Origin of the sequence: Bacillus sp. FJAT-47783 (assembly GCF_022808615.1) — a bacterium.
In the GTDB taxonomy this organism is placed as follows: domain Bacteria; phylum Bacillota; class Bacilli; order Bacillales; family Aeribacillaceae; genus Bacillus_BZ.
Genome location: NZ_JAKZKS010000010.1, coordinates 1 through 57,671, shown reverse-complemented (window position 1 = coordinate 57,671; position 57,671 = coordinate 1). Strand labels below are relative to the sequence as shown.

Sequence of the window (57,671 nt, the reverse complement as noted above, 5' to 3'; positions counted from 1 at the left end):
GAGTTAGACATTTCACCTGATGTTTTAAATACGTGGGAAGACTTAGGTGAAGCAGCTGCAAAAATTAAAGAAGAAAAAGGAATTTACGGTTGGATGCCGATGTGGGGTTCAGGAAATTTAATGGACGCGGCTTTAAGTAATGGAGCAAGCTTTTTAAGTGAAGATGGTAAGACGGTTACGATTGATTCACCAGAATGGGTAGACGCTTGGGAATTTTTCCATAAAAACATTCATGAAGATAAAACAATGGCGATTAACCATGGTGGAGAAGGGTGGGCTTATTGGTATAAAACGATTGATGATGTCCTCCAAGATCGTGCAGCAGGATATACAGGTTCTTCTGGAGACCAAGGCGATTTAGACTTTACAAAAGTAGCTGCACATCCGCAGCCAGGTTGGGAAAATCATAAAGCAGCTCCAATTGCGGAGGCAAAGCTTGCGGCAATTCCAGCTTTAGCACCGAAAGAACAACAAGAAGCAGCCTATCAATTCATTAAATTCTTTAACAGCCCTGAAAAAACAGCAGATTGGTCGATGAATACAGGATATATTGCCGTTCGTAAATCTGCTACAGAAGTAGAAGAATTTAAGAAATTCGCAGAAGAAAATCCACAAATTTTAGTGCCAATAAAACAAGCTGAAACAGCGTCAACTCCTTTCATTGATCCAACTGGAGGGAAAATTTTAGATGCGCTTTCGAAAGCGGCTGATAAAGTAGAGGTCGAAGGAGTTCCTGCAAAAGAAGCATTAAAAGAGGCAAAAGAAGAAGCACAGCGTGAACTTAATAAAGTGTTGAACAAGTGAGGTGTAAAGAATGACAACTATTCATCTGAATGAAGTAAAGGGTGTTTTTAACACACCCTTTACGTTTCAAACGATTCATATTTCCAAGCCGTGTAAATGGCTGAAAATTCATTTTGAAAAAGAAGAAAAAGGTTGGTGTGAGTTGCGTATTGCCGATCCAAAAGGAGTCGTAAGAGCCCAAGCCTTATTATTAAATGAACGAATCGAAATGGTTATTAGTGATCATTACGAGACATCAAGCTACTCTACTGTTCCGGGGCCTATTCAAGAAGGTGAGTGGCGTATGGAAATGATTTCGATGAAGTCGATTCCGTTTACCTATCATGTCGAGATTGGTAATAATGAATTGCCTTCACTCTTTCCTTATGAAATAGAGGCATTTGTCAGCAATCAATATGAAGGAGAATTTGCGTTAAAGGCATGGAACCCAAATGAAGAAGTGCAATCAGAAACTAAATGGTATAAAGGAGATTTTCATACACATACGAATCTTTCAGATGGAAAGTTAACGGTCGAAGAGGGAATGGAATCGGCTCGCCATATGGGTTTAGACTTTTTCGTTGCTACCGATCATAATATTATTCCGACGAAATGGTTGAAAAGTGATATTCTAGTCATACCAGGAGTCGAAATTACTTCTACAAAGGGGCACTTCAATGCACTTGGTGTTCAAAAATGGGTCGATTGGCGACCTTATGGTGAGGATGGAGGCATGGAATCCGAGAAAGGGATGAATCGGATATTGAAAGACGTAAAGGATGCTTCTGGTGTTCGCTCGATCAATCACCCAATGCTAAAGCCATGGGACTGGCAATTTACTGAAACGCTTCTTGAAGAGGTAGATGTTATCGAAATTTGGAATGACCCAACTTTCAAAGATAATCCAAAAGCAACAGAAGAAGTTCTTCACTTATGGAACAAACTATTAAATGATGGTTATCGAATTGCTGGAATTGGTGGATCTGATTCGCATATGCGCCCAACGGAAAAGTACCCAGGTGCTACTGTTCCTTCTTTAATTGGAGACCCAGCCACGTATGTTTGGGCAGAAGGTTTGTCAGCATCTTCTATATTAAATGGGATTAAGCGTGGAAGTGTATATGTTACTAGATTTATTGATTTAAAGCTAGATATTCGCAGTGATGATCGTGAAGTGTTACTAGGATCTGAGATTGAAGACGATTCGATCGTTCAGTTTACGATAGAGCTGGAAAAGTGGGGAGAAGAATGTGACATTGTTTGGGTTCAGAATGGCTCCATTCTTCTTAAAGAAACAATCGAGCCGAATAAATCTTATTCGTATACAGCTAATTTTGTAGATAGCGATTTTCAATGGCTCCGGTTTGAAATTAGAAGTAAAAGTGGTGAATTACTCGCATTTTCAAATCCAATTTATAAAGGAAAGAAAACACCTACGATGAAAACATGGGGTGAACTATTAAACTAGTCAGGGGAAGAAGGAATTGAAGATTAAAGGGATTTTATTTGACAAAGATGGCACCATTTTAAAGTTTCACGGGCTATGGCCCCAAGTGCTAAAACAATTAGTGAAAAATATATGCAACCGTTATCGTGTTAAAAACGAAGCAGAACTTACCCATCAATTGTTATCGAGCATTGGTGTAACAGAAACGGAGATTTTACCGAATGGTATTTTTGCCTCTGGTACAACAGATGATATTGCCGAATCGTTTCTAGAAGTATTAAAGAAAAATGACATCATCGAAGAAAAAGAAAGATTAAAACAATACTTGGAAAAAGAGTTAGTTCAGCTCGTAAAAGAACAAAAACATCTTATTTTCCCTACGGCAGATTTACATGATTTGTTTTCGAATTTGAAGAAAAAAGGAATCAAACTCGGGATTGCAACAGCAGATGATTATGACATTACGATGATTTGCTTAAAGGCATTAAATGTAACCGATTATTTCGATTTTATCGGAACGAGCGATTTTTACGAAAAAAAGCCAAGTCCACATATGTTTCAAGTTTTTTGTGAGAAGTTTAATCTTGCGAGTAAAGAAGTGGCAATGGTTGGAGACAATCTCGTCGATATGCAGTTCGCTTCTAATTCACAAGCTGGGCTGAAAGTGGGAGTTCTAACGGGGACAAGCTTGATAGAGGATTTAGCAAATGAAAGCGACTATGTTATTGAACATATCGGGAAACTGTTTGAAAACGGCTCTTTTTTATGGGAGGCATCTTAAAGGCATCGCCAAAAGGCGGTGCTTTTTATAGTATTTTGAATCTTGACCTTGTGTGAGTTTGAGAGTATGAATAAAACGAAGAACAAACTTACAGTGTAATAAATTAAAATGGAGGGATACAAATGGCGTGGATTTTATTAGCAGTGACCATTTTACTTGAAGTTGCTGGAACGATTAGTATGAAATTATCGAACGGGTTAACGAAACTCGTTCCTTCCATTGGCATCTTTGTTTTTTACGGCTTTTGTTTTGCTATTTTTGCACTTGTCGTGAAGAAAATTGACCTTAGTATCGCTTATGCAATATGGTCGGGAGTAGGTACGATGCTCGTTTTTGTAGTCGGTGTACTCGTTTTTAAAGAATCCTTTTCATGGATAAAGCTTTTATCTATTTTACTGATTATTGCAGGGGTCATTGGACTTAAAGTATCTGATACAGAGGATGAACCTCATAGTGTAGTTCAACCTGTGCAACAAATAGATGTTGAATAATTTTTAAGCTCCATAAAACGGAATGAAAAATGACGGTATAATAGTTACTGAATAGTGTTACGGTAGCTTATAAAAAGGGGTGAAAATGTGAACGAAAAGACCATTGTAGGAAAAACATTAACCGAATGGAAAGAAAAATACCCTCTATTAGAAAAATTAATGAAAACAGAAGAAGTATTTTGGGCAAATCCAAAGTACGAGAGTTTTGAACAGGCGATCCAACAAATTAACTTGACGGAAGAAGATGTGAAGGATGCAGCATTAAGACTTGAGCGTTTTGCTCCTTATATCGCAAAGGTTTTTCCGGAAACAAAACAAGATGGAGGCATCATCGAATCTCCACTTGTCAAAATTGAAAACATGAGGCATGAACTAGAAAAGATAACACATCAAGATATCGATGGCGAGGTACTGTTAAAATGTGATAGTCACCTTGCCATCTCTGGTTCCATTAAAGCTAGAGGTGGAATTTATGAAGTATTAAAGCATGCGGAACATTTAGCGATTGAAAATGGATTGCTTTCAATAAAGGATGATTATTCGATTTTAAATAGTGAACGGTTTAAACAATTTTATTCCGACTATTCGATTGCCGTTGGCTCAACAGGTAACCTTGGGCTCAGCATCGGAATAATGAGCGCCGAGCTCGGCTTCAATGTTTACGTGCATATGTCTCAAGATGCGAAGCAATGGAAAAAAGATTTGCTTAGGGAAAAAGGTGTAACGGTCATCGAATACGAATCCGATTATAGTAAGGCGGTAGAAGAAGGGCGTAAACAGGCTGAATCGGATAAAGCGATGTATTTTATCGATGATGAAAACTCGAAAAATTTATTTTTGGGCTATGCAGTTGCAGCAAGCCGTTTAAAGAAGCAGCTTGACGATCTAAATATTGTAGTTGACGAACAACATCCCCTGTTTGTCTATCTTCCATGCGGTGTTGGAGGAGGACCAGGCGGAGTAGCCTTTGGCTTAAAGCTATTGTTTCAAGATCATGTTCATTGCTTCTTTGCGGAACCGACTCACTCACCGTGTATGCTGCTCGGATTAATGACTGGTTTACATGAAAAAATCTCCGTACAAGAAATTGGCATTGATAACATAACGGATGCAGACGGTTTAGCCGTTGGAAGACCTTCTGGCTTTGTCGGAAAAACACTTGAACATCTCATAAGTGGCGTTTACACGGTTTCAGATGAAAAGTTATATACATTGTTAAAGAAAATGATCGATGTAGAAAAAATCAGTTTGGAACCTTCTGCCTTAGCGGGTGTCGCTGGACCTGCTAAGCTTTTCCAATCTGAAAATGGTCGAAATTACATGACTAAAAATAACCTTAAAGATAAAATGAAAAACGCTGTCCACATCGCATGGGCAACAGGTGGCAGTATGGTACCGAAGGACGTTATGGAAGATTATTATCGAAAGGGCGAGGTGTTACTTAAATAATTTGTTCATATGAAAGCAGGGAGAAATGAGTCCCTGCTTTTCATTTTCAGCATCATCATTTGTAACGTGATGAATCTTTGTTAAAATATCGAAAGAGACTTCAAGAAGAAAAGGTGTTTGTCATGAATCATTATATTGTCGTAGGTGCAGGAATTTTAGGAGCTTCAACTGCTTATCATTTAGCTAGAAGAGGTGTAAAGGTAACGATTGTCGATAGAAACGATTCGGGTCAAGCAACGGATGCAGCGGCTGGAATTGTTTGTCCATGGCTTTCGCAAAGACGAAACAAAGCTTGGTATCGTTTAGCCAAGGGTGGAGCGAAGTACTATCCAACATTAATCGAATGTTTAAAAGAAGACGGGGAAGAAGAAACAGGTTATCAACGTGTTGGAGCCATTAGTCTTCATACCGATGAGAAAAAGCTAGAAAAAATGCGTGAAAGAGTATTAAAACGAAGAGAAGAAGCACCTGAGATTGGGGAGATTACTCGTCTATCTAAAGAAGAGACGAAAGCTTTATTCCCACCATTAGCTGATGAATACTTTTCACTACATGTTAGTGGAGCAGCTCGTGTCAATGGGAGAGCGTTAAGAGAAGCATTACTTCGAGCTGTAAAAAAAAGAGGCGCTCAATTTTACGATGGTGAAGCTGAGCTTGTTTCTGATCAACAACAAATAAAAGGTGTAAAGGTAAATGATGAGTTTATTGAAGGAGATCAAGTCATCGTTACAGCAGGTGCTTGGGCGAAAGAACTCTTTTCACCTTTAGGTCTTCATTTCCTCGTCTCTCCGCAAAAAGCGCAAATTGTTCATTTACATGTGCCGGAGATGAATACGAATGATTGGCCTGTTGTGATGCCACCTAACAACCAATATTTGCTTGCCTTTGAAGATGGTCGCATCGTAGTAGGAGCAACGCATGAAGATGATGTAGGCTTTGATTTACGTGTGACAGCGGGTGGACTAGAAGAAGTGTTAACAAAAGCATTAACAGTTGCTCCAGGATTAAAAGAAAGTACAGTTGTAGAAACTCGGGTCGGGTTCCGACCGTTTACACCAGGATTTTTACCTGTGTTTGGGCATGCCCCAAACTACAAAAATCTCATCGTTGCAAACGGTCTTGGAGCTTCAGGGCTAACAGCAGGTCCTTATGTAGGATTAGAAATCGCAAAACTTGCATTAGGGGAAGAAACAGAATTAAATCCAAGTGACTATGATATCGCACAAGCGTTTGAATAATTATTGATCTCCCTTAAGAAATGCACAAAAGCCTTGATCACCCTCGGGCAAAAATGTTCTTCATCCAATAAAGGCGCTCCTTGCTTTTATTGGATGACTTCGAGGGGGGAGGCACTGGAGCTAGACACCGAAGACCTCATTAACCCTAGTGAATTTTCTTACATGATATACATTCTGATAGTAGAACAAAAAACAGGACGCTCCGTTACAAAACGCGTCCTGTCATCGCCCATATGGATATAGCGGTTTCATTTGAATGGTTAAAGAATCGATGGGGAACGGTACTTTTAAAGCGAATCGAATCCCCTTCGTTTAAAATATATTCTTCATCACCTAGAATGACGGTCATATTCCCTTTTAACATATAGCCACATTCTTCACCAGTATGCTCAACGAGTTGTTGATCTTCTTGACCTGGTTCTAGATGAATCATAATCATTTCAATACTGCCCTCTGTAATGGGGGTTAACAATTGATATTTAGAATGGGATGTAGGAAATAATAGCGTCTTCCGCTCATCTTTTCGAATAATATGAGTAGAATGCTCATCGTTTCCTAAAAGAGAGGAAATCGATACGTCTAAGCCTTTGCATAGCTTATAAAGAGTAGTTAAAGTTGGGTCTGTCACTTTTCGTTCAATTTGGCTAATCATACTCACACTAACACCCGACTTTTCTGCCAACTCTTTTAAAGATAGTTTTTGAGCTGTTCGTAACATTCGGATTTTTGCACCATCAAACATATAATCTCCCTCTGTTTATTTTTTAAGATATTATATCATACAATGAAACCCGGAATTGGTAACAATGCCGGGTTTCAAAATGTATTACTTATAGCATACTAGAAAACCAAAACCCAAGTAATGTTCCAACATAGTTCCCAATAATATACCCAAGCGTTCCAACTACCATGATTGGCCCCACTAAGTTTTTCCATCCTTTAGCGATTGCTAAAGCAGCAGCTGTTGTAGGGCCTCCGATATTTGCGTTACTAGCTACAATGACATCCTCAAGATTCGCTTTTAATAACTTTCCAGCAGTGAGAGAGATCAACAGATTCATCGTAGCGATAATAAAGACAAACACTAATAATAACGGTGCATTTTGAATAATAAGTGGAATGGAGGCCGGTATTCCGATCACAACGAAGAATAAATAAATTAAGTATGTTCCGACTTCTTGACTTCCATTCAACTTTTCAAAATAACGTGGGAATAGTGCCAACGTAATAAACGTGATCGTTGTGAGCAATAAATACTTATCTCCTAATAGCCCGTTCAACAGATTCATCATAATAGAAGCGTTTTCTCCTGAAGGGATAGTGGTATCTAAAAACTGTGCAATCTTAAATGAAATGATGACAAGTAAAAAGGCAGTCCCAACGGATAAGGCAATATCTTTTAAAGAAATTTCTTTTCTTTTCCAAAAGCTTTCGGCTAACGTTTTTCCTTCTTCAGAATGGCTCCCGCTTTCTACTTCAAGAATGTGAGGAGTGCTAAAGCTTTTTTTGAAAAACGAGATGGCTGGGATCATCATGAGAATAACAAAGTAAATAGCCATCATTAAATTATCAGCGACGACAGAAGCAGAAACCATTTCACCTGGTAATTCAAATTTGGCTGCCATCGCCGCAAAGTTAACGCCACCACCAATATAAGAGGCACTCATCATCGCACCAATTTTATCGAGATACGGAATATGGTCTTTTAATAAAAAGAAGCTAATAATGGTCCCAGCTACTGTTCCAATTGAGCTTAGTAGAAAGATAATGAGTAATTTACCACTTTCTCTCCATATTCTTCCGATGTTAACATGAAATAGAAGCAGTGGTATGGCTAGCGGAACAATAACGCCCCAAATCGAATCATAAACAGGCGATTCTGTTGGGATAATTTTTGTGTTTGATAAAATAATGGCACCAATTAAGGCGATAATGGCACCTGAAATTTTCGATGCCCAGTTATACCTTTGTTCTAAGAATATACTTACGGATGCCCATACAACAATGATTCCCCATAATGTTAACGTATCATCTGCTTGAATAAGTGTTTGACTCAATTTTGTTAACTCCCCTTTTATCACTAAATTTTTTTATATATTGATTAGCATTTTGAAAGCTAATCATTTCTAACTCTTTCGTTGTAAACCCTCTTTTACTCATTTGATCCAGAAGATGAGGGATTTTGGATGTATCCTCTAAGTCTTTTGTATATGTAGGAAATCCTGTCCCTAAACGGTAAGGTGTTAAATAGTCTACAAAATCAAACCCGAAGGCAACGTGCTCCGGTCCAACAAGGTAGGAAATATAGATGGCATGGTCAATAAATCTATCAACAGTTGGTGCTTCATGATCTACAAATGCTCCGTAACTGTTTAACCCAATAATTCCACCATTTTCAGCAATGGCTTTTATTTGTTCGTCGGTTAAATTTCGCTCATGCTGGCAGATCGTTTTTGCGTTGCTATGTGAGGCCATGATTGGGCGATTGCTCGTATGATATATATCCCAAAAGCTTGTTTCATCTATGTGGGAAACATCTATAATCCAGCCATGCTCGTTTGCTTTTTGAACAGCGATTCTGCCATCATTCGTTAGCCCCTCGTCTTTCCGCGGAATCGATGCACCTGTGCCAGTGGCTAAAAAATTGTGCTCATTCCATGCGAAGATAGAGTGGATGAAGTTACATTGATGAAGGGATTTGAAGGCGTTTTCAATTTTTGAAGCATTCGTCTCCCCTTCCCATCCTTCCATGAAACTAAGCCCTTCAAGTCCTAAATAAATTTGAATTTTTTCAGAATCACTCGATTGATGCAGGCATGAACCATAAACACTTGCATATTGAGAATCTAGTAAATCATTCATTACATGTTTAAATAATGTTAGAAAACGATTATATGGTTGACTGCGAAATATTGGTTCTACCCAAAAAACGCAAATGATCGACTCAATACCACCTTCTTTAAGCTTTGGATAATGAATTCGATCAAAAACATTATTCTCACCAAGATTTTTTCTCCATGCTATATCTGTAAATAAGTCTGAATGTAAATCAAAAACTTTCAAGACAAATCCTCCTGTAATGATTACGTTATATTGTAATTCTTTTAATATAGTACAATGTAATATTACGAAAGTCAAAATAATTCTGAATATATTTTATGCCGACATAGAATGCTCTTTTCTTTTCATGGTATAATCTAGAAAAAACTACCTTTGTGTTTCAATACTCTCAATCATTTTTGCGTTTTATGTTCGTTTTTAAATTAATTAATAAACGGTAGGTGGAAATGATGTGGAATCGTACGACTGTATCGAACAGGCTGTCTATTCAATACCCGATTATTCAAGCTGGAATGGCGGGAGGAATTACGACACCTGAGCTTGTTAGTGCTGTTTCAAATGCAGGTGGTTTAGGGATGGTTGGAGCCGGTTATATGACACCGGAACAACTAGAGTCAGATATTCGGAAAATAAAAGAATTGACCGAGCTGCCTTTTGGCGTCAATCTTTTTGTTCCGGAAAGTCCTTCTGTCACTGATACTCAACTAGAAGAAGCAACGGCTTTACTAGAACCATTCAGACAGCAATTAGGGATAAAAAATGACCCTCAAAAACTGAACGTGAATTCGAACATTTTTGATGAGCAACTGCAAATCATTTTAAAATACAACGTTCCAGTCTGTAGTTTTACATTTGGGATTCCGCCAAAAGAAGTAATACAAGAATTAAAACGTTACGGGGTCGTCGTAATCGGAACAGCCACAACAGTTCAAGAAACTATTTTAAATGAAGAAGCTGGAATGGATATGATCGTTGCGCAAGGAAGTGAAGCAGGAGGCCATCGGGGCAGTTTTTGCGAGTCATTTGAACAGGCGATGATCGGAACGATGTCGCTCATTCCACAAACTGTAGACAATACGTCAATCCCTGTCATTGCAGCTGGCGGGATTATGGATGCAAGAGGCATCCTCTCATCTCTTATTCTAGGAGCAGGTGCTGTTCAAATGGGCACTGCATTTGTTACCTCTATCGAAAGTGGGGCTCATGATTTATACAAACAAACGATTATAAACAGTACCGAAGAAAAAACAGTCGTCACGTCAACCTTCAGTGGGAAGCCGGCTAGAGGGATTATGAATGATTTTGTGCTAAAAATGAAGGAGCATGAGTCCGCATTGCCTCCTTATCCAATACAAAATCAATTGACCCAGCCGATTCGAAAAGAAGCAGCTAAACAAAAACGAGCTGAATTTATGTCGCTTTGGTGCGGACAATCCCCAAGGCTTAGCCAATTTATACACGCAGCTGAACTGATTGACAATCTCGTTTCTGACGTTGATGCACTGATTCGTGTACAACGTTTAAATACATTCGATTAAACACATGTATAAAGGACTAGATTATAGAGAACATTTCTCCTTTCCTATCACCTAGTTGTTTCTATATTTTTCAAATTTATAAGCTGTCTGTCTTAGTTAAAACGATTGAATTAGCCTTTGAAATAGAAATGAAATTTTACAGAGAATTTTTTCTGCTAGAATAGACAAATAGATTAGAGCGAAAAGTATCCTTGGACCCTTTTTATCCCACTCTTAACGGGCAGTAAGACCCCCACCTCAAGATTCTGTAGTAAAGCAAAGAAGATAGGTGGGGGACAACTGCCCATAAAGGTCCGATTGGTTCAACTAACATTCAGTGGAGGATGAAAAACCCCCCCACTGAATGAAGTTTCACTTTATATGACGGAGGCAAATGATGATACAAGAAAACAGGTTGATTGAAAAGACATATTATGAAACGTTATTAACAGAGGATGACAATATTCATCCTATTGATGAACTTGGTCAAGCATATTATGAAGAGCAAAAAAATGAAGTGTATGATTTATCTTACATTCGCTATGCACAAGGTGAAGTCTATTACCATTGCAAAGACTTTGAAACGGCTATTTTTAAGTGGGGAAATATTGAAAATGAACTTGAGCCATGGGCAAAAAAGAATATTGGAGATGCTTATTATGAGTTAGGGTTTTTGTCCTCTGCAGAAGAAGTTTATACATCCATTCAAACGGAACATCAAGTGTTACAAATAGAAGTGGCGTTACAATTATTTTCTCTTTATGTAAAAAGAAACAAGCGTGAACTTGCTTATGAAGAGATTGAAAAAGCGATTCGTCTTGATCCGGATTATCCGAACGTAACGGCTATCGCGAAAGGTTTTTACGAAGATCAAGAAGATTGGGAGAAGGCTGTACAACTGGCGATTCAAGAAGCTGTTCGGACAGAGGATTTAGAGTGGTTTTCGACTGTCAATCGTTATGTAGAAAACGGCTATATTGGACGTTTTAATCCAGAAGCTTTTTATTCACTACTGATATGCGTATACCGCGTTGATCGCCGTCATTTCATTAAAATGACATCATTGCTTTGGGATCATTTTCGCCAGCGTGATGATGCGTATCTTGAATGGGTACGTACCGTAAACGATATCTTTTTAAATATAGAAGTAGAATTATATGACGCATGGCATCATATTTCGGCACTCTATCAAAACACATACAATGAATTAACAGAAGGTGCTTTTTCAACAAAAGACCTTACAAATGTCATGCCTAACTTGCTAGGTAATTGGTTGAAAGTTTCAACGACCAAGGGAGCATTGCCGGTAGCTGCTGCTATTCTTGCATGGCATGATGTTTTTCCATCTTCCATCAGCGATAACATTGTGGAGGAAGCGGAACATTTGCTATCTCAAGTAAGAGAAGAAAGTATAACACTAGAGGAAACGATTCAGCTATTTAGCCAAATTGAGAAATGGGCAGAAAACAACCATCTTGAAATCGGTTTTAAATTGAAATGGCTTGTTCACCAAATAGCACATTCTAATGAAAAGCATATCGTTGTTGCGGGACTAGATGGTAGTGGAAAATCTACGTTTATTCAATCACTTATAGGCGAAAAACTATGGAATGATACAGAATCAAATCTTTTATTCATTCAACATCGTGATGAAAAAAGCATAACTGAAATTTCCAATAGTGGTGAGCGATCTTTAACGGATTGTTTAGAGAATAGTAGCAACCACCATTTTCTAGATATAAAGCTTCCTTCGCCAATATTACATAGACTAGGCTGCCGTTTAATAGATACACCAGGTTTACATGATGATGTATTAAGTGCAAAAGAATATTTTGAGTTTTTCGCATTAGCAGATGGTATTTTATTTGTATTAGATGCGACACAATTGTTTTCAGAACGGGAAATGAATATGCTGTCCGAAATGCAACAATTTGTGGATGGAATTCCTATTCATTTTTTAATAACGAAAATGGATGAAATCGATAGCGGATACGATAGTGAAATGATTATAAAGAACATACAGGAAAAAGTGGAACTTCTGTACCCAGGTGCTACCGTTTTCCCATACTCTTCAGTAAAAGCGGTGAGCATGCAACAAAATGACCTTATTTCCTTTATCGAAAAGCATTTCCAAACAAACAAAGGAAAAGAAGACAGAAACCGCTCCGAGCAACTTCTTAAAACCATACGCCAGGTAGTATCGAAATTGGCCAGTCAGCGTGTAGAAATGGAAAAAAGGTTGACAAAATCAATTGAAAAAAATCGTGATATTTTTGATCGGTTAAATGGATTTAAAAATCGCATACTTGATATAGAAAGGGAAAGTATTGATGCGTCCTCACAGTCGTATAAGCAACTAATACTTGATATGAAAGCTACGATGAAAAAAGAAATTCCACGGCTATTGCACGAAAGTTCTAGTATTGTGAGTGAAGATAGTGACTTTAAGCGACTGCATCTTGAGTTGAATGAGAAGATGAACGAGAAGATTCAATTATATCTTCAAGAAGAATTTCTTCCTACTATGAAAGAACATTTAAACAGTTGGCTTGATGTCGTTAAAGAGCAATTAACGGACATACAAGACGATTTTCATGAAATGAGTCGAACATTTAATGCTTTATTTGAAGAGGATCGCTTACTGCTTTCGTGTGATTTCCAAGTGCTTGAGGATTGGCAAAGAGATATATCTCGGATGACATCAAGGTCTTACATCGAAAAAGAAAACTTCATGTTGCGTTTAAATCCTACTCAATTTTTATTAAAGAGTGCTGGCAAACTATTAGGAGCCTTGCCACAAAACAAAACGCTTCTGGCAAACCAGTATAAAAAATATTTAGAACGTGAAAGCTTTTCAGAAGTAACAACGTCCGTTGTCAATAAGTTCTTTTTACCATTCGAAATGTTTGAACGCGCAATTGAACAAGATTTAGTGAGTTTTTTCGAAAAGCCACAAGAAAACGTAACAAATGTAATCCATGAAACAAAGGAAGAAGTTGAAAAATGTGAAATGTCACTATACGACATGAACGAGCATGTAGAAGCCTTTGAAGAGCCACTAACACTTATTAACGTAAAATTACGTCAATATGAATGGATGAAAAAAGAAGATAGAGCTCTTTCTTATAGCTAATAAAAAACACGTCCTTTGGGCGTGTTTTTGAACATTAAGGAATATTTTTCTTGGAAAAAAGAATTATATAAAAGAGCTGCTGATTTCTAAGATTTTTTGGAAGTAAGGCAAAAATTCTTAAGATGGTGGCTTTTTGTCCATTTTGATGCAAGTTCTACGAAGGGAGGATAAACCAATGACAAACCGTAATAACAATCGAAATCAACCGCATACTGGGGGAAGTAAGACAGCTGATACAGAATTTGGAACAGAGTTTGCGCAAAGTAAAAAAGCAAGGAAAAGAGCGGCAAGAGACAGAAAAAATAATGACTAATAATAAAAATGGATAACCATAACTTGTAGAATGGTTATCCATTTTTTAAATGTAAATCCTTTGGAAATTGTGATTGATCTTTTCCTTCTATATAAAATTAGAATATAACTCCTATACTTCAAAGAATAGCTTTGCTGTTTTCAACTTATCAGGATTCATCGTCATATAAATTTCGATAATTTTATCATGACTAATATAAAAGCTGACGGTACTATGAATGGTACCGTTTATATAATTAACGAGTGAGGGCTGACCATTGATATTTTTAATCTCATAATAATAATCTTCTGCAACCTTGTTTCCTACACCGGTTAAAAATAAGAAAACATTTGGACGTGATACAATTGGACGAACAGCAGCTTTCACTTTCCCGCCACCATCTGAGTAAAGTGTAACGTCTTCTGATAAAAGTTCCAGCAAGTCATTAGTATTTTGCATTTGAAAGGCATGGATAAACCGATTGACCATTGATTTATTTTTCTCATAGTGTAAGCTCTCGTTCTCTACAGCTGAGATTTTTTGCTTTGCCCGACTGAATAGCTTGCGGCAGTTGTCCTCATTCTTTTCTACGATTTTGGCAATCTCTACATAAGAAAAGTCGAATCCTTCTCTTAACAGTAAAACAGCACGTTCATGAGGAGTTAGATGCTCCATCATTCGTAAATACGCAATACTTAGTCCTTCTTTTTGCAAGAGAACTTCTGAAGGATTACTATCATCAGATTCCTCCATCATTAATGGCTCAGGATTCCATGGACCAATATACTGTTCTCGTTTTTTCCTCGCTGACTTTAATAAATCAAGACAACGATTGGTCATCATTTTACAAAGATAAGCTTTTTTATTTTCAACTTTTTGCTCCTTGATTTGGTAGGCACGTAAAAAAGTTTCTTGCACAAGATCTTCAGCATCCGTTACCGATCCCAGCATTCGATAACCTAATGAGAATAACAAAGGCTTGTAGATTTGATAATCTTCATTACTGATTTGCACTAGACCACCTCATTTTTTCGGATGATTTCTTTAGCTGCTCGTTTTCCGCTCTCGACCGCTCCTTCAGATAAAATAGAATTCGGTGATGCCCAGTCACCGGCTATAAATAATCCAGGAATATGAGTTTCTGACTGACAAAATTCTTTTTCATCCCCTACTTGTGGCAAACGATGATTCACGTTTATTTTAGGTAAACATCGACTTGTCACTACATACTTACGCCAACCTGGCTGTACCGTGTCTAGAAACTTTTCAAGGTTGGCTTTTTCCATTCGCACATCTACTTTCTCGTCAGGGTGATGATATTTAAGTACGTGAAGAATCGTACTCTGTCCATCTATCGAGAGTTGTGCATAATTTGAATGGACAGAATAATAGAACGGTTCGGTAATCCCCATGGCAAATAACCGTTTCGGATTAGGGAGTTTTTTTAATGCAACATCTAACGTTGCGGCTTTTATAGGCTTTATTTGTTCGAATAATTTCCGCTGTGGATGCGGAGATGATTCAGGTAACATTTTGTTCAATTCATAAGGGGCTCCTGTAAAAAGTACTTGTTTCGATTGGATGATATCGTTAGTTGATAGAATCAATTGAAATGGATCGGATTCGTTTTTAACAATTTGTTTCACATTTGATTCCGTTTGGATTTGAACACCTGAGATAACCGCTTGATTGTGGAGTTGATCAATGATTGTTTGCCATCCGCCATCTAAATAGATCACACCTCCCATTGAATACTGTATGTGAGAGACAATCACTTTTGCACTAACTTTCTCAGGTGCATGGCAGTATGTTGCTAACCTGCCCATAATATATAATAATGCCTGAACTTTTTCGGATTTGGCTGTCTGCTGAACCCACTGTTGAAACGTGAGTGTAGCAAAGTCATCCGGCTCGGAGTTTTTTATTTTTACCATTGAGGAGATCCATTCTAAACGTTCTTTCCAAGTTAAGAACCTCGTCGCGAATATCCCCAGTGGTGAGAAAGGCGCTGTATACATATTTTTATTTTCTATTAAAAGGCCCCCTAGTTTAGGAGCTTTCCCCTCAAAGGTTATACATAACTCTTCGAGGATATGTCTTGCTTTTCCTCTTTGATAAAAAGCATGAGGACCTAAGTTAAAGTACTGCTCATGAATAATATCTGTTCTAGCACGTCCTCCAACCTTTTTTGCTTTTTCTAAAATTAACACATTAAAATTCGTTTTCGCTAAATAATTTGCCGCAACGTAACCAGCTAATCCGCCCCCAATAATCACGACATCCCATGTTTGTGCCATTAAAAATAACCTCCTAATTTTTCGTTCGCAATCAAGACGATCAAGAAGGGGGATATGTGACAGCGATTGGTGAAATTAGGATAAAAAAGCAACTTGGATTTCTATCAAAACTCTCTTACTAATTGAAAGTGTGATGTGCGATAAATCGAAACGATCAGTCCAATATACAATTGCCAAATACCGAGGGTCCTTTGTCTAGTCTCGGTTTTAAATCATAGTGATGGAAAAAGTCGAGAAAGTGATGAAAAATATGAGTAAACCGATAATTAAATGTGAGAAATCGGTAAATAAACATGAGAAAATGATGAAAAAACCTCAAACTTTTGTTCGTTTTACATTTTAATAATATTGATTAAATCTTATCAGATAAAGAATGAAAAACAGTATACATCAAAAATCCTCGGCCATGCCAGCCGGGGATTTTTGATATAATGAATCGAGAGAATTCATTAAAAGGAGTATCAATACATGAATGAAAAAGATACCATTCGTCATCGAGTGTGGAATACATTAACAAACGAAAAGCTTGGAAGGTTCCCGTTTCCATTAAAAAAAAGGATTCCAAACTTTAAAGGAGCGGAGCAAGCGGCACACCATGTAACGACATTACCCATTTATCAAAAAGCAAAAGCAATAAAAGTGAACCCAGATGCCCCGCAGCTACCACTTCGAACACAAATATTAATTGATGGAAAAATATTGCTTGTCCCTACACCTCGCCTTCGTGCAGGGTTTATCGTTGTAAAACCAGAGTGGGTTCCAAAAGGAGAAGAACGAAAAGCTGCAAGTATTAAGCATATGCGTACATACGGAAAAGAAGTTTCATTAACAGACATTCCCTCAATTGACTTATTTGTAGCTGGCTCTGTTGCGGTTACAAAAGACGGTAAGCGAATTGGAAAGGGAGAGGGGTATTCGGATCGTGAATATGCGATTTTACTTGAACTTGGACACCCACATATGCCTGTAATTTCAACCGTACACTCCGTTCAAGTAGTAGATGAAGATGTTCCGAAAGACCCATATGATTTAATTGTTGATTGGGTTGTCACAGAAAAAGGATGCTTACAAACGAACTCCCCATACGATAAACCAAGCGGTATCCTATGGGAAAAAGTAACAGAAGAAGAACGAAATGAAATGCCTGTTTTAAACGAGTTATATCAATTAAAAAAGGATAAATGATAGCCAATTTAAAAGGATCATCTCCAATCATTCATTTATCGTTAAGAAAATTTAAAATCAAATATCTTTAATTCGAGACAAAAATCTTGTACAATGAAATTAGGTTTTTTAAAAAAGTATGATCGTTCATGATTTAGTAAAATCCAAAAGGAGTGTTATAAATGGTTCCATCCTTATTTTTAGCTCACGGTTCACCTATGATTGCTGTGCAAGATAATTTGTATACACGTTTTTTAACAAAGCTTGGGTCTTCCTTTCAGCCTAAAGCAATCGTTCTATTTACCGCTCATTGGGAAAGTGAAGTTTTAACGATTTCATCCCGTGATGACATATATGAAACAATTCATGATTTTTATGGATTTCCAGATGAGCTCTTTGAAGTTCAATACCCGGCAAAAGGTTCTTCTGAAGTAGCCAAAATCGTTCAGTCTCGACTTGAACAAAGTGGGATTAAAACGAAGCTTGATACAACGAGAGGATTAGACCATGGTTCTTGGACGATTTTAAAGCATTTGTATCCTGAAGCAAATATACCTATTGTCCCAGTATCTGTTAACCCTTTCTTAACAGCAGGTGAGCAATTCCAAATAGGGAAAGCATTAAAAGGTTTAGGAGAAGAAGATATTTTAGTGATCGGAAGTGGAGCCACAATCCATAATTTGCGAGATTTGAAATGGGGCCAGACAAGTCCGGAGCGTTGGTCGGTGGAGTTTGATGATTGGCTCATTCAACATATTGTCGAAAAAAACGAGGAAAAACTTACTCAGTATGAAGAGTTGGCGCCACATGTGAAACGGGCAGTTCCAAGACCTGAGCATTTTGTTCCTTTATTTATAGCGATGGGGAGCGGAGCATTGGAGACTCCTGTTGCAATTTTTCGGGAATATGAGATGGGAACATTAAGTTATTTAAGTTTTCAATTTTAATGAGGAGTCGTTTAAATGAAAGATAAAGTAATTCATAATGAAGTAGTGACAATTTTAGAAAATAAAATTCAACGCATTCAAACAAATGGTGAAGTCATTTATGTAGTAGGACCTGTTCGACTACCAATCAATCTAGATGGGGAGACTGTCATTTTTAGTTGGTATAATTGGCTGAAAACCGATAAAGTAGTAAAAGATACTCGTACTCTTATTCATCAACTTTCATCTATGAACCTTGCTGATGCACAGCAATCAAGCGTATTAGTGTACGGAGACTTTGAACATAGTGAAAACGCGCTTGTCCGTATGCATTCCATTTGTCATACAGGAGATATTTTTGGTAGTAAGCGATGTGATTGTGGGTTCCAATTGAAACAATCATTAAAAATGATTGTTGAGCACGGTACAGGTGCCCTCTTTTATTTAGCTAACCATGAAGGAAGAGGCATCGGTTTATTTTCAAAAGCGATGGCGTATGTTCTGCAAGAAAACGGGTATGATACTGTGGATGCGAATGTCCATCTTGGGTTTGAAGATGATGTAAGAGATTATCGTGAAGCGATCACAGTGATGAAGACTCTTCGCAAAAAGCCAGTTACCCTTATTACAAACAATCCAAAAAAATTAAAAGCTTTACGTAATGAAGGGATGAATATCGCTGGAAGAATGTCTTTATGGGGCGATGTATCCGAATTTAACGAAAAATATTTAACAACAAAAGTTGAACGCTCAGGGCATTTAGGAGAGGAGGTGCTTGTTTAATGGCAAGTCACGATTTTTACATGCAGCTTGCTCTTGAAAATGCACGTGCTATGAAAGGTCAAACGGATCCAAACCCGTTAGTAGGTGCAGTTTTAGTAAATGACAATCGTATTGTAGGAATTGGTGCTCATTTAAAAGCGGGAGAACCACATGCAGAAATACATGCTTTAAAAATGGCTGGTGATAAAGCGAAAGGAAGTACAGCGTATGTAACGCTAGAACCTTGTTCCCATTTTGGCAGAACAGGTCCATGTGCGGTAGCACTTGTACAAGCAGGAGTGAAAAAAGTCGTTATTGCAACATTAGACCCTAACCCAATGGTTTCAGGGCGTGGTGTCAAAATATTAGAAGAAGCAGGGATTAATGTTACAGTTGGTGTGTGTGAAGAAGAAGCGAAAAAAATGAATGAAGTGTTTAACAAATATATTATAAATAAGATTCCGTTTGTTACGATGAAAGCAGGAAGTACATTAGATGGGAAAATCGCAACGGTAACATCAGACAGTAAATGGATTACATCTGAACAATCTCGTAGCGATGTGCATCAGCTTCGTCATGAACATCAAGCGATACTTGTCGGTGCCAACACGGTTATAAAAGACAATCCGCACTTAACAGCGAGAATTCCAAATGGGCGAAACCCTCTACGAGTCGTAATGGATTCCACACTGCGAATTCCAATTGAGTCCCATGTTGTGACTGACGAACAAGCAGAAACATGGGTTTTTACCAGTAAATCCTATGATCCAAGTAAAAAAGAGGAGCTTGAAAAACAAGGCGTAAAGGTCTTTATTACAAACGAAGAAAAAAGAGTGAAACCGTTAGACGTTTTAAAAATACTAGGAGAACATTCGATTTCTTCATTATTTATAGAAGGTGGCGGTGAAATTCACGCATCCTTTTTAGCAGGAGGGTTCGTTGATAAAGTTGTGCTATATATTGCTCCGAAATTAGTCGGTGGAAAAGGTGCCCCAAGTTTTTTAGGGGGAGAAGGTGTTCTAAAAATGGCGGATGCCATTGAGCTTGATCAAATGGAAATTCTAACAATTGGAAAAGATATAAAAATTACTGGATATCCGGTATATAAAAAGGTAAAAAGCTGAACTTTAGCCGTTCAGCTTTTTATTTTGAGATCGAAAAAAGAGTAAAAACTCCCAATAATAATTTTACCTATAATCCTAATACTTCAAGAAGAAAGAGAATAGAATTTTAAACACATCCTTCATTGTATACCTCGACAATTACACCTTGTTGAATTTTTGTACTTCTAAAGATAGACTTTCAAGGAACTATGATATGACTTAAAGAGAAATAAGAGCATTTTTTTCATTTCATTTAAAAGGAAATGAATTTGGAAAGTTAATAAATATTTTAGTATACTAATTGGTTAAAATTTCATTAATAAAAAAATCCTATTTGATTATTGTAGAATACTTAACGATCATTTATAATTCTAAATAGGGGTAAAATTCAGACAATTAAAAGGAGGAAAAAGATGGAGCAATTTATCAACAATCTTGTAAGCATTTTATGGAGCCAGCCGATGTTATACTTAGTGCTTGGTGCAGGACTTTTCTTTTCTATTATTACTCGTTTTTTACAAGTGCGCTTAGTTAAGGACATGATTGTTCAAATGTTTAAAGGAAAAAGCTCGGAAGCTGGAGTATCTTCGTTTCAAGCTTTATCCATCGCACTTTCAGGTCGTGTAGGTACTGGTAATATTGCAGGTACTGCGACTGCAATTGCCTTTGGGGGACCGGGTGCTGTTTTTTGGATGTGGATGATTGCCTTTATCGGCGCAGGGAGTGCGTATGTCGAATCCACGTTAGCGCAAATTTATAAAGTGAAGCAAGATGGTGAATACCGCGGGGGACCAGCTTACTTTATTGAAAAGGGAATTGGATGGAAATGGTATGGAGTGATTTTCGCGTTTGCGGCCCTTTTAGCGATGTCTTTATTAATGCCGGGTATTCAATCGAATTCGATTGCGATAGGGTTAGAAAATGCGTTTGACATTAGCCCAACTGTTACGGGTATTATACTTGTCGCTCTTTTAGGTTTCATTATTTTTGGCGGGGTTAAACGTATTGCACATGTTGCTCAATTCGTTGTACCATTCATGGCACTAGGGTACGTACTTTTATCCATTATCATTGTATTCATGAATATTACGGAATTACCAGGCGTGATTCGACTAATATTTGAAAGCGCTTTCGCTATTGATTCTGCATTCGGTGGAATTGTCGGTTTGGCTATTTCTTGGGGAATCAAGCGCGGGGTTTATTCAAATGAAGCAGGACAAGGTACAGGACCTCACGCTGCAGCCGCTGCCGAAGTTTCTCACCCAGTAAAACAAGGCTTAGTTCAAGCGTTCTCTGTTTATATTGATACAATTTTAGTATGTTCAGCAACCGCATTCATGATTTTATTTACAGGCATGTATAATGTAGAAAAACCCGATGGAACGTTTCTAGTAAACAACTTAGCGGGTGTTGAAGCAGGACCTGGCTATACGCAAGCTGCCATTGAAACGATTTTACCAGGATTTGGTGCAGGTTTTGTTGCCGTAGCTTTATTCTTCTTTGCCTTTACAACGATTATGGCATATTACTATATTGCAGAAACAAATATTGCATATTTAACTCGTGGAAGAAACAGCAAATGGCCGATGTTTGCTTTAAAACTCGTTTTATTAGCTGCAACGTTTTATGGAGCGGTTAAAACAGCGAACTTAGCATGGGCACTTGGTGATATTGGCTTAGGACTTATGGTCTGGCTGAACATTTTTGCCATCTTAATTTTAACTAAGCCGGCCATCCTAGCTCTAAAAGATTATGAAGAACAAAAGCGTCAAGGATTAGATCCAGTCTTTAACCCTGAAAAACTTGGAATTAAAAATGCAGATTATTGGGTTGAGGAATACAATAAAGATAAAAAACAAGATGTGATTTAATTTGATCAAACTTGAAAGCAGTCTCCATAATGGAGGCTGTTTTTTGTCTCTAAATGCACACAGTCTCGTTAAAATTTAAGTGATGAAAAAAATAGAGAAAGTGATGGAAAAACTGGAGGAAGTGAAGAAAAAATTTGAGAAAGTGATAGAAAAACTGGAGAAATGATGAAAAAAATAGAGAAAGCGGTAAATAAACAGGAAGAAGTGATGAAAAAACCTTAGAAAGTGATAAATAAAAAATGGGTATGATCAGAAAAAGATGGGTACTAAACCATAATTAGTGAGCTTTCTACTTATCATTACATAATGTTGGGTTTGATTTCAAAAAGAATAATAGATAAACTATTGATTAGGTTAAAAAATAAAAAGATTTTTAGATATACAGGAGTTAAAGGAGCGAAGTCGATTGGACTTTATTCAAGTTTTAGGATTGGCTGTGTCCACTGGTGGAATCATTGCTTTACTAAAAATTATTGCGATTGATATTATTTTATCTGGGGACAATGCGGTTGTAATTGCAATGGCGACACGTAATCTTCCGGAAGACCAACAAAATAAAGCTATTGTACTTGGAACGGCTGGAGCTGTATTACTTCGAATTTTATTTGCAACGATCATCGTTTATTTATTAAAAATACCTTTTGTTACAATGGTCGGAGGTATTCTCTTATTATGGATTGCCTACAAAGTTTTAGTAGGAGAAGAAGAAGCAGCGAATATCCGATCTCAACGTAATTTAGCGAAAGCGATTCAAACCATTATCCTTGCTGATGCTGTCATGAGTTTAGATAATGTCATTGCTGTAGCAGGAGCGGCTCATGGAAACATTGGGATGATTGCATTAGGTGTATTCATCAGTATTCCGATCATCATATTTGGTTCAAAACTAATTGTTCGTTTAATGGAAAAATATAGCTGGATTGCATATGCTGGTTCTGCTATTTTAGCTTGGACAGCTGGTGAAATGATTATAGGAGACAAACATTTACAAAACGTGTTAACCATTCATGGTCCAATGGAATATATAATAATGGGTGTATTAACCATTATCGTTTTAGCTGCAGGGTATGTAAAAACAAAACAAAACAGTGAAAAAAGTATGAAGCAAACAGCATAAACAAAAAAACGTTTGGGGAAACCCAAACGTTTTTTTATGATCCCCACAATTAAGTGATTAAGAATGCGACAATTCCGATACATATTACCCCAAGGGCAACATAAATAAGTGTTAAATTCGTCACATTTCGTTTTGTCGCAGAATGGTAGTCCTTATCACCTTTTCCAGAGAGAGCGAGCGTCAAAATTAAACCTACCAACAATATTAAAACAGCAATAATTCCTAATAATTTCATTTACTGTCTCCCTAAAAATCGTAATGGAAAAACATTGACATTTACATTTATTATAAATGATAGCGTTTTAATAGCAATGGAGATATTGTGAACTTTTGAAAATTGATGAATATTCTAATTGAGTTTTTCCTTAAAGAGGAAAGGAGGTAGCGTTTGTGAACAAACGATAAAATTCCCATCTCATTGAAGTGAGACGGGAATTATTACCGTTTTTCGACTTGAATTTTATGTTGTATAAATGTAAACCTATCCTTACTGAACCGTCGCATCTTCTTCTGCTACTTTTTTAACTCGTTCCACAAATTCAACAACGACTTTGTCACTTGCAAACATAACGAATAATTTAATGAACCATTTTAACGGCTTGTTCGTTGCTGTGTATATAAGTTTTGTCCGACTTTCATCTAGCTTAGTTAGCTCATATTTGGCTGTAATGTCAAACATGTTTGCGAGATTAAAGCCTACCTTTAGCTTTTTAAAAGTGGGGTTGTTTTCGTATTCGTGTGTGATAACATCATATTCCATCATACGTTTACCTTCTCTATACTTTTGACGATAAACAGAGCCTACGATTTCTTCTGTTACATGAACCGGTTCATGTTCAACCACTTGAGGCATAATTTTTTGCATGTTTTCGAGTGATCCATCAAATAGGTCCCAAACTTGTTCGATCGGTGCGCGAATGTCAATTTCTTTTGTCCACGTTTGCATTCATTTCCACCTTTAACATTATTTGTTCGTATTTTTATTATAACAAATAAATGTTGTTTTCTACATAGCTAGAAGGATTTTGAGGAATGAGCGCTTTGCTATTGAAGAAAAATGATTTTATGTATCCCTTCTTTCTTTTCGTTAAAAAAATATACACAATAGGTGGTTTCTCATGTAGAAAATATCCACAAGAATGAACTAGAAGGAGAGAAGGATAAACACGTTTATCCACAAAAATCTGAATTTGCAGAATATTTATTCACAATAATTGTGCATAATTTGTGTATGAAAGGTCATTGTATGAATAACGAATAAACAATTTATCAACATTATTCAGAAAATTGTGGATAAGTATCAATTTTTAATTTCAAGGAAAAATAATATTTTACAATTATTTTGAGATGTCCCCATAAAAAATTTAACTTGACAATTTTTATTAGATACCCGATAATTTTTGTAAAATTAACGCTTTTTTAAAAAACTCTTTTGAGATGAAAACCAATACTTCTTATCAAAATTGCGTTGATAGGGGCCAGTAAATATGTCTTGAAGCGAAAGAGAGTGAAGCTCATTGGGCTGAAAGGCTTCACCGCAAAAAGCTATTGAACCTACCCCTTGAGCTGTTAGGCTAATAACCTAACCGTTTTCCTACGTTACAGGAAGTAAAGAGAGTCTCACAAAGTGTGAGACTAATGAAGGTGGTACCGCGGATTATGACTCATATTCGTCCTTTTTTGATAAGGATGATATGGGTCTTTTTGTTTCTTTAAAAAATTCATCTAGAGAAAGAACAAACATCAAAGCAAAAAGGTGAGGTGATGGAAAAGTGGGGAAAAGAATCGTTGTCAAGATTGGAAGTAGTTCCTTGACAGATGTAAATGGTGGGCTTTCAAAAGAAAAATTAATTGATCATGTCGAAGCGATTGCTCATTTAAAAAATATTGGATATGACGTTGTATTAATTTCTTCAGGGGCTGTTTCAGCAGGATTTAAACAGTTAGGATATCCTTCAAGGCCAGTAACGACTCAAGGGAAGCAAGCAGCTGCGGCAGTTGGACAAGGATTATTAATTCAAGCTTATACAGAAGCCTTTAAACAGCATGGAATGGTATGTGCGCAATTATTGTTAACAAGAGGGGATTTTCAGAAAAAGGAGCAATACAAAAATGCTCACAATACGTTACAAGAGTTATTAAAGCGTTCGGTATTGCCGATTATTAATGAAAATGATTCTGTATCAATTGAGGAATTAACATTCGGTGATAATGATATGCTATCAGCTTTAGTTAGCGGTCTTGTCCATGCCGAATCCCTCATCATCTTAACAGACATCAATGGGCTTTATGATGATAACCCAAAACATAATCCGAATGCAAAGCGGCTAGATTATGTTCAGAAAATTAGTCATGAGCTCATTCATTCGCTAAGTAATGATTCCGGTTCAAAAGTTGGAACAGGTGGAATGAAATCAAAACTTTTGGCGGCGCAAACGGCTTTATCTTTAGGCGTAAATGTATTTATTGGAAAAGGAAATGGACGAAATAAGATCGAAGTTATGTTAAATGGAAATGGTGATGGAACATATATTGGTCATCCGCATTTATCCATCGTCAAAAATTCAAAACAATGGGTTGCACTACATTCGGAGATTAAAGGGGAAATTGAAGTGGATGATGGGGCTGAGCAAGCGATTTTATTTGAAGGTAAGTCGCTATTGCCGGCTGGTATTAAAAATGCTAGCGGTTTGTTCCATCAAGGCGATGTCGTTCAAATTGTAAATCGACAAAAACAAGTAATTGGTAAAGGGGAAGTGAACTATTCAAAAGAGGAGTTAGAGAAGGTTAAAGGACTATCAAGCCGTGAAGCGATGAAAAAAACGAAACGTGTACATCCAGAAGTTATTCATCGAGATAAATTAGCATGTAAAGATAAGGAGCTGATTGTATGAATGAACTTTTAGAAAAAGCAAAAAAAGCTAAGATGGCTGCACAAACGCTCGTGATAAAATCGACAGACGAGAAAAATGAAGCATTAAAAGCGATGGCAAGCGAGCTTCGCGAACAATGCACTTACATTTTAACGGAAAATGAAAAGGATTTACAAAAGGGGCGAGAAGCAGGGTTCCATGAGTCATTACTTGACCGTCTTTTGTTAAATGAAGAGAGAATTCATGCAATGGCTGATGCGTTGTTAGACTTAGTAGCAATTCAAGACCCTGTTCATGAAGTGGTCGAAACGATTGAACGACCGAATGGTTTGTATATTGAAAAAGTTCGTGTTCCTTTAGGTGTTGTCGGCATGATTTACGAAGCGAGGCCAAATGTAACAGTAGATGCGTCAGCACTTTGTTTAAAAACAGGAAATGCTGTCCTTTTACGAGGAAGTACTTCAGCTCTTCACTCGAATATTGCCATTGTACAAGTCATACATGAGGCACTTAAAAAAGTAAATTTTCCAACAGAAGCTGTTCAACTTTTAGAGGATACGAGTCGCGAAACTGCTTCTAAAATGTTTAAGTTAAACGATTATTTAGATGTACTCATTCCCCGTGGTGGGAAAAAACTAATTCAAACGGTTATTGAAAATGCGACCGTTCCTGTACTAGAAACAGGAGCCGGCAATTGCCATATTTTTATTGATGAAACGGCGAAACTAGACATGGCACTTGAAATTGTTTTAAATGCAAAAACTCAAAGGCCATCAGTTTGTAATGCGATTGAAACAGTACTTGTTCAAGAAAATTGGGCAGAGGAACATTTACAAACATTAATTAATCGCTTACGGGATGCAGGAATTGAATTACGAGTAGATGATCAAATTTATGAGCAGTATCCTACTTTAAAGCGAGCAACAGAGGAAGATTGGGAAACGGAATATTTAGATTATATTTTAGCAATAAAGCTTGTAAAAGATGTGCGTGAGGCAATCGATCATATTAATCAATACGGATCACATCATTCAGAAGCAATTATTTCTGAAACGGATGAAAATACGCAATTGTTTTTCCAACTTGTCGACTCTGCAGCGGTTTATCACAATGCATCAACACGTTTTACCGACGGTTTTGAATTCGGTTTTGGAGCAGAGATTGGCATCAGCACGCAAAAACTACATGCGCGAGGACCGATGGGGTTACCAGCTTTAACGTCTTCTAAATATGTTATTAAAGGGAATGGTCAAGTAAGGTCATAACATAAGGGGCTGTCCGAAAAGTGGTATTTACGCCCCGAATTAAAAAAAAGTAGACATCAAGAATGTTGATTTTACAGCATTCTTGATGTCTTAATTTTGGTGTGCTTTACGCAAAAATGGACTTTTTACACAGCTCCCTTAAACTTTATCCCACTCTAAACGGGCAGTAAGACCCCCATCTCAAGATTCTGTCTTTAAGCAAAGAAGATAGGTGGGGGACAACTAACCGTAAAGGTCCGAACATAAAGAACACAGACTAAGAGCGCCATGTCCTGTGGCCACGTCTATGTAACCCACACATCCTGTGGGTCACAAGGGCCTTTAGGTCATCCCGTAGGGACGAACATTCAGTGGGGGATGAAAAAACCCTCACTGAATGAAGTTTCACTTTATCAAAACACCAATTCCATTTCGTATTCATCTCTTTTGTTACCCTTTTTTAAATCGTTTTCGAACAACTCTTTGGTTCGCTGCGTTAGCTCGTGCCTGTGCTTCCATATCTGCTTGGTCAGCTAACTCTCTTGAATATTCTTCATATGTGCCATCTGTTTCGTTTTTTAACGCTTCAGGAACTTGCGGCAAGGAATTTTTATTTTTGTCACGTTTTTTATGATGATGTGTTCTACCCATCACATTTCCCCCCTTAAAAAATGGATGAACTCTAAAGGTGAGTTCATCCATTATCGTTTACAATATGTAACGATTTCATGCTTTTATTTAGTGTTTTTCACCATCAGTGTAACCACCAGCACGGTCAGCCATTTTAAAATCTCTTGAATAGGTCACTTCTTGAGCACTTGATAAATTGCTTCTGTTCTTCTCGTGTTTTTTCTTTTTATCAACCACAATGCACAACACCTTTCCATTCTTTTTTCAAACATTATCTATTTTCGACGAAAGAAAAGTTTTCATACAAAAAATGAGATGATTTCCGATAAAACCTGACCCACCAAAAATGGCTATTTTTAACTTGCGTCCTTTTTGAAAAAAATATTTCTCTTGTTTATTAGGAAGTAAACATTTTGCTACTATAGATTTGAGGTGTTATTGATGTATATTACAAAAATTGAAGTGCAAAAAAACAATTCAGATCGATTTAATATTTTCGTGAACAAAGGTAAAGGAGAGGAATATGGATTTAGTGTTCATAAAGATACACTCGTTAAGTTTGGCTTACGTAAAGGTTTAGAACTTGATGATATTGAGCTGATTGAAATCCAGTTTGGCGATGAAACGAAAAAAGCATACAACTCAGCGATAGAATATTTAGGCTTTAAGATGAGAACGGAGCAAGAAGTACGCCGCCATTTAAGAAAAAAAGAGGTCGGAGAACATATTGTAGATGATGTTATTAAGCAATTAACAGGTCAAAATTATGTAAATGATGAAGAGTATGCTTCTCTGTACGTTCGTACGCAAATACGTTCCAATAAAAAAGGTCCAATAGTCATTCAAAAAGAGTTGGAAGAAAAAGGGGTGAAACCTTCTTATATAAAGGCTGCATTAAAACAGTTTACGAAAGAAATGCAAATCGATATTGCCTATAAATTAGCGGGAAAATTTCAATCGAAAACGGAACGCTTATCCTTTATCCAATTAAAACAGAAGATAGAAGAAACACTTATAAGAAGGGGCTTTTCTTTTGAAATTATTCAAACTGTCCTAGAAATGATGCCAGTAGAGCAATCAAGTGATGAAGAATGGGGAGCACTTATAAAACAAGCGGAAAAGGCGATGAAAAGATATGATCGATTCGATGGATATACAAAAAAGCAGAAGCTGAAACAGTCTTTATTTAGAAAAGGGTTCTCAATCGAATTGATTGAGCGATATATAGATGAAATCGAGTAGGAAACGGCAAGCGTTTTCTACTCGATGATAATTTCGTTCCGACCATCATCTAATTGTTTGATTTTTTCGGCAACAGCTTTCGGGGAGCGAAGCCTATTTTTATCCTTTATATGATCACTTTCATCCCAAAAAGGAGTGTCCATGCCCCCCATATAGGCTGCTTTAATTTGAATGGTTGTCCCTTTCCATTCTTTTTGCAAGCTTTCCGTAAAACCTCTTACAGCAAATTTAGAGGCTACATAAACGCTTTCATTGACTTTCCCACGCAGTCCGGCAGTTGAAATGATGTTTAAAATAGAAGCGGAAGGCTGTTGCTCCAAATAAGGTGAAAAAGCTTTTGTCATAAAGATAGTTCCCTTTACATTCGTGTCTATCATTTTATGTATGTCTGATTCAGATAAAGTATGTAAAGGTCCAAAAGAGCCGTACCCTGCATTATTGATTAAGTAATTAATTTGAAACTTTTCATTCAACGTTTTTGCTGCTTCCATCACTGCGCTATAATCAGTAATATCTAATGTATAGATGTAAGCACTTTTTTGTAATGTTTCGAGATCTTTTTTTGTTCTTTCAAGCGATTCTATCGTTCTCCCGATTAAAATAACACGATCATAATCGTTACTATATTGTAATGCAAGCTCACGGCCTAATCCACTTCCAGCACCTGTGATAATAATAGCAGACATATTATGAAATCCTCCTTATTCTTTTGCGTTTCGTTCATGTTCTATTTTATACTTAAATTAAACTTCGATGAAGGGTAAGGGAGACGAGAACATGCAACAAAAACGTTATAGTGACATGACAAAATATGAGTTGAATACGGAAATCGCTCAATTGAAAGAAAAAGCAAGAAAAGCTGAGCAGCTAGGAATGGTCAATGAATATGCTGTTCTTGAGAGAAAAATTGCGATGGCAAAAGCGTATTTATTAGATCCAAGCTCCTTTCATTCCGGAGAAATATACAATATTGATGGATCTTCGGGTGAACAGTTTAAAATAGAGTATTTAAACGGTGTATTTGCATGGGGCTATCGACTATCAACACCATTGAAAGAAGAAGCATTGCCGATTTCTTTATTAATTAAATAATAAAATAATAACGACCATTCACGTACAACTTGTGAATGGTCCGTTACGATTAAGAACGTTTTCGTGTTTGATTTTCGAGAATGATCAAGTCTTGTGTTTGCTGGGTTTCACCATTTACTTGGTGATGCGCACGCTTTGGGTTTGCTCTTGGTCCTAGGAATGGAGTAGAATAAATTTGGTCATAGAAATTCTTTTTTTCATTAGAGCCCATTTTTAAAACCCCTCTCGTTTCATGCGAGTTACGAATATGGTTTATCACGTTCGCCAGATGCTCTCATACGTTCAGCGGGGTGCGTATTTATCGTTCTATTTGCACGCTTCGATGCAAATTCAGCCTTTGCGCGCGGCTCCCCATCAAATTTTTCATGCTGCGGGAATCCTTTTGCTTTGTTGCGCATCTTGTCACCCTCCATTTATAGCACTTGCGCCTGTAGAAAAGCGCATTATTATTATGACTTTAGCTCCATTTTATATAAGTAGATAAAAAAGGAAAATCTCCTTGAAAGGTGAGAATGGATGGAACAATATTTTGAACGACTTACAAATGAACTAATCGCGAAAAATCCCAATTTATCGCATAACAAAGCAAGAACGTGGGTTGAGCTATTATGGGAAGATTTTGAAACGACTTATGCAAAAGCTGGTAAAACATATCGTGGAAAACAAATGACCGAACAAATCGTTCATCAATGGATTATCAATTATGGTGACAAATTGCATGAATTTGTGGCGCGCAATCCGAAATATGAACGCTTTTTAAATGAAAGTAGTGAATAAAGAAATAAGCCTAGTTTAACATTTGTTAAGCTAGGCTTACTTTTTTAAAAAGAAAGAATAAACTTTGTGCATAGTTTTTGTGTTCAGCACAAGGCGCCATATGCTTTTCTTCTGCTTGTCGCCGATAGGAGAGCGCCTTGCACTTTTCTTATAGCATGTCTAATTTTTTTTGTAATCGCTGTTCACTAAAAATCCATCCTGTGTATGAGCGAAGAATGTTATGATCTTCATCTAAATGAACAACAGCAACAAACGGGTAATACTCTTTACTCCGATATCGTAAATCAATAAAGCGGACTTCTATATGATCATTTAATTCAACTATTTCCCAACGATACATCGGTGAAAAATATAGAAAAGCTTGAATATTAGCGTCCTTTTTTGCCGACTCGATGATATCTGTTTTTGGAAGAGGAACTCGTTCGAATCGATCGAGAATTTTTAGTTCACCTTTATTGGCTCGAACGACATAAAAGTAATCTTTTGCTTTAATTGCCAAAGTCCATCTTGAAAATTGTATAGAGGGGTTAAAAATAATTTCCTCTACTTCATTTATTTGCTGATGGACCGCTCTTACAACGGATCTCTGAATAACAAGCTTAACAATATAATAACCAATTAAAAGGATATAAATCGTTAAAAAGGTATAGCCGGCATCAAACCCTAAAAGCCATATGACGATACCGATAATATGCATGATAAAAATAACTGGATCAAAAGTATTAATCGTACCAAGTGCAACCCATTTCTTTGAAAAAGGGCGAAGCGCTTGTGTTCCGTATCCATTAAAAATATCGACAAATACGTGAAGAAAAACAGCGATAAATGTCCAAAGCCAAAGATGAAAGAGATTGCTTTCTGGTATAAATAAGAATATTGAAAATGTGATGAGAATGGACCAAAGAATAATCGCAGGAATCGAATGTGTCCATCCACGATGATTTCGAATATACGTAGCATTATTTTTAAACTTTAAAAACGTGTCAAGATCAGGGGCTTGCGATCCGATGATCGTGCTAATCAACACAGCATCAGCCGTTATCGCATGTTGACCAACAGCAGAATCTAATGTGGCAATTCCCCCTAAAGCAATCCCCATTACAACATGAGTACCTGTATCCAATACATTAACCCCCAAAAACAGATGATTTAAACGGGCAATTCCAAACCTTCCAAATAATCCTACAACATCCTCAAGATTTAAAAAAGTATAGAAATTTACTGGGAAATGGATGAAATCCCCCACTTTATGAAATAGAGAATTTCATGTAACATGATATGAGTAGATTTTCGAGTAACGTCTACAAAGCATATTTTTTTCTTCCTTATGCTCATTTAATCATAAAACGACTAACACTGGCAAAACTTTTTTGGGGGTTCAACCATGGAAGAGGCTTTAGAAAGAAAATTGGATAGATTTCCGGTAGAACAATTTCAAATGGATCTAATCGGTTGGTATAAAAAAGAAAAAAGAGATTTACCTTGGAGAAAAAGTCAAGATCCGTATAAAGTTTGGGTCTCAGAAATTATGCTGCAACAAACACGAGTTGACACAGTCATTCCTTATTTTAATCGTTTTATGGATAAATTCCCTACAGTTGAAGATTTAGCAAACGCAGAAGAAGACGAGGTGCTTAAAGCATGGGAAGGGCTAGGTTATTATTCTCGCGCTAGAAATTTACATGCTGCTGTGAAAGAGGTACATGAATCATACGGGGGCATCGTACCTAATAATCCAACACAATTAGGAAAACTAAAAGGAATCGGTCCTTACACAAAGGGAGCGATTTTAAGCATTGCCTATAGTATTCCTGAACCAGCAGTAGATGGGAATGTTATGCGTGTTTTATCAAGGATTTTATCGATTTGGGAGGACATTGCCAAACCAAAAACGAGAAAAATTTTTGAAGAGGTTGTTTACAACATTATTTCGAAGGAAGACCCATCTTCTTTTAATCAAGCTTTAATGGAATTAGGTGCGATGATTTGTACCCCAACGTCTCCTTCTTGCCTCTTATGTCCTGTAAGAGAACATTGTATGGCATTTGAACAAGGAGTCCAAAGTGAATTACCTGTCAAAACAAAAGCTAAATCAAATCGACATGTGCAAATGGCTGCTGTAGTTTTAAAAAAAGGAGATTATTTTTATATTCATAAAAGGCCCTCACAAGGTTTGTTAGCAAATTTATGGGAGTTTCCAAATTGTGAAACGATTCAAGGAATGCTGTCGCAAAAAGAGCAATTAAAACAATTTATTAAAACTGAATATGAAGTAGACGTAGAAATTGGAGAATTAATTGGAACAATCGAGCACGTGTTTTCCCACTTAACATGGAATATATCGGTTTTTATCGGTGAAATAAAAGAAGACAGGCAAATGAAAAATATACTAAAGGTATGTGAAGAGGAATTAAAGCAATATGCCTTTCCTGTTTCACATCAAAAAATTTATGTAATGTTTAAGGAGCAATATGAAAACAAAGCTAGTGCAAACTAGCTTTGTTTCAGCTTTTTAATTCAGGGGAAAAGCGGGATTCTTTCGTTTTTAATCCACCGCGTGCTTCAATTTCTTCAATAATTTCTCGATGAATTGTTTGCCCTTCGACATTCAGATAAGGCATAATTTGTTGAAGTGCATGGTGGAAATAGGCAAGCTCTTGCTCGTTCCATTCATTTTTTGGCATCATCGATAACTCGGTCATGTCACGCCCATTGTACATACGCGTACCTCCATTCATAACGATTAACTGCCCGCAAGGTTTATGGGGAATCCTTACTTTATTCTTTGATACAATAAGATCAACTATTCGATTTGAACACACAAAGGAGATGAAAATAATGGAAAAAGTAGCTCTTATTACGGGAAGTAGCCGGGGAATTGGAAAGGAAATTGCCATCCGGTTAGCCAAAAGAGGGTATAACATTGTCATAAACTATGCGAGAAGTAAAAGCGCAGCCTTAGAGACGGCGAAAGAAATTGAACAATTAGGTGTAAAAACTTTAGTTGTGAAAGCGAATGTTGGGAAGCCAGAAAAAGTTAAAGAATTGTTTCACCAAATTGAAGAGGAGTTTGGGCGTCTTGACGTTTTTGTAAACAACGCAGCATCAGGGGTTCTTCGTCCACTTATGGAGCTAGAAGAATCACATTGGGATTGGACAATGGATATTAATAGTAAAGCATTATTATTTTGCGCACAAGAAGCAGCGAAATTAATGGAGAAAAGCGGAGGAGGTCATATTGTAAGCATCAGCTCCCTCGGTTCAATTCGTTATTTGAAAAATTACACAACGGTTGGAGTTTCGAAAGCTGCACTTGAAGCATTAACGAGGTATTTAGCTGTTGAACTTGCCCCAAAAAACATCGTAGTGAATGCCGTATCTGGAGGGGCAATCGACACAGATGCGCTGACACATTTTCCAAATCGTGAAGAATTGTTAAACGAGGCAAAAGAAAAAACACCAGCTGGTCGAATGGTGGAAAAAGAGGACTTAGTCAATGCGGTAGAATTTTTAGTATCGGATCAAGCATTTATGATTCGTGGACAAACGATTATCGTAGATGGGGGAATTTCACTTCTCGTTTAAAGCGTAAATTCAAAAAAAAAAGTTGGATAGTTTCCAAACCTCCGGGACATGATAATTCACGTGGAGGTGATAGTCATGGCAAAACAACAACAAAACCAACAAAACAAAACTAATCCGCAGCATGTAAGACAACAAAATCAAGCGGCTGCTCAAGGACAATACGGAACTGAGTTTGCAGCTGAAACAGATGCACAGCAAGTACGTCAGCAAAACCAGCAAGCTGAGCAAAACAAACAGTAACGTCATTTAAGCGGGGTAAAACGTAGGGCACTTCCCTTTTTGGGAGGTGCTTTCTTATTGTTCAGGAAATTTTAAATTTCCAACCTTTGTTCATAGTGTTTTGCCTCTAGCCGGGCATTAGCGGCTATAAAAACTTCCCATTTCATCCGTACAAAAAGTCAACATCAACTAAAACGTCGCCCGAATTCCCTTTATCTCCAAATGAAATAATACAGTTTGTACGCAGTTTTAGCGAAGCTCTCGAGCTTTTGTTCTTTATTTAGGAAATTTTACGGATATAAATGACTTGTTTTGGAGATGTTTGTAAAAGTTAGGGGAGAAGTTCATACATAAAAGGCAAAAATTCAACATAAGTAGTCAAAGGAATATTCTAATACAAACAGAATTTTTATAGTGATGTGATTGTACATGGAAGGAGCGAATTAGCTTGAATGCTGTAAGTCGATTCGATCAGCTCGTTTGTGAACAGTTAACGACAATGGAGAAGTTATTATATGTTCAATCTGAAATTGAGCGATGCCAACAACTTCAAAATGAATTTACCTCATTACAAAATGCTACAAAAATTGAAGAGATTCAAAATGAAATTCAAAAGAAGAAGCAAGAGCTTTATGAAATTCAGGAAGCTTTTCAACGTCAAACAGAAGCGGTTATTAAAACATACCAGCTTGAGCACAGCTAATGAGAAACAAGAGTCAACCAAAGTGGTATGGCTCTTTTATCCCACTCTTAACGGGCAGTAAGACCCCCACCTCAAGATTCTGTAGTAAAACAAAGAGGTGGGGGTCAATTGCCCGTAAAGGTCCGAAAATAAAGAACACAGACTAAGAGCGCTACGTCCTCTGGCAACGTCTGTGTAACCCACATCCTGTCGGTCACAGTGGCCTTTAGGTCATCCCATAGGGACTAACATTCAGTGGGGGATGAAAAAAACCCCCACTGAATGAAGTTTCACTTTATTTTCTTTTTTGTTTTCTAAAGGTATAATAGGAAAAAGAAATAAAAGCATAAATGGACGTTTTGAAAACATTTATGAACGGAATGTCCAAAAGAAAGTAGGGGCAATCATGAGTTTTCCCAAGGAAGGAGACAAAATCCAAATACATAGCTATAAGCATAATGGCTTCATCCACCGAATTTGGGAAGAAACGACGGTATTAAAGGCATCAGAAAATTGTATTATCGGAGGCAACGATCGGACGACGGTAACAGAATCTGATGGAAGAACGTGGATTACACGTGAACCGGCAATATGTTATTTTCACTCAAAATATTGGTTTAATGTAATAGGGATGATTCGCACGGATGGCATTTACTATTATTGCAATATTAGTTCACCGTTTGTGTGGGATGATGAAGCATTAAAATATATTGATTACGATTTGGATATTAAAATTTTTCCGGATATGACCTATATATTGTTGGATGAAGATGAATATGAGCGCCATCGTCGCGAAATGAATTATCCTGAAGTCATTGATCGGATATTAAAAAATAACGTGAATAAGCTAGTTACTTGGATTCGTGGCCGAAAAGGTCCGTTTTCTCCCGAATTCATCGACAGGTGGTATGAGCAATATTTAACATATTTACAGTAGAAAGTCTGTTGGCATGACAACAGACTTTCTTTGATATAATGCGAAGATTGAAATCGTAAATTATGGTGCGTGAAAATGACTTTTAATGTGGGTTGCGCTTATTTTTTATGAACTTGCGGATACAGTCAAAAAAACAGTCCAACTATAAGTAAGGAGGTTTATAACTTGAATTCCATCAAGCGATATATGCAATTTGTGAAGCCTTATCGCTTACAAATCATATTCACAATCTTTATTGGGATTATTAAATTCGGTATTCCATTATTAATTCCCCTTCTTTTAAAATATGTGGTCGATGATATTTTAGGTGGGAACTTAACAACTTCAGAAAAAACAGAGCAGCTTTTTTGGATCATGGGAATTATGTTTTTTTTATTTATTGTCATTCGCCCACCAGTTGAATATTATCGACAGTATTTTGCTCAATGGACAGGAAGTAAAGTATTATATGATATTCGCGATCATTTGTTTACACATTTGCAAAGGCTAAGCTTACGTTACTACGCAAATACGAGGGCAGGTGAAGTAATCTCAAGGGTCATTAATGATGTTGAACAAACGAAATCGTTTGTCATTACAGGCCTTATGAATTTATGGCTCGATTTGTTAACGATATTTATCGCCATCGGTATTATGTTCACAATGGATATCAAATTGACATTGATTTCGATTGTATTGTTTCCGCTTTATGGGTTTTCAGTTAAATACTTTTATGGGCGTCTACGTAAATTAACTCGTATTCGTTCACAAGCGCTTGCTCAAGTTCAAGGATATTTACATGAGCGGGTTAGCGGGATGCCAGTCATTCGCAGCTTTGCTATTGAAGATTTTGAACAAAAACGATTCGATAAGGAGAATCGTCATTTTCTTGATCGAGCACTTGACCATACGAGTTGGAATGCTAAAACATTCGCGGTTGTCAATACGATAACAGATATCGCGCCATTATTGGTCATTTTTTATGCTGGGTATGAAGTGATTAATGGAAAACTATCAATCGGAACGATGGTTGCTTTTGTTAGTTACATTGATCGACTTTACAATCCGTTACGAAGATTAATCAATTCATCCACAACGTTAACGCAAGCATTTGCTTCAATGGATCGTGTATTCGAACTCATGGATGAATCGTATGACATTGTTGACAAGCCGAATGCGAAAGAAGCGAAACAGGCAAAGGGAGAAATTGAGTTTCAAAAAGTATCCTTTCGTTACAATCATGATGAACCACCTGTCCTTCACGGAATTGATTTAAAAATTAATAAAGGGGAAACAGTGGCTTTTGTGGGGATGAGTGGTGGTGGTAAATCAACGCTCGTAAGTTTAATCCCAAGATTTTATGATGTTACAGAGGGAAGAATTTTGTTAGATGGTGTTGATATTCGAGACTACCAAGTGAAATCGGTACGCGATCAAATTGGCATGGTTTTACAAGATCATTTTCTTTTTAGTGAATCTGTTAAAAGTAACATATTGATTGGTAAGCCTGATGCAACGGATGAAGAAATTATCGAAGCCGCTAAAGCTGCAAATGCGCATGAATTCATCATGAACTTGCAAAATGGCTATGACACAAAAGTTGGTGAGCGAGGTGTTAAACTGTCTGGCGGACAGAAGCAACGGATCGCTATCGCCCGCGTTTTTTTGAAAAATCCACCCATTTTAATTATGGATGAAGCAACGTCTGCATTAGATCTAGAAAGTGAACATTTAATTCAAGAAGCGCTTGAAAAACTTGCGCAAAATCGGACAACCTTAATTGTCGCGCACCGTCTTTCAACGATTACACATGCAGACAAAATTGTACTGATTGAAAACGGTGAAATTGTAGAAGTGGGGACACATCAAGAACTTATGAACCAAAAGGGAAACTATTATCATTTATTTCAAATTCAGCAGTTAGATTAAAAGAGAAAGGCTAGTCTTTTTTCATAGACTTGCGGACTATTTTCAAAACTTGCGGCAATTTTTCATGACTTGCGTGAAAATAAACCAAACTTGCAGAGTACGCAGTTTTCAAAGGTAAAGCACTGATGAAAATTTCAACTTGTTACTTGGAACAAGTAATCTAACAACCTAATATTCTCATAAAAAAGGACACTACCTCTTACTTGAGGCAGTGTCCAAATACATTCATTATTTATGAATCCATACAGCTCCAGCTGAGTTATCCTTCGCTTCACCAATTACTTGAATTTTGATGCCGTGATTCGGTAAGATGCGACCTGCGTCAGGAATAACGTCGTTAATATATTTGTTGGAATCATCAAATACTGTTACACCTGGTAATGATTTGTAATCATATAAACCGCGGTAAACAGAGTCAGTCATCCAAGAAGGAGTTTTGTCAAAGCTAAATGCTGCATCTGCTACTTGGTAGCGTGTACTTTGGAACGTTGTTTGTTCTCCGTCTTTCATTCCGAAAATCGGTTCTGGGTGAGAATCAACAACGCCTAGGAAGCCTTCACCTGGATGAACGCCAACCCAGTTGTCTGTAAAGCTTTCGTCACCGTACCAAACAACTAAACCAGTATTGTATTTTGCACCGCGTGAATATTGAAGGGCTTTATCAGCACCTGCATAGTTTCTCCATTCTAAATAGTAGTAATTGTCCTTCGTGAACTTACCGTTTGAAACGATAAATCCATCCAGTGCAAATTGTGCTTCACCTTCTGCATCGTCATTAAACACAACTTGTCCATCTACAGTAAGTGCAGCGTTATCAAGAGCAAACCCGTCAAGTGCTAAACCACCGTCCGTTACATACTCAAAAACAAGCTTAACTTTTTTACCGGAAAATTCGGATAAATCATAAGATTTGTCTACCCATTGGCCTTTTGACGATTCTGCACGAGCATCTCCATCTGTATCGTCATCACCGATTGTATCGATGACTTTTTGTTCTCCATCACTCGTAACCGCCGTTACATATAGGAAGTCGTAATCATATTCAATGTCGAACCATCCTTTATAAGTAAATGTTGCTTCATTTGCATTTGTTAAATCGAATTCAGGAGTCGTCATTGAAGTATGAAGGTCGTCACCTTTCGTACTGTAATAATATTTTTCGCCAAATGCTGGTTGAATTCCATCAACTTCTTTTTTCGGCAAGTTAATTTTAACAATACCAGGGTTTTTTGATTTTGTTACACTTTGATCGATGACGGAGACCGTTCCTTTTTTATCAATGTCTTTATAATCGACTTCCATAATGTTTGCCCAGTTTCCGCCCATTAATGTTTGGAAGAATTCCTTGTTTTGTGGTGAGAAGCTTGTCGGTTCTGTTCCAGCGACTTTACCGTTCCAGCTACCGCCACTCATAATGGACCAAGATGCAACAGGCTCACCATGGCCAGTATATTGTGTATCATATTCATCAGGTAACCCTAAATCATGCCCGAATTCATGAGCGAAAACTCCGACTGCTCCATCCTCTGGTTGAATTGTGTAATCGAAAGCAGCCATTTTACCGCCCCAGTAGTCAACTTCCGCTGAGCTGTTTGGAACTGCATACACACCATCTAGTACCCAACGATGCGACCAAATAGCGTCATCACCTAATAAACCGCCGCCAGCTTCTTGTCCTGTTCCAGCGTGAATAATCATTAAGTGATCTACTAATCCGTCCGGCTCATTTTGGTTTCCATCTCCGTCAAGATCATATAAGTCAAACTCATCGTAATCAGCTAAGTTAATACCTGATTCTACCGCTGCATCAAGTGCGCGCTTCACTAAATCACGTGGGCCAAGCGGTCCTAAGTTATCATGTCCGCCATTCGGATTATCATCACCATAATCAGCAGCTTTTCCAGGAATCGTTAGCCAATCGGATACTTGGCCATCAACTGTGTAGCTACCACCGGATTGCTCTTCATAATATTGTTTAAATGTTTGAATTTTCTCGCCGTTAAATAACTCAAATTCTTTATCACCAAACATCAGCTCTTGGTAGTGCTCACGGTTAAAGTCATCTGCATACATATATCCATCTTCTTGGATGACATTATTATGTTTAAAATCTTCGAATTCAACGAGCAAAACGAGAACTTTATCTTCACGAACGTCTCCGTTGTATGGAGCTTCTTTTGCTCCTTTTACTTTTACATATCCATTTGGCTTCCCTTTTTTATAATTTTTATGACCTTTATCTAATTGCTTTTGAAGTTTCTCTTTTTGCTTTGTTAAGAAGTCTTTTGCCTTTTTATCAAATTCTTTTTCATGGTCATCTTTGCTTTCATGTGATGTTGTTTTGCCAGGCTTGTCCCCTTGTTTTTTCTCAATGTATTGCTTTACTGCTTTTTCGATTTGAGCATCACTAGCGTTTTTGGAAATGACTCCGCGCTCTTGTAGTGCTTTACCTAACCGTTCTTCTGGCACGATATTTAAATCGATGGGTGCAGAAGGCTCTGCACTAACACTGGAAGCGCTTACATTACTTGTCATTGATGTCAGTGCTAATGAGCAAGTTAGTAGAGTTGATGTTGCAAGAACTGATAAAGCTTTTACCTTTTTCAACCAAAATCCCTCCCGAATTATGAATATATGTAAATTTGCACCTCCTTTTCTTACTAGTTTAATATATCAGAATATTCTATATGCTATCAATGTATTTTTTGAAAATATTAAAAGAAATTTAGAGAATAGGGCATATATCCTGTTTTATCAGATGGTCTAGGAAATATAATCACACTTTAATATTATATAAGAATAACAAATGATAAGTAGCTATCGATTGTTATTATTAATATAACAGTAAATTTGTAAACTATTTTATTTTTTACCATCAATAAAAATTTCAAAGATTGAATGATTTATAGTATTTTTTGCCTATTTCGGGTGAATATAATGAATGTGTTAGGATAATCAATATTTTAAAGTGTTAAAGGTTCTATAAATTTAGGGAAAGACAATTGTGTCGAAAAATAATTGAATATTTCGACAAAAAACAACCAGTATTTTTTCTCGAAATATGTCATAATCAATACTATATTATTATATTTTTAAAATTTATCATTTTCTGAATATTTAATTTTGAAGGTAGGTGTTAAGGTGAAGAGGAAACCTATACTCCAAGTTGATCAGCTAAAAGTTTCCTTCACTTCAGGAAAGAAAAACGTTCCGGCCGTACAAGATGTTAACTTCTCTTTATACGAGGGGGAAATATTAGGGATTGTTGGTGAATCTGGAAGTGGAAAAAGCGTTACTTCTTTATCAATTATGGGACTTATCCCAAAACCACCAGGTGTCATAGAAAATGGCCAAATTTTATTTGATGGGGAAGACTTACTTAAAGCAAATGAAAAGAGAATGAGAGAAATTAGGGGAAATAAAATTTCGATGATTTTTCAAGAACCCATGACATCTCTTAATCCACTTTTTACTATTGGCAATCAATTAATGGAAGCGCTTTTATTACATACGAAAGCAACAAAAAAAGAAGCGAGACAACGAAGTATTGAGCTTTTAAAGCTTGTTGGTCTCCCAAGAGCAAATGAATTGATCCATGAGTACCCTCACCAATTATCAGGTGGGATGCGTCAGCGAGTGATGATTGCTATGGCGATGGCATGTCATCCAAAAGTACTGATTGCAGATGAACCAACGACAGCATTAGATGTAACAATTCAAGAACAAATCTTATCACTTATGAAGGATTTAAATGAGAAAACGAAAACATCGATTATACTCATAACGCATGACTTAGGTGTGGTAGCTGAGGTTTGTGATCGAGTTCTTGTGATGTATGCAGGAGAAATTGTTGAACAAGGCGATGTACAAACGATTTTTCGCGAACCTAAGCATCCATATACGAAAGGGCTCTTAAAGTCCATTCCGAATATAAATAAACGTGAGAATCGTCTTTATTCAATTCCTGGAAATGTCCCAAGACCAGGAACAATTAAACAAGGATGTTTATTTGCCCCTAGATGCGAAGAGGCTATGGATCGTTGTTTTCAGCACGCCCCTTCTTTTTATTCCAGCGATTCATCCGACCATTTCGTTCGGTGTCTTTTACATGAAAGTAAGGAAGGGGGGCTAATAGAAAATGTCTGAACGACTGCTAGAGGTGGATGGTTTAAAAAAGTACTTTCCAATTAAAGGTGGTATTTTTGGTAGAAAGCAAGGAGAAGTAAAAGCGGTCGATGATGTTTCCTTTTATGTTCGGAAAGGGGAAACACTTGGTATTGTTGGCGAAAGTGGCTGTGGGAAATCTACGACTGGCCGTCTCATTATGAGATTAATTGAGTCTAGCGATGGCTCGATTAAATTCGAAGATCAAGAGATTACAAAGATGCCAAAGGGTGAGCTTAGGAAAATTCGACGTGATATACAAATGGTGTTCCAAGACCCTTATGCGTCATTAAATCCGCGTCATACGGTTCAAAAAATACTTGAAGAACCACTTATCGTACACGGCATTGGTTCCAAAGAAGAGAGGAAAAAGAGGGTGCAGGAAATGCTAGAAGTTGTTGGATTATCTAGCTATCATGCGAAGCGCTACCCTCACCAGTTTAGCGGGGGGCAGCGTCAACGTATCGGAATTGCGCGGGCACTGATGACAAAGCCGAAGCTTGTTATTGCGGATGAACCTGTTTCTGCACTCGATGTATCCATTCAAGCACAAGTGTTAAATCTATTAAAAGATATTCAAGAAGAGTTTGGATTAACCTACATTTTTATTGCTCACGACTTAGGTGTTGTCAAGCATATTAGTGATCGAGTAGGTGTCATGTATTTAGGGAGATTAATAGAGCTAGCAGATAGTGATGCTATTTATGAAACGCCGAAGCACCCGTATACGAAAGCGCTTTTATCAGCGGTTCCAGTACCAGATCCATTGATAAAGAAAGAGCGGATGCCGTTAACGGGGGATCTTCCAAGCCCATCTAATCCGCCATCAGGCTGTGCTTTTCATACAAGATGTCGTGAATGTATGGACGTATGTAAAACGACAAGACCAACGTTTCAACAGCTTTCTTCTGGTCATAATGTTGCATGTCATCTTTATGAGTAATGCAACATTGATGATACATATAAAAAATTTAGGGGGATGTAAAGAATGAAGAAAAGATTTTTACAAATGCTTGTTTTTCTTCTTGTTCTTAGTGCCTTATTAGTCGGGTGCAGCAACTCAGAAGAAACAAGTAGCAGCAACACTAGTTCAGAAAGTGGAGAAGAAAAGACGCAAGATACACTCGTTTTCGGACGTGGTGGCGACTCTACTTCGCTTGATCCAATCACAACGACTGAAGGGGAATCGTTTAAAGTTACAAAAAACATTTTTGAAACATTAATCGAGTATGGTGATCAAGATACGACATTACAGCCAGGCCTTGCGAAGGATTGGAAAGTATCTGATGACGGGCTAACGTATACGTTAATCTTACAAGAAGGCGTTAAGTTCCATGATGGAACAGATTTTAATGCGGAAGCCGTTGTTTTTAACTTCAACCGATGGATGTCAGGCGATGAGAAGGAGTTCCCGTATTACGGGTCTATGTTTGGTGGTTATAAAGGCGATGAAGGACATGTGATTGAAGAAGTCAAAGCTGTTGACGAATTAACGGTGGAATTTACGTTAAAACGTCCACAATCACCATTTTTGAAAAACTTAGCTATGTCTCCTTTTGCGATTGCGAGTCCACAAGCAATTGAGCAATATGGAGATAAATTTAGAGAAAATCCTGTTGGAACAGGACCATTTAAGTTTGTTGAGTGGAAGCCAAATGATCGTATCGTCTTAGAGAAAAACGAAGAGTACCGGATTGCAGACTATCCGAAGTTAAACAGAGTCATCTTCCGTGTCATTCCGGAAAACTCAGCACGTCTCAATGCGTTAATGAATGGCGAAATCGATTTAATGGATGGACTTAATCCGTCTGAAGAGGAAAAAGTGGCTGGAAATGAAAATTTACAAATTTTCCAAAGACCATCTATGAACGTTGGTTATTTAGGGTTTACTACTAACCGAAAGCCGTTTGACAACAAATTAGTCCGTCAAGCATTAAACCATGCAGTCGATAAAGAAGCGATTATTAATGCTTTTTATGGTGGACAAGCTGATGCAGCGAAAAACCCGATGCCGCCATCTATTGAAGGGTACAATGATGCAATTGAAGCCTATCCGTATGATTTAGACAAGGCGAAAGAGTTGCTTGCTGAAGCTGGTTATCCAGACGGATTTGATATGGAATTATGGGCAATGCCTGTTGCTCGTCCGTATATGCCAGAAGCAATGAAAGTAGCCGAAGTAATCCAAGAAAGCTTCCGTACTATCGGTGTAAATGCTGAAATTAAAACAGTTGACTGGGCAACGTATTTAGAGCAAGCAAGAGATGGAGAGTTTGACGCTTTCTTATTAGGTTGGACAGGAGATAATGGAGATGCTGATAACTTCTTATACGCTCTATTAGACAAAGATAGCATCGGAAGCAATAACTATTCCCATTACAGCAGTGACGAATTACACGAAGTGCTAATTGCAGCGCAAACAGAAACTGTTCAAGAAAAACGTAATGAGCTTTACAATAAAGCCCAAGAAATTATTCATGAAGACGCGCCATGGGTACCGCTTGTTCACTCAACTCCATTACTAGCTGGTTCTAGCAAAATTACAAACTTCTTACCGCATCCAACAGGATCAGACTCTTTAACGAAAGTGGAGTTGAAATAAGAAATAACGTTTCATTTTAAGGGGGAGAGGGGAACTCCCCTTTTCCTTCACTATTTTTTCTTTCATACATAAAGATCGCAGTTAAGGTGAGGTGATTGCATTGTTCGTCTATACAGTTCGACGTATGCTGTCTTTAATCCCAGTGTTATTTGGGATGACCATTGTCGTTTTTGCCATTATTCGAGCGATTCCAGGTGATCCTGCTCAAGTCATTTTAGGGCAGCAAGCAACGAAAGAAGCGGTTGCAGCGTTAACGAAGGAGCTTGGGTTAGATAATCCTTGGTATATCCAATATTTTGATTATATTAAACAATTACTAAGCGGGGATTTAGGAACATCTTTGCGCACGAGAGCCCCCATTAGTGACGAGATATGGCCATATTTAGCCGCAACGGTTGAATTGACAGTTGTTGCGATGATTATTGCGGTCGTGATTGGTGTAAATGCAGGGATTATAAGTGCGTGGTATTCAAATTCCTGGTTTGACTATGTTGCAATGGTATTTGCCCTTATTGGGGTTTCGATGCCGATTTTTTGGCTTGGTTTAATGGAACAGTGGATTTTTTCAATTAATTTAGGATGGCTTCCTTCTACTGGAAGAGAAGAAGTTCGGGACCCTGTTACAGCGATTACGAATCTGTATTTAATTGATACGTTGTTGCAAGGTAGACCGGACCAGTTTGTACAAGTGTTAAAACATTTAGTCTTGCCAAGCGTCGCATTAGCGACAATTCCGATGGCCATTATTGCTCGTATGACTCGTTCGACAATGCTTGAGGTCATGAAGTCCGATTATGTCCGTACAGCACGAGCAAAAGGGTTGCGTATGTTTTGGGTCGTTTATAAGCATTCATTAAAAAATGCTATTATTCCTGTCTTAACGGTTATAGGTTTGCAAACGGGACTTTTGTTAGGTGGAGCGATTTTGACGGAAACGATTTTCGGTTGGCCTGGAATTGGGCGATACTTATATGATGCGATTACGTATCGAGATTACCCAGTTATCCAATCAGGTATATTAATGATCGCGACAATCTTCGTTTTTATTAATTTAATCGTAGATTTATTATATGCTGTCATTGATCCACGAATTAAATATGATCAGTAGGAGGGGTGAATACTATGGCAGAACTCGCTAAAAACGAAGAATATACAAATATTCATTTAGAGGATGAAAAAGTCAAATCACCTCTTCAAGAAGCGTGGGAAACGTTTCGGAGAAATAAAATTGCCCTTATTGGACTTTCTATCGTTATCCTTTTTATTTTGCTTGCAATATTGGCACCTGTTATTGCTCCGTACGGCTTTAAGGAGCAGCAATTATCAGATAGACTTCTGCCTCCTTCTAGTGAGCACTGGTTTGGAACAGATGATTTTGGAAGGGATATTTTCTCACGTGTTATTTATGGTGCAAGAATCTCACTATGGGTTGGCTTCTTTGCTGTTTTAGGATCTGCGATTATCGGGTCGGCATTAGGTATTATCGCAGCTTATTACGGTAGATGGGTTGATACGATTATTTCAAGAATATTTGATATTATGTTAGCTTTTCCGAGTATTTTATTGGCCATTGCTGTTATTGCTATTTTAGGTCCTTCTTTACAAAATGCCCTTATTGCGATTGCAATCATTAACATTCCGAACTTCGGGCGTTTAGTTCGTTCTCGCGTACTGAGTGTTAAACAAGAAGAATACATTATGGCAGCCCGGGCCATTGGGATGAAAGATTTCCGGATTTTATTTCATCATATTTTACCAAACAGTTTAACACCTATTATTGTTCAAGGTTCCCTTGCCATTGCAACAGCCATATTGGAAGCGGCGGCTTTAGGATTTCTCGGCTTAGGTGCTCAAGCACCAACGCCTGAATGGGGGAAAATGCTAGCCGATTCAAAACAATATTTAATCCAAGCACCGTGGACGTTAGTTTTCCCAGGACTCGCTATCATGCTTACCGTATTAGGCTTTAACTTAATGGGTGACGGGCTTAGAGATGCACTTGATCCGAAGATGAAAGAATAAAAATCGAAGGAATGCTCCTTCGGTTTTTATTTGTTTAAGAGTGGAGCGTAGGTGAGGAAATATGGACTCGAGACAAGGTGGAGATGCAAAAGTGGAAATTCTTGTGCAATAAAACGTATGTAGATGCAAAAACGGAGTTACAGATGCAATAACACCATTTTAGGTGCAAAAATTTCTGAAAGTGGTGCAATTATCTAGCGAAGTGGTGCAATTATCCTGCCGATTCGTGCAATTACTCCTTTCAAGCTACTTCAGAGCTCATATTTTTCGGGAAAATTTCTCTATTAAGGGTATTTTTGTAGCGGAAAATGTAATTTTAACGACAAAAAGTTGTTTCTATCATCACCCTATTAGGTATCTTTCTCGAAAGTGAAACGAATTTAAACGTAAAGTTAAAAACCCCCACAAAGGGGGCGAGATTATGCTTCATCACCAGCAATACACAAATCGTTTTCATTTTGATGATAATGCTGATAGCTATTTATCAGTGTATTTAAATGCTCGAGATGGTCGTGATAGTCGACAATGGATGCGACTAATGGCAATAAGTGATGAAAGCAGCTTGGATCTTCACAAGCTTTTTCATAGTCTAAAAAAGTTTGCACGAGCTTTTCTTTATGAAATGTATTAATGATGGAACTTTCAATCGTTTTATCCGCTTTTATTTTTTTCGCGAATTTGAGTAATGCTTGCTCGTGTTGGTTTAATAGGACATCAAGCTCTGAAATTAAGATTTCTTGGAAATCAAGTGGCATTTGATGCAGCTCGTTTTCTAACCGGTGAAGCTTTCTTAATGTATAAAAAGCTCGACTTGTTGTTGTAATAAGCTGACGATACAAAACAAGTTTTCGTGATTTTGGATAAATTTTTGTTTTCCTATACGTACGCTCCTCTTTATATAAAAGAAAAAGTTGGTCCAGTTTAATAAGCTGATCTTTAATTCGATCGATATCTCCTTTTAACGTGCCGTATTCAGAAGCTTGTCGTAAATTCATCCGAATCCATTTGATAATTTCTTCGGTGATGTTTGATATCTTTTGATAAAGTCTTGCTTCATATTTTGGTGGTATAAACACTAAATTGACTAAAAACGCAGATAAAACGCCAAGCAAAATTGTAAAGAAACGTATGGAAGCTATGGAAATAAAGTTATCTCCGGTCGTTTCTAAAATCGCAATAGCTGTCACAAGCGCAATCGAAATCGTGTTCTCGAGCTTTAATTTCAAACAAATAGAAATAATTATGATAGCAGCTAATCCGATAATCAGTGGGTTTGTACCAAAGAAAAAACCAAATAACACAGCGACAATCGCGCCGATTAAGTTGGCTTGAATTTGCTCAATCACCGTTTGATATGACTTATAAATAGACGGCTGAACGGCAAATATCGCTGCAATTCCTGCAAAAGCAGGAGATGGCAATTGTAAGATTGTTGCTATTAATAAAGCCATTGTAATAGCAATCCCAGTTTTTAAAATACGGGCTCCGAGTTTCATATAAGTAAGGTTTATCTTCCTTTCGTAGCAAAGTTTCTGAGTTATGCTTCTCTAACCATTTAGTTTATACGAGATAAATATTGTTATGTTAAACAATTAAGTAATATACATCGTTTATATGGAATATTCAAGTTAAGTTTTTATTAAAAGGGGAAAATATTTTTGTTGAGTTTATGTGGATCAGCCATATATAAGACGCAAAAACGGTTCACCATTTTTGCGCCTGTCTTCTACTTCAACCTTGTTTCATTTGTTTAAACGCGTTTTCAACCGCAACAAGTGTTTCCTTGATATCTTCTTCAGTATGAGCAATTGTTAAAAACCATGCTTCATATTTTGATGGAGCTAAGTTGATTCCTTGCTCGAGCATAAGTTTGAAAAATTTCGCAAACATTTCTCCATCTGTACTTTCTGCTTGCTCGTAGTTATAAACCTTTTCCTTTGTGAAGTAAACGGTTAACGCACCTTTTAAGCGGTTGATGGTAATAGGTATATCGTACGTTTTGGCGTGAGATAAAATACCTTCTTCAAGCGTAGCGCCTAGCTTATCTAAGTATTCATAAACGCCTTCTTCTTTAAGGACTTCTAAACAGGCTATCCCAGCTAAAATAGAAGCAGGATTTCCAGCCATCGTTCCAGCTTGGTAAGCTGGTCCTAAAGGTGCCACTTCTTCCATAATATCTTTTCTGCCGCCGTATGCTCCAATTGGAAGGCCGCCGCCAATAATTTTACCCATTGCCGTAAGGTCAGGCTTTACACCAAGTAAATCTTGAGCACCACCATACATAAAACGGAACGCTGTAATGACTTCATCATAAATGACAAGCGCACCAGCATGATGTGTAAGACGATTCACTTCTTCTAAAAAGTCTGGTTTCGGTTCAACAATTCCGAAGTTCCCAACAATTGGTTCAACTAAAACGGCTGCTACTTGATCTCCCCATTTTTCTAGCGCTTCTTTAAATGGGTCAATCTCATTAAATGGAACAGTAATCACTTCTTGAGCAATACTTTTTGGGACGCCTGCAGAATCAGGTGTGCCAAGTGTTGACGGGCCAGAACCAGCCGCGACTAAAACTAGATCAGAATGACCGTGGTAACAGCCAGCGAATTTAATGATTTTGTCACGGCCTGTGTAAGCACGGGCAACACGAATCGTTGTCATTACTGCTTCCGTACCAGAGTTTACGAAACGAACCTTTTCTAATGCCGGCATTGCTTCTTTGAGCATTTTGGCAAATTTCACTTCATGAGGTGTCGGTGTTCCGTATAAGACCCCTGTTTCGGCCGCATGCTTAATCGCTTCGGTAATATGTGGATGCGCATGACCTGTAATAATCGGACCGTATGCAGCTAAATAGTCGATATATTTATTTCCATCAACATCGAAAAAGTATGCACCTTTTGCCCTTTCCATCACAACTGGAGCACCACCGCCAACCGCTTTATACGAGCGGGAAGGGCTATTAACACCACCAACGATATGTTCAAGTGCTTCTTTATGTAGATGTTCAGACTTCGTAAAATTCATTTTTTCACCTTCTTTTAAAATTACATCCATTGTTATTCTAGCACGTTTATGAAGAAGGGTGCACATTCATTGTTTATTATGACTGTTTCCGTTAAACTATTCGTTGTATTGTAAATAGCGGAGGGAAAATGATGAACGTTATTGAAGTAGAAAATTTACGGAAAGAATTTAAAAGCTATTCGAGTAGGTCTGGATTAAAGGGTGCGTTTCGTGATTTGTTTACAAGAAACTATAAAACGATTCGCGCTGTTAATGATATATCGTTTTCAGTAAAGCAAGGAGAAATGGTCGGCTATATTGGAGAGAATGGTGCGGGAAAATCCACTTCGATTAAAATGCTAACAGGTATTTTAACACCGACTTCAGGAAACGTCCTTGTAAACGGAATGAACCCGCATAAAGATCGCGAGAAGTTTGTCCGGACAATTGGTGTTGTATTTGGACAGCGATCTCAGCTTTGGTGGGACATTGCCGTGCAAGAATCGTTTCGTTTATTAAAAAAAGTATATCAAGTATCAGACCAAGATTATAACGAGCATATGGATCACGTCATTCAAACGTTAGATATCGAACCATTATTAGATAAACCCGTTCGAAAGCTTTCGCTAGGACAACGAATGCGCTGTGAGTTAGCGGCGGCCCTTATTCACAATCCTCCACTTTTATTTTTAGATGAACCGACAATCGGATTAGATGTTCTCGTCAAATTAAAAATTCGTCAATTTTTAAAAGAAATCAACGAAAAATATAAAACAACGATTCTACTTACGACACATGACTTATCCGATATTGAGGCACTATGTGAACGGGTTGTTATGCTTGATGAAGGCAGGATCATATACGATGGTTTGCTTAGTCATTTACGAAAAAATTGGGGAGAAGGAAAGCAAATTGAGTTTCAGTTCGGTCAAGAGGTGCCTCTAGAACGGTTAACGGAAATAACGAATGATTTAACGGTTCAGTGGATAAAAGGAGAGCGAAGCAACGTTTGGAGCGCTCAAGTAGCAAATCAAGAAGCTGATATGTCATCACTCATTAGCCGTGTCGTCTCAAAGGAAACCATTATCGATTTAAGTATTCAAGAAATTTCAACAGAAGAAATTATCCGTAATATTTATGAAAAAGGGGAAGCGACGAAATAAGGAGGTGTAACGATATGCATATTCCTGCAAATAATGTAGATGAGTATTTAGCTCAACTTCCAAAAGAGCGGATGGATGCATTGCAGAAATTAAGAAACATGATTCACGAGCACGTGCCAAATGTTGAGGAAACGATAAAGTATAAAATGCCTACATTTGAGTTAAATGGGAAGCCAATCTTTTCGATTGCCTCTCAAAAACAGTATGTAAGCTTTTACGTTATGGACATTTCGTTACTTGATCCATTTCGTCATGAATTAAAAACGTTTAACTTAGGAAAAAGCTGTATTCGTTTTAAAAAAGAATCAGAAATTCCTTTTCATATTATTGAAAATATCATTTTAAACTATCAATAAATTTGGTGATTCGTATGGGAAAATATATCGAGATGATTCGGATACGCTTTTTAATGATGTTAGCGTATCGAACGAATTATTACACTGGAATCTTAATTTATAGTATTAACATTGGCGCTTACTATTTCTTATGGTCCGCCATATATGGGGGCAAAGGTGATATTCAAGGGTTATCCGTTGCCCAGATGATTACCTATGTAGCGGTTTCTTGGATGGCACGCGCCTTTTACTTTAATAACATTGACCGAGAAATTGCCATGGAAATTAAAGAAGGAAAAGTAGCGGTTGAACTTATTCGTCCTTATCATTATTTAGGAATGAAAACGATGCAGGCTCTCGGTGAAGGAATATTTAGGCTTCTTTTCTTCTCGTTGCCTGGAATGGTTATTGTGAGCTTCATTTTTCCGCTATCCTTTTCAGCTGAAGGTTCAACTTGGGCTTTATTTGCCGTTTCGATTATTTTTAGCTTTGTTATTAATACGCAGTTAAATTTAATTACCGGCATGCTTACGTTCTTCTTATTTAATGTTGATGGGCTCATGCGGGCAAAGCGCGTTGTCATTGATTTATTTTCAGGGTTACTACTTCCTATTAGCTTTTATCCTTTATGGGCCCAACAGGTGATGACGTGGTTTCCGTTTCAAGCGATTAGCTATATTCCGAGCATGATATTTACAGAAGGATTCCAAGGGCAAGAAGTGATGAGTGCTTTAATGTTACAAGCGGTTTGGGCCGTTATTTTAATTATCCCGATTCAAGTGATGTGGATGATTGCGAAAAAACAGATGGTAATTCAAGGGGGGTGAACGCATGTTTTATGCCTCGATGTTTTTTCAATATATGGGCCAGTATATGAAAACGAGAATGCAATATCGAGCGGATATGTTTGTTGAGCTATTATCCGATATGATGTTTCAAGCGGCGAATTTGATTTTTATTTTAGTCGTTTTTGGCCATACGAATATGTTAAGCGGTTGGACACGTGATGAAATTATATTTATTTACGGTTTCTTCTTAGTTCCATTTGCCATCTTTGCCTCCTTCTTTAATATTTGGGATTTTAACGAACGGTATATTGTAAAAGGAGAGATGGATCGGATTTTAACAAGGCCAATTCATAGTTTGTTCCAAGTTGTGTTGGAGCGAATGGAGCTAGAGTCGTTATTCGGTGCAGTAACTGGCTTTATCGTAATGGGTTATGCCGCGTTTCAACTGCAATTATCTTTTCATTGGTATGATGTATTTATTTTTGCCTTATTTGTTATTGGTGGCGCCCTCGTGTATGCGGGTATTTTCGTATCCCTTGCTAGTATTGGCTTTTGGTCTGATGCGAGGACGTCCATTATGCCGATGATGTATAACATCGGAAATTACGGTCGATATCCTGTAAACATTTATAACCGTGTCATTCGGTATGTTTTAACATGGATTTTACCATTTGCTTTTGTCGGTGTGTATCCATCTGCCTATTTCTTAAAGAAAACGGATTGGTACGGCTATGCGTTTCTAACACCTGTCATGGGGTTTGCCTTTTTTCTCTTATCCATTTTTTTATGGAATGCAGGTGTAAAACGTTACCGCGGTGCAGGGAATTAATTGAAAGAGAACACCTTATCTACGAAGTCTTTGGACTTTATAGTGAGGTGTTTTTTTGTTTTAGTAACCGTTGAAACTATAAAAATGAGAATGTTTGATAGGTAAGTAATGTTACATCTAACTTAGGAGCCTGTCGAAAGGGTGCTATAGTTAATCCAAAAAACTTGTTGCTCCTTTTGTCGCTGATAATCGTCTCTTTAAGTTGTGGAAGCTTCGTGAATGTAGGTTATGTGCTTCTTCTAGTAATAGGTTGAGCTTTTTTTGTTTTCAATAATAAAGTATAAAACAATCTCCACCTGTGTATATTGTACAAACTGCTTGTTTTGTACGTTAGGAGTGTATTATGGAGGTTATCATCGGAGTCGGTGTGATCATTTGTCTTGTCATGAGCTTCATCATCCTCATAAAAGCAGTTAAAACGGGTACCTTTTTATCTTTTGAAACGGTTTATGTCATCGGTTTAGTTTATTTATCGTTTTTAATCGGTTTTGCGATGATGTATTTGCTGCTACTTGAGTACGATGTTATCGTCTTATTGGACGCTGGAGAAGGTTTGACGGGAACTTATTTTGAAAAATTAGAATCGTGTCTCTACTTTAGTGCGGTCACTTTGTTCTCCGTTGGTTATGGTGATATTACACCTGTTGGAATAGGTCGCTGGATCGCCTTAATCGAAGCATTTTTAGGATATATTCTACCTACGACTGTTGTCGCAAGAGCGGTTATTAGTATTGAAAAAAACGAATGAGTTGTATCCTCTCATAATATTGGTTACGCTTATAGTAGAAGCTTAATCAATGGAGGGAATCAAAATGTTGGAAGTTGGTCAATTAGCACCAGATTTTGAATTACTTGCTGACAATGGCGAGAAAGTAAAATTATCAGATTTTCGCGGCAAATATGTTGTGATTTATTTTTATCCGAAGGACATGACACCAGGCTGTACAACAGAAGCGTGTGATTTCCGTGATCATTATGAAAGCTTTTCGGACTTAGATGCTGTCATTTTAGGGGTAAGTCCAGATCCACAAGAAAGACATAAAAAATTTAAAGAGAAACATGACTTACCATTTTTATTATTAGTGGATGAGGATCATAAAGTGGCTGAAGATTACGGTGTATGGAAATTGAAGAAAAACTTCGGAAAAGAATACATGGGGATTGAACGTTCTACGTTCATTATTAACAAAGAAGGGGAGCTTGTAAAAGAATGGCGAAAAGTACGCGTGAAAGGCCATGTTGAAGAAGCGTTACGTTACATTCGTGAGGAACTATAAAAATATTTTCGAATAGGGGATAAATGTCTAAACACGAATGCACGTGAACACGTATAATGCAGTGTAACAAGTGCATTTCTCCTCAAACAATCCAAACTTTTTTGCGAGCTTACGGCTCGCTTTTTTCATACACCAAAATTTATCCCACTCTTAACGGGTAGTAAGACCCCCACCTCAAGATTCTGTAGTAAAGCAAAGAAGAAAGGTGAGGGACAAGGTCCGAAAAAATGAACACAGACTAAGAGCGCCACGTCCTGTGGCAACGTCTGTGTAACCCACATCCTGTGGGTCACAAGGGCCTTTAGGTCATCCCGTAGGGACTAACATTCAGTGGGGATGAAAAACCCCCACTGAATGAAGTTTCACTTTATAAAGTATTCAGTGGTTAATGGAGTCTTCGATGTCCAGCGCCTATCCCTTCGAGTCAAAAACGTGACGCTGTAAAGGCAAAAGTGCTTTTTCGTCGTAAGAACATTTTGTTTGAGGTTGAACAAGGTGCTTTTTTTATATTATTAAAGGGTGTGCATTGACAAAACTTGTAGTCGCAATGTACACTATTTATAAATATTATAAGATAAGAATATTTTAAAAAGTGGACTACTTTCCAGTTATTTAAAAATATTACTATTTGAACTGGACATAATGATGGATAGAAAAGAGGTGCATGACGATGTCAGAAAGCATGTTAAAGGAAGCGCTTGATACGTTGAAACAGACTGGGGTACGGATTACTCCGCAACGTCATGCGATTTTAGAGTATTTAATCGAAACAATGACTCATCCTACGGCTGATGATATTTATAAAGCGCTTGAGGGTAAGTTCCCCAATATGAGTGTTGCTACTGTCTATAATAACTTACGTGTTTTTCGAGAAGTTGGACTCGTGAAAGAACTAACCTACGGTGATTCATCAAGTCGTTTTGATTTTGTTACATCTGACCATTATCACATCATTTGCGAACAGTGCGGGAAAATTGTCGACTTTCATTATCCAGGTTTAGATGAAGTTGAAAATTTAGCCGAACATGTGACAGGTTTTAAAGTAAGTCACCATCGAATGGAAGTTTACGGAATATGTAACGATTGTCAAAAGAAAGAACAACCACATTAAAATAAGCTGATAGTGAATCTCTATCAGCTTATTTTTTTGCTTTTTTTCGATTGTAGCTCTCATCAAATTCCTTACCTTCAAGGTCTTTATCTAGTGTCAATGTTTCTCGACAATGCATACACATATCTACCCGACCGAGCATCTTGGTCGGTTTGTTGCATGTCGGACAGACGACTTGCACCGCTTTCGTTGATAGCATACCAATCCAAAAATAAATAACCGTACTCGCGACAATTGATAATAGACCTAACAACATAAAGATTGTCATAGCTAATACGGATTCCCGGAAGAAGATACCGAGATACATAATAATGAATCCAATAAAAATAAGACTTAAAGCAAAAGTGCGAATTTTATTTATTTTGCTTGAATATTTACGTGACATTTTGCCAACCTCCTGTAAAATAATATAGCATACTTTTTTGCTAATAATATAGGAGAGAAAATCAGAATTTGATTAAAGGGATTTCTTTGTAAAGTGTAGAAAGTGTAAACTAACATACGACAAGGAGAAATTCGTTTTACTCCAAACGATGGAAGTAAAAGCATTTATATATAAGGCACAATTTTATAATGGATGATAAATTTTTTACGGATGGGGGAATGATTGTGAAGGATATGCTTCGCCCGATATACCAAGAAAGAGCGAGTCACCCTGATACACTTGCAGTATTAATGATTGAAAAACGAAATCAAACATCACCACAAACAGATAATTTTGATGTAGCTCTCCTTATTATTACAAAAACTAACGAAAAGCCAGTTTTTATTAAACATTATGAATTTATGGACCAAAAAGCGGCTCTTCATGTTGTAACGGAAAAACAATTAAACGAATGGATTCTACTTGGTACGAATCGGAGAATTATCGATTGGATTTTAAACGGGAAGGTTTTGTTTGATCGAAATGAATACTTAGTTCACTTTATTGAAAGGTTAAACACGTTTCCGTTTGATGAGAGAAAATTGAAAATATCGATCGAATTTTCCAAATTAATAAGACGCTATATGGAAGGAAAAGCGTTTTTTGAAAAAAAGCATTATTTAGATGCTTATAACCATACCATTCATGCTCTACATCACTTAGCTCGATTAGAAGTTATTGATCGTGGCTTTCATCCAGAAATTACGGTTTGGAATCAAGTGAAGCATATCGAACCACAGGTTTACAAGTTGTATAAAGAGCTTGTCGAAAGTGATGAAGAACTACATAAGCGGTTAGAATTGCTCTTTTTAGCTTTCGACTTTCTGATTCATTCGAAAACGGAGCTTGGTGCCGCGCATTTAATTATAGTATTATCTCAAAAGGAAGTCTGGTTCTTTGCCGATTTAGTCGAGCATCCAGAAGTACAATTTTATGCTGTTGATTTAAGTGTATTATTAGAATTTCTTATTGACCGTGATTTTGTTGAAGTGAAACGAATTGAAACGAAAGGCCATGGAATTTACCATCGAGGATATGTTTTGAAAAAAAGTATTGACTTAGATTAAGGAATAATGATATATTAATTACCGTCGCTGATGACAAACAGTTTGTGAATGTGTCAGAAGCGATGGTTCGTTTTTGAAGTAATGATAAAAAAGTTGTTGACAAGTGATTTGCGATTTGATAAGATGAGGAAGTCGCTGTCAGGAAAGTGACGACAACGTTTTGGAAAGTTATTGACGGACTGAGATGATTTTAGTAGAGTAAGAAATTGTCTGGTTAAAAAATGATCTTTGAAAACTAAACAAAACCAAGCGTTTCTGTTAATTCTATTTATTTTATGAGCAAGTCAAACTTTTTTGGAGAGTTTGATCCTGGCTCAGGACGAACGCTGGCGGCGTGCCTAATACATGCAAGTCGAGCGAACGGATAGGGAGCTTGCTCCCTTGACGTTAGCGGCGAACGGGTGAGTAACACGTGGGCAACCTGCCTGTAAGACTGGGATAACTCCGGGAAACCGGGGCTAATACCGGATAACTTTTCCCCT

Annotated in this window: 56 protein-coding genes, 1 rRNA gene, 1 pseudogene and 1 other annotated feature (1 of these 59 running past the window's edge); of the genes and pseudogenes, 40 read left to right on the top strand and 18 right to left on the bottom strand. The window is 37.4% G+C overall.

Features of this window, described 5'->3' with window-relative positions; translation table 11 throughout:
- The 6 genes from MLD65_RS09225 to MLD65_RS09200 form a co-directional block, all read left to right on the top strand.
- On the top strand, positions 1-804 hold the 3' portion of the coding sequence (locus MLD65_RS09225) for an ABC transporter substrate-binding protein (protein ID WP_481748509.1). 510 nt of this gene lie to the left of the window's left edge; the window shows 804 of its 1,314 coding nt (coding positions 511-1,314); the start codon falls outside the window, past its left edge; the stop codon is at positions 802-804.
- Positions 805-814: 10 nt separating this feature from the next.
- Positions 815-2,251 (top strand): CehA/McbA family metallohydrolase, encoded by a 1,437-nt coding sequence (locus MLD65_RS09220; protein WP_243291588.1) that lies wholly within the window; start codon positions 815-817, stop codon positions 2,249-2,251.
- 16 nt (positions 2,252-2,267) lie between these two features.
- Positions 2,268-3,011, top strand: coding sequence for an HAD family hydrolase (locus MLD65_RS09215; protein ID WP_243291587.1), 744 nt, complete (start codon positions 2,268-2,270; stop codon positions 3,009-3,011).
- Positions 3,012-3,133: 122 nt separating this feature from the next.
- Positions 3,134-3,502: a DMT family transporter gene (locus MLD65_RS09210; protein ID WP_243291586.1), complete on the top strand. Its 369-nt coding sequence runs from the start codon at positions 3,134-3,136 to the stop codon at positions 3,500-3,502.
- An 87-nt stretch (positions 3,503-3,589) separates the two neighbouring features.
- Positions 3,590-4,951, top strand: a complete 1,362-nt coding sequence (locus MLD65_RS09205; RefSeq protein WP_347709284.1) for a D-serine ammonia-lyase — start codon at positions 3,590-3,592, stop codon at positions 4,949-4,951.
- Positions 4,952-5,073: 122 nt separating this feature from the next.
- Positions 5,074-6,189 carry an NAD(P)/FAD-dependent oxidoreductase gene (locus MLD65_RS09200; RefSeq protein ID WP_243291585.1) on the top strand — a complete coding sequence of 372 codons (1,116 nt, stop codon included), beginning with the start codon at positions 5,074-5,076 and terminating at the stop codon, positions 6,187-6,189.
- Between the two features lie 205 nt (positions 6,190-6,394).
- Here MLD65_RS09200 and MLD65_RS09195 read toward each other — a convergent pair whose 3' ends face one another.
- From MLD65_RS09195 to MLD65_RS09185, 3 genes are all read right to left on the bottom strand, one after another.
- Positions 6,395-6,931, bottom strand: coding sequence for a helix-turn-helix domain-containing protein (locus tag MLD65_RS09195; RefSeq protein ID WP_243291584.1), 537 nt, complete (start codon positions 6,929-6,931; stop codon positions 6,395-6,397).
- A gap of 88 nt (positions 6,932-7,019) precedes the next feature.
- Complete coding sequence (locus MLD65_RS09190; protein ID WP_243291583.1) at positions 7,020-8,246, bottom strand: DUF819 family protein; 1,227 nt, start codon at positions 8,244-8,246, stop codon at positions 7,020-7,022.
- A complete protein-coding gene (locus tag MLD65_RS09185; RefSeq protein ID WP_243291582.1) occupies positions 8,218-9,252 on the bottom strand; it encodes a dipeptidase in 1,035 nt (344 codons plus the stop codon). The genes MLD65_RS09190 and MLD65_RS09185 overlap by 29 nt, the downstream gene beginning before the upstream one ends.
- A 227-nt stretch (positions 9,253-9,479) precedes the next feature.
- Here MLD65_RS09185 and MLD65_RS09180 point away from each other — a divergent pair, with 227 nt between their 5' ends.
- The 3 genes from MLD65_RS09180 to MLD65_RS09170 all read left to right on the top strand — a co-directional run bounded on the left by MLD65_RS09180 (position 9,480) and on the right by MLD65_RS09170 (position 13,993).
- Complete coding sequence (locus MLD65_RS09180) at positions 9,480-10,568, top strand: NAD(P)H-dependent flavin oxidoreductase (RefSeq protein WP_243291647.1); 1,089 nt, start codon at positions 9,480-9,482, stop codon at positions 10,566-10,568.
- A 373-nt stretch (positions 10,569-10,941) separates the two neighbouring features.
- On the top strand, positions 10,942-13,680 hold the full coding sequence (locus MLD65_RS09175) for a GTPase domain-containing protein (protein ID WP_243291581.1): 2,739 nt from the start codon (positions 10,942-10,944) through the stop codon (positions 13,678-13,680).
- Between the two features lie 175 nt (positions 13,681-13,855).
- Positions 13,856-13,993, top strand: a complete 138-nt coding sequence (locus tag MLD65_RS09170) for a hypothetical protein (RefSeq protein ID WP_243291580.1) — start codon at positions 13,856-13,858, stop codon at positions 13,991-13,993.
- A 111-nt stretch (positions 13,994-14,104) separates the two neighbouring features.
- Here MLD65_RS09170 and MLD65_RS09165 read toward each other — a convergent pair whose 3' ends face one another.
- A complete protein-coding gene (locus MLD65_RS09165; RefSeq protein WP_243291579.1) occupies positions 14,105-14,986 on the bottom strand; it encodes an RNA polymerase sigma-70 factor in 882 nt (293 codons plus the stop codon).
- Positions 14,986-16,269, bottom strand: a complete 1,284-nt coding sequence (locus MLD65_RS09160; RefSeq protein ID WP_243291578.1) for a phytoene desaturase family protein — start codon at positions 16,267-16,269, stop codon at positions 14,986-14,988. Before MLD65_RS09160 ends, MLD65_RS09165 begins: the two co-directional genes overlap by 1 nt.
- 468 nt (positions 16,270-16,737) lie before the next feature.
- Here MLD65_RS09160 and MLD65_RS09155 point away from each other — a divergent pair, with 468 nt between their 5' ends.
- The 6 genes from MLD65_RS09155 (at position 16,738) to MLD65_RS09130 (ending at position 23,212) form a co-directional block, all read left to right on the top strand.
- Positions 16,738-17,454: a 5-formyltetrahydrofolate cyclo-ligase gene (locus MLD65_RS09155; RefSeq protein WP_243291577.1), complete on the top strand. Its 717-nt coding sequence runs from the start codon at positions 16,738-16,740 to the stop codon at positions 17,452-17,454.
- 161 nt (positions 17,455-17,615) lie between these two features.
- A complete protein-coding gene (locus MLD65_RS09150) occupies positions 17,616-18,380 on the top strand; it encodes a DODA-type extradiol aromatic ring-opening family dioxygenase (protein ID WP_243291576.1) in 765 nt (254 codons plus the stop codon).
- 15 nt (positions 18,381-18,395) lie between these two features.
- The gene (locus MLD65_RS09145) at positions 18,396-19,142 is read left to right on the top strand and encodes a GTP cyclohydrolase II (RefSeq protein WP_243291575.1); all 747 of its coding nucleotides are present in this window, start codon (positions 18,396-18,398) and stop codon (positions 19,140-19,142) included.
- Positions 19,142-20,245, top strand: a complete 1,104-nt coding sequence (gene ribD / locus MLD65_RS09140; protein ID WP_243291574.1) for a bifunctional diaminohydroxyphosphoribosylaminopyrimidine deaminase/5-amino-6-(5-phosphoribosylamino)uracil reductase RibD — start codon at positions 19,142-19,144, stop codon at positions 20,243-20,245. Before MLD65_RS09145 ends, ribD begins: the two co-directional genes overlap by 1 nt.
- A gap of 392 nt (positions 20,246-20,637) precedes the next feature.
- Positions 20,638-22,095: an alanine/glycine:cation symporter family protein gene (locus MLD65_RS09135; RefSeq protein WP_243291573.1), complete on the top strand. Its 1,458-nt coding sequence runs from the start codon at positions 20,638-20,640 to the stop codon at positions 22,093-22,095.
- A gap of 406 nt (positions 22,096-22,501) precedes the next feature.
- Positions 22,502-23,212 (top strand): TerC family protein, encoded by a 711-nt coding sequence (locus tag MLD65_RS09130; RefSeq protein ID WP_243291572.1) that lies wholly within the window; start codon positions 22,502-22,504, stop codon positions 23,210-23,212.
- Positions 23,213-23,261: 49 nt separating this feature from the next.
- On the opposite strand, the gene MLD65_RS09125 is transcribed toward MLD65_RS09130, so the two are convergent.
- Positions 23,262-23,447: a hypothetical protein gene (locus MLD65_RS09125; protein WP_243291571.1), complete on the bottom strand. Its 186-nt coding sequence runs from the start codon at positions 23,445-23,447 to the stop codon at positions 23,262-23,264.
- Between the two features lie 252 nt (positions 23,448-23,699).
- Positions 23,700-24,158 (bottom strand): SRPBCC family protein, encoded by a 459-nt coding sequence (locus MLD65_RS09120; protein WP_243291570.1) that lies wholly within the window; start codon positions 24,156-24,158, stop codon positions 23,700-23,702.
- A gap of 513 nt (positions 24,159-24,671) precedes the next feature.
- Positions 24,672-24,893, top strand: a binding site (T-box leader).
- A gap of 91 nt (positions 24,894-24,984) precedes the next feature.
- Between MLD65_RS09120 and proB the strand changes: the two genes are divergently transcribed.
- Positions 24,985-26,106, top strand: coding sequence for a glutamate 5-kinase (proB, locus tag MLD65_RS09115; RefSeq protein ID WP_243291569.1), 1,122 nt, complete (start codon positions 24,985-24,987; stop codon positions 26,104-26,106).
- Positions 26,103-27,350 carry a glutamate-5-semialdehyde dehydrogenase gene (locus MLD65_RS09110; RefSeq protein WP_243291568.1) on the top strand — a complete coding sequence of 416 codons (1,248 nt, stop codon included), beginning with the start codon at positions 26,103-26,105 and terminating at the stop codon, positions 27,348-27,350. The genes proB and MLD65_RS09110 overlap by 4 nt, the downstream gene beginning before the upstream one ends.
- A gap of 429 nt (positions 27,351-27,779) precedes the next feature.
- Here MLD65_RS09110 and MLD65_RS09105 read toward each other — a convergent pair whose 3' ends face one another.
- Entirely contained in the window at positions 27,780-27,980 is a 201-nt protein-coding gene (locus tag MLD65_RS09105; RefSeq protein ID WP_243291567.1) for a YfhD family protein, read from the bottom strand.
- A gap of 87 nt (positions 27,981-28,067) precedes the next feature.
- A complete protein-coding gene (locus tag MLD65_RS09100; RefSeq protein WP_243291566.1) occupies positions 28,068-28,196 on the bottom strand; it encodes a YfhE family protein in 129 nt (42 codons plus the stop codon).
- Between the two features lie 204 nt (positions 28,197-28,400).
- Here MLD65_RS09100 and recX point away from each other — a divergent pair, with 204 nt between their 5' ends.
- Positions 28,401-29,201, top strand: coding sequence for a recombination regulator RecX (gene recX / locus MLD65_RS09095; protein WP_243291565.1), 801 nt, complete (start codon positions 28,401-28,403; stop codon positions 29,199-29,201).
- 17 nt (positions 29,202-29,218) lie between these two features.
- Here recX and MLD65_RS09090 read toward each other — a convergent pair whose 3' ends face one another.
- Positions 29,219-29,887, bottom strand: coding sequence for an SDR family NAD(P)-dependent oxidoreductase (locus MLD65_RS09090; protein ID WP_243291564.1), 669 nt, complete (start codon positions 29,885-29,887; stop codon positions 29,219-29,221).
- 91 nt (positions 29,888-29,978) lie between these two features.
- Here MLD65_RS09090 and MLD65_RS09085 point away from each other — a divergent pair, with 91 nt between their 5' ends.
- On the top strand, positions 29,979-30,293 hold the full coding sequence (locus MLD65_RS09085; protein WP_243291563.1) for a YfhH family protein: 315 nt from the start codon (positions 29,979-29,981) through the stop codon (positions 30,291-30,293).
- 49 nt (positions 30,294-30,342) lie between these two features.
- Here MLD65_RS09085 and MLD65_RS09080 read toward each other — a convergent pair whose 3' ends face one another.
- On the bottom strand, positions 30,343-30,504 hold the full coding sequence (locus tag MLD65_RS09080) for a YpzG family protein (RefSeq protein ID WP_243291562.1): 162 nt from the start codon (positions 30,502-30,504) through the stop codon (positions 30,343-30,345).
- A gap of 28 nt (positions 30,505-30,532) precedes the next feature.
- Complete coding sequence (locus MLD65_RS09075) at positions 30,533-30,691, bottom strand: small, acid-soluble spore protein K (protein WP_243291561.1); 159 nt, start codon at positions 30,689-30,691, stop codon at positions 30,533-30,535.
- Between the two features lie 118 nt (positions 30,692-30,809).
- Between MLD65_RS09075 and MLD65_RS09070 the strand changes: the two genes are divergently transcribed.
- Positions 30,810-31,070 carry a YfhJ family protein gene (locus MLD65_RS09070; protein WP_243291560.1) on the top strand — a complete coding sequence of 87 codons (261 nt, stop codon included), beginning with the start codon at positions 30,810-30,812 and terminating at the stop codon, positions 31,068-31,070.
- A gap of 148 nt (positions 31,071-31,218) precedes the next feature.
- Here the strand turns inward: MLD65_RS09070 and MLD65_RS09065 are convergent, their stop codons facing one another.
- Positions 31,219-32,193: a metal-dependent hydrolase gene (locus MLD65_RS09065; RefSeq protein ID WP_243291559.1), complete on the bottom strand. Its 975-nt coding sequence runs from the start codon at positions 32,191-32,193 to the stop codon at positions 31,219-31,221.
- Positions 32,194-32,454: 261 nt separating this feature from the next.
- Here MLD65_RS09065 and mutY point away from each other — a divergent pair, with 261 nt between their 5' ends.
- Positions 32,455-33,567, top strand: coding sequence for an A/G-specific adenine glycosylase (gene mutY, locus MLD65_RS09060; RefSeq protein WP_243291558.1), 1,113 nt, complete (start codon positions 32,455-32,457; stop codon positions 33,565-33,567).
- A gap of 7 nt (positions 33,568-33,574) precedes the next feature.
- Here mutY and MLD65_RS09055 read toward each other — a convergent pair whose 3' ends face one another.
- Complete coding sequence (locus tag MLD65_RS09055; RefSeq protein WP_243291557.1) at positions 33,575-33,790, bottom strand: cytosolic protein; 216 nt, start codon at positions 33,788-33,790, stop codon at positions 33,575-33,577.
- Positions 33,791-33,908: 118 nt separating this feature from the next.
- On the opposite strand from MLD65_RS09055, the gene fabL reads away from it, so the two are divergent.
- From fabL to MLD65_RS09030, 5 genes and pseudogenes are all read left to right on the top strand, one after another.
- Positions 33,909-34,655, top strand: coding sequence for an enoyl-[acyl-carrier-protein] reductase FabL (gene fabL / locus MLD65_RS09050; RefSeq protein ID WP_243291556.1), 747 nt, complete (start codon positions 33,909-33,911; stop codon positions 34,653-34,655).
- A gap of 102 nt (positions 34,656-34,757) precedes the next feature.
- Positions 34,758-34,895: pseudogene (locus tag MLD65_RS09045) on the top strand (gamma-type small acid-soluble spore protein); the annotation flags it as partial.
- 427 nt (positions 34,896-35,322) lie between these two features.
- Positions 35,323-35,577 (top strand): YgaB family protein, encoded by a 255-nt coding sequence (locus tag MLD65_RS09040; RefSeq protein WP_243291555.1) that lies wholly within the window; start codon positions 35,323-35,325, stop codon positions 35,575-35,577.
- A gap of 385 nt (positions 35,578-35,962) precedes the next feature.
- Entirely contained in the window at positions 35,963-36,493 is a 531-nt protein-coding gene (ntdP, locus tag MLD65_RS09035; protein WP_279326022.1) for a nucleoside tri-diphosphate phosphatase, read from the top strand.
- A gap of 165 nt (positions 36,494-36,658) precedes the next feature.
- The gene (locus MLD65_RS09030; RefSeq protein WP_279326021.1) at positions 36,659-38,401 is read left to right on the top strand and encodes an ABC transporter ATP-binding protein; all 1,743 of its coding nucleotides are present in this window, start codon (positions 36,659-36,661) and stop codon (positions 38,399-38,401) included.
- A 228-nt stretch (positions 38,402-38,629) separates the two neighbouring features.
- Here the strand turns inward: MLD65_RS09030 and MLD65_RS09025 are convergent, their stop codons facing one another.
- Positions 38,630-40,936, bottom strand: a complete 2,307-nt coding sequence (locus MLD65_RS09025; protein ID WP_481748511.1) for an immune inhibitor A domain-containing protein — start codon at positions 40,934-40,936, stop codon at positions 38,630-38,632.
- A gap of 606 nt (positions 40,937-41,542) precedes the next feature.
- Here MLD65_RS09025 and MLD65_RS09020 point away from each other — a divergent pair.
- The 5 genes from MLD65_RS09020 to nikC all read left to right on the top strand — a co-directional run bounded on the left by MLD65_RS09020 (position 41,543) and on the right by nikC (position 47,189).
- Positions 41,543-42,547 carry an ABC transporter ATP-binding protein gene (locus MLD65_RS09020; RefSeq protein ID WP_243291553.1) on the top strand — a complete coding sequence of 335 codons (1,005 nt, stop codon included), beginning with the start codon at positions 41,543-41,545 and terminating at the stop codon, positions 42,545-42,547.
- Positions 42,540-43,508, top strand: coding sequence for an ABC transporter ATP-binding protein (locus MLD65_RS09015; RefSeq protein ID WP_243291552.1), 969 nt, complete (start codon positions 42,540-42,542; stop codon positions 43,506-43,508). Before MLD65_RS09020 ends, MLD65_RS09015 begins: the two co-directional genes overlap by 8 nt.
- Before the next feature lie 45 nt (positions 43,509-43,553).
- Positions 43,554-45,167 (top strand): ABC transporter substrate-binding protein, encoded by a 1,614-nt coding sequence (locus MLD65_RS09010; RefSeq protein ID WP_243291551.1) that lies wholly within the window; start codon positions 43,554-43,556, stop codon positions 45,165-45,167.
- Positions 45,168-45,267: 100 nt separating this feature from the next.
- Entirely contained in the window at positions 45,268-46,275 is a 1,008-nt protein-coding gene (locus tag MLD65_RS09005) for an ABC transporter permease (protein ID WP_243291550.1), read from the top strand.
- A gap of 14 nt (positions 46,276-46,289) precedes the next feature.
- Entirely contained in the window at positions 46,290-47,189 is a 900-nt protein-coding gene (gene nikC, locus MLD65_RS09000) for a nickel transporter permease (RefSeq protein ID WP_243291549.1), read from the top strand.
- A 419-nt stretch (positions 47,190-47,608) separates the two neighbouring features.
- Here the strand turns inward: nikC and MLD65_RS08995 are convergent, their stop codons facing one another.
- Together MLD65_RS08995 and MLD65_RS08990 are read right to left on the bottom strand one after the other, a co-directional pair.
- A complete protein-coding gene (locus MLD65_RS08995; protein WP_243291548.1) occupies positions 47,609-48,685 on the bottom strand; it encodes an FUSC family protein in 1,077 nt (358 codons plus the stop codon).
- 235 nt (positions 48,686-48,920) lie between these two features.
- Positions 48,921-50,216 carry a glutamate-1-semialdehyde 2,1-aminomutase gene (locus tag MLD65_RS08990; RefSeq protein ID WP_243291547.1) on the bottom strand — a complete coding sequence of 432 codons (1,296 nt, stop codon included), beginning with the start codon at positions 50,214-50,216 and terminating at the stop codon, positions 48,921-48,923.
- Positions 50,217-50,347: 131 nt separating this feature from the next.
- Here MLD65_RS08990 and MLD65_RS08985 point away from each other — a divergent pair, with 131 nt between their 5' ends.
- The 7 genes from MLD65_RS08985 (at position 50,348) to perR (ending at position 55,698) form a co-directional block, all read left to right on the top strand.
- The gene (locus tag MLD65_RS08985) at positions 50,348-51,358 is read left to right on the top strand and encodes an ABC transporter ATP-binding protein (protein WP_243291644.1); all 1,011 of its coding nucleotides are present in this window, start codon (positions 50,348-50,350) and stop codon (positions 51,356-51,358) included.
- Between the two features lie 14 nt (positions 51,359-51,372).
- Positions 51,373-51,714, top strand: coding sequence for an iron chaperone (locus MLD65_RS08980; protein ID WP_243291546.1), 342 nt, complete (start codon positions 51,373-51,375; stop codon positions 51,712-51,714).
- A 14-nt stretch (positions 51,715-51,728) separates the two neighbouring features.
- Complete coding sequence (locus MLD65_RS08975) at positions 51,729-52,520, top strand: ABC transporter permease (RefSeq protein ID WP_243291545.1); 792 nt, start codon at positions 51,729-51,731, stop codon at positions 52,518-52,520.
- 4 nt (positions 52,521-52,524) lie between these two features.
- A complete protein-coding gene (locus MLD65_RS08970; protein ID WP_243291544.1) occupies positions 52,525-53,310 on the top strand; it encodes an ABC transporter permease in 786 nt (261 codons plus the stop codon).
- A 343-nt stretch (positions 53,311-53,653) separates the two neighbouring features.
- Positions 53,654-54,058, top strand: coding sequence for an ion channel (locus MLD65_RS08965; RefSeq protein WP_243291543.1), 405 nt, complete (start codon positions 53,654-53,656; stop codon positions 54,056-54,058).
- 64 nt (positions 54,059-54,122) lie between these two features.
- Positions 54,123-54,587: a thioredoxin-dependent thiol peroxidase gene (gene bcp, locus MLD65_RS08960; protein ID WP_243291542.1), complete on the top strand. Its 465-nt coding sequence runs from the start codon at positions 54,123-54,125 to the stop codon at positions 54,585-54,587.
- 670 nt (positions 54,588-55,257) lie between these two features.
- A complete protein-coding gene (gene perR / locus MLD65_RS08955; RefSeq protein ID WP_243291541.1) occupies positions 55,258-55,698 on the top strand; it encodes a peroxide-responsive transcriptional repressor PerR in 441 nt (146 codons plus the stop codon).
- Positions 55,699-55,726: 28 nt separating this feature from the next.
- Here the strand turns inward: perR and MLD65_RS08950 are convergent, their stop codons facing one another.
- On the bottom strand, positions 55,727-56,083 hold the full coding sequence (locus MLD65_RS08950; RefSeq protein WP_243291540.1) for a YgzB family protein: 357 nt from the start codon (positions 56,081-56,083) through the stop codon (positions 55,727-55,729).
- A 224-nt stretch (positions 56,084-56,307) separates the two neighbouring features.
- Between MLD65_RS08950 and MLD65_RS08945 the strand changes: the two genes are divergently transcribed.
- Together MLD65_RS08945 and MLD65_RS08940 are read left to right on the top strand one after the other, a co-directional pair.
- Complete coding sequence (locus MLD65_RS08945) at positions 56,308-57,189, top strand: nucleotidyltransferase-like protein (protein WP_243291539.1); 882 nt, start codon at positions 56,308-56,310, stop codon at positions 57,187-57,189.
- Positions 57,190-57,480: 291 nt separating this feature from the next.
- Positions 57,481-57,671: ribosomal RNA gene (locus MLD65_RS08940) — 16S ribosomal RNA — on the top strand; the annotation flags it as partial.

Coding starts and splice junctions, on each gene's coding strand:
- MLD65_RS09220 (WP_243291588.1), top strand. CDS start 815: ATGACAACTATTCATCTGAATGAAGTAAAGGGTGTTTTTAACACACCC.
- MLD65_RS09210 (WP_243291586.1), top strand. CDS start 3,134: ATGGCGTGGATTTTATTAGCAGTGACCATTTTACTTGAAGTTGCTGGA.
- MLD65_RS09200 (WP_243291585.1), top strand. CDS start 5,074: ATGAATCATTATATTGTCGTAGGTGCAGGAATTTTAGGAGCTTCAACT.
- MLD65_RS09195 (WP_243291584.1), bottom strand. CDS start 6,931: ATGTTTGATGGTGCAAAAATCCGAATGTTACGAACAGCTCAAAAACTA.
- MLD65_RS09180 (WP_243291647.1), top strand. CDS start 9,480: ATGTGGAATCGTACGACTGTATCGAACAGGCTGTCTATTCAATACCCG.
- MLD65_RS09175 (WP_243291581.1), top strand. CDS start 10,942: ATGATGATACAAGAAAACAGGTTGATTGAAAAGACATATTATGAAACG.
- MLD65_RS09170 (WP_243291580.1), top strand. CDS start 13,856: ATGACAAACCGTAATAACAATCGAAATCAACCGCATACTGGGGGAAGT.
- MLD65_RS09160 (WP_243291578.1), bottom strand. CDS start 16,269: ATGGCACAAACATGGGATGTCGTGATTATTGGGGGCGGATTAGCTGGT.
- MLD65_RS09155 (WP_243291577.1), top strand. CDS start 16,738: ATGAATGAAAAAGATACCATTCGTCATCGAGTGTGGAATACATTAACA.
- MLD65_RS09150 (WP_243291576.1), top strand. CDS start 17,616: ATGGTTCCATCCTTATTTTTAGCTCACGGTTCACCTATGATTGCTGTG.
- MLD65_RS09145 (WP_243291575.1), top strand. CDS start 18,396: ATGAAAGATAAAGTAATTCATAATGAAGTAGTGACAATTTTAGAAAAT.
- ribD (WP_243291574.1), top strand. CDS start 19,142: ATGGCAAGTCACGATTTTTACATGCAGCTTGCTCTTGAAAATGCACGT.
- MLD65_RS09135 (WP_243291573.1), top strand. CDS start 20,638: ATGGAGCAATTTATCAACAATCTTGTAAGCATTTTATGGAGCCAGCCG.
- MLD65_RS09125 (WP_243291571.1), bottom strand. CDS start 23,447: ATGAAATTATTAGGAATTATTGCTGTTTTAATATTGTTGGTAGGTTTA.
- MLD65_RS09120 (WP_243291570.1), bottom strand. CDS start 24,158: ATGCAAACGTGGACAAAAGAAATTGACATTCGCGCACCGATCGAACAA.
- MLD65_RS09110 (WP_243291568.1), top strand. CDS start 26,103: ATGAATGAACTTTTAGAAAAAGCAAAAAAAGCTAAGATGGCTGCACAA.
- MLD65_RS09105 (WP_243291567.1), bottom strand. CDS start 27,980: ATGGGTAGAACACATCATCATAAAAAACGTGACAAAAATAAAAATTCC.
- recX (WP_243291565.1), top strand. CDS start 28,401: ATGTATATTACAAAAATTGAAGTGCAAAAAAACAATTCAGATCGATTT.
- MLD65_RS09090 (WP_243291564.1), bottom strand. CDS start 29,887: ATGTCTGCTATTATTATCACAGGTGCTGGAAGTGGATTAGGCCGTGAG.
- MLD65_RS09085 (WP_243291563.1), top strand. CDS start 29,979: ATGCAACAAAAACGTTATAGTGACATGACAAAATATGAGTTGAATACG.
- MLD65_RS09080 (WP_243291562.1), bottom strand. CDS start 30,504: ATGGGCTCTAATGAAAAAAAGAATTTCTATGACCAAATTTATTCTACT.
- MLD65_RS09075 (WP_243291561.1), bottom strand. CDS start 30,691: ATGCGCAACAAAGCAAAAGGATTCCCGCAGCATGAAAAATTTGATGGG.
- MLD65_RS09070 (WP_243291560.1), top strand. CDS start 30,810: ATGGAACAATATTTTGAACGACTTACAAATGAACTAATCGCGAAAAAT.
- mutY (WP_243291558.1), top strand. CDS start 32,455: ATGGAAGAGGCTTTAGAAAGAAAATTGGATAGATTTCCGGTAGAACAA.
- MLD65_RS09055 (WP_243291557.1), bottom strand. CDS start 33,790: ATGTACAATGGGCGTGACATGACCGAGTTATCGATGATGCCAAAAAAT.
- fabL (WP_243291556.1), top strand. CDS start 33,909: ATGGAAAAAGTAGCTCTTATTACGGGAAGTAGCCGGGGAATTGGAAAG.
- ntdP (WP_279326022.1), top strand. CDS start 35,963: ATGAGTTTTCCCAAGGAAGGAGACAAAATCCAAATACATAGCTATAAG.
- MLD65_RS09025 (WP_481748511.1), bottom strand. CDS start 40,936: ATGACAAGTAATGTAAGCGCTTCCAGTGTTAGTGCAGAGCCTTCTGCA.
- MLD65_RS09015 (WP_243291552.1), top strand. CDS start 42,540: ATGTCTGAACGACTGCTAGAGGTGGATGGTTTAAAAAAGTACTTTCCA.
- MLD65_RS09010 (WP_243291551.1), top strand. CDS start 43,554: ATGAAGAAAAGATTTTTACAAATGCTTGTTTTTCTTCTTGTTCTTAGT.
- nikC (WP_243291549.1), top strand. CDS start 46,290: ATGGCAGAACTCGCTAAAAACGAAGAATATACAAATATTCATTTAGAG.
- MLD65_RS08995 (WP_243291548.1), bottom strand. CDS start 48,685: ATGAAACTCGGAGCCCGTATTTTAAAAACTGGGATTGCTATTACAATG.
- MLD65_RS08990 (WP_243291547.1), bottom strand. CDS start 50,216: ATGAATTTTACGAAGTCTGAACATCTACATAAAGAAGCACTTGAACAT.
- MLD65_RS08985 (WP_243291644.1), top strand. CDS start 50,348: ATGAACGTTATTGAAGTAGAAAATTTACGGAAAGAATTTAAAAGCTAT.
- MLD65_RS08980 (WP_243291546.1), top strand. CDS start 51,373: ATGCATATTCCTGCAAATAATGTAGATGAGTATTTAGCTCAACTTCCA.
- MLD65_RS08975 (WP_243291545.1), top strand. CDS start 51,729: ATGGGAAAATATATCGAGATGATTCGGATACGCTTTTTAATGATGTTA.
- MLD65_RS08970 (WP_243291544.1), top strand. CDS start 52,525: ATGTTTTATGCCTCGATGTTTTTTCAATATATGGGCCAGTATATGAAA.
- MLD65_RS08965 (WP_243291543.1), top strand. CDS start 53,654: ATGGAGGTTATCATCGGAGTCGGTGTGATCATTTGTCTTGTCATGAGC.
- bcp (WP_243291542.1), top strand. CDS start 54,123: ATGTTGGAAGTTGGTCAATTAGCACCAGATTTTGAATTACTTGCTGAC.
- perR (WP_243291541.1), top strand. CDS start 55,258: ATGTCAGAAAGCATGTTAAAGGAAGCGCTTGATACGTTGAAACAGACT.
- MLD65_RS08950 (WP_243291540.1), bottom strand. CDS start 56,083: ATGTCACGTAAATATTCAAGCAAAATAAATAAAATTCGCACTTTTGCT.